This is a genomic window from Streptomyces sp. NPDC051582, assembly GCF_040681715.1.
Classification (GTDB): Bacteria; Actinomycetota; Actinomycetes; order Streptomycetales; family Streptomycetaceae; genus Streptomyces.
Genome location: NZ_JBFAZJ010000007.1, coordinates 56,142 through 112,101, shown reverse-complemented (window position 1 = coordinate 112,101; position 55,960 = coordinate 56,142). Strand labels below are relative to the sequence as shown.

Genomic DNA, 55,960 nt, shown 5'->3' with positions numbered 1-55,960 from the left:
GTCCCAGGCCCCGCAGGCCGTGACAGGAGGGGTGGTAGGTGACGGTGTGCGGGAAGTACGCGCCCACGTCGGTCACGCCGAGCACGTCCACCAGGAACTCGGTCAGTTCGAAGACGCGCGGTACGAGCTCCTCGGCCAGCGCCGACAGCCCGGGGCCGCGCCCCTCCCGCTCCGCCTGGCGGCCGATGCGCGGGTAGTGGGTACGGACCATCGCGGCGCAGGAACCCGAGGGGGTGACCACGTACGGGTACCCGGCGAAGGCCTCGGCGGTGCGCCGCAGCAGCGGCTCGCTCTCGCGCCGGTAGCCGGTGTTGTACTGCGGCTGGCCGCAGCAGGTCTGGGCCGCCGGGAAGTCCACGCCGACGCCGAGCCGCTCCAGCAGGCGTACGACGGCGATGCCGGTGCGCGGGTACAGCGCGTCGTTGACGCAGGTGACGAACAGGGCGGCACGCATGACGGGCAGAATAGCGGCGTGAAGAAGTTCTCAGTGATCGGCATAGGCGCGGGCGACCCGGACCACCTGACCCTCCAGGCGGTCAAGGCGATCGGCGCGGCGGACGCATTCCTCATCCTGGAGAAGGGGGAGGAGAAGGCGGATCTGACCGGGCTGCGGCGCGCGATGCTCGACGCGCACGCCCGCCCCGGCCACCGGCTGGTGGAGGGCCGCGACCCGGACCGCGACCGGACCCCGGACCAGTACGCCCCGACCGTGGACGGCTGGCGCAGCGCGCGGGCCGAGATCTTCGAGCGGTTCGTCGCCGAGGACCTGGCGGACGGCGAGACCGGCGCCTTCCTGGTGTGGGGCGACCCCTCGCTGTACGACTCCACCCTCGCCATCCTCGACGAGGTGCTGGAGCGGGGCCGGGTGGCCTTCGAGCACGAGGTCGTGCCCGGCATCAGCAGCGTCTCCGCGCTGCTGGCCCGGCACCGGACCAATCTGAACCGGGTCGGCCGGCCCGTCCAGATCACCACCGGACGGCGCCTCGCCGAGGGCTGGCCGCAGGACGTGGACGACGTGGTGGTGATGCTGGACGCGCGGCACGCCTTCACGGCCCACCTCGACCAGGACCTCTTCATCTACTGGGGGGCCTATGTGGGCACCCCGGACGAGATCCTGGTCTCGGGGAAGCTCGCGGAGGTCGCCGGCCGGATCGAGGAGCTCCGTACGGAGGCCCGCGCCCGCAAGGGCTGGATCATGGACACGTACCTGCTCCGGCGTGGCTGAGGGCTCCCCGGCGGCTGCCTAGAGGTGGGCCGGGAGCGCGGCGGCGAGGCGTTCGTACTCCTCGGGACGGTTGTAGATCTGCCCGCAGATCCGGATGCCACCGCCGCCCGGCCAGCCCCAGACGAGCACCCGGATGCCCAGCTCGGCCGCGATCCGCTCGCGCAGGGCGCTCGCCTCCTGCTGGGTCACGGCGGTGCCGGGCGGCAGCCGCAGGGCGCGCATGGCGAGCCCCTCGGTGTACGGGAGCGGGCTGAGCCCCGGGATCTCGGCGAGCAGGGCCGCGCCGTGGGCGGCGAGGGCGGCGTTGTGGGCCCGGACCTTCGCGGCGTCGAGCCGTTCGAGGAGGTCCAGGCCCTCGGGGGCGGCGAGCCAGCCGGTGTAGTCGGCGGTGGCCCGGTTCTCGACGGAGCGGGGGAAACCGTGCGCGTCCTCCCAGGAGGGGACCAGCGCCCGGACCCGGTCGCGGTGTGCCGGGGCGACGGCGAGGACGGCGCTGCCGGAGGGGGCGTACCCCCATTTGTGCAGGTTGCCGAACCAGAAGTCGGCGGCTCCGGCGAGCGGGTCCTCGATCATGCCGGGGGCGTGCGCCCCGTCGACGAGGGTGGTGATCCCGCGGGCGGCGAGCTCGGCCAGCAGCCGGGGCGAGGCGATGAGCCGGGCGGTGGGCGAGCTGATGTGGTCGAGCACCACGGCCCTGGTCCGGGGCGTCAGCCCGGCCAGCACGGTCTCGCGTACGGCGTCCTCGTCGGGCAGGTGCGGGTCGAGGGCGACGGTGGTGATCGGGGCGCGGCGGGCGGCGGCCGCCACGACCGTGCCGTAGCCGTGGTCGGTGACCAGGATCTCGTCGCCGTCGGCGAACGGGACGGCGTCGAGGGCGAGATTGGCGCCCTCGGTGGCGTTGGCGATGAAGGCGATGCCGTCGGGGTCGGCGCCGAGGTGGCGGGCCACCCGGGCGCGCGCCGCGGCGATCCGTTCGGGCGCGGCGATGAAGAAGGCGTCGGGATCGGCGTGCGCCTCCTCGCGCAGGGCGGCCTGGGCCTCCTGCACGGGGACCGGCACCGCGCCGAACGACCCGTGGTTGAGGTGGGAGACGGCGGGATCGAGCCGGAACAGGGCGCGCCCGCCGGGGAACTCGGCGGGCGGCCCTGCGGGGCGTATCGGCTTCGGCTGGTTCACGGGGCCTCCGGGGTGCGGCGCGGCTGTCCCCCGCATCATCGCGTGCCGTACCGCGCACGCCCAGTACGCCCCCGGGCGAACCGGCCGGACCGGCCGGACCGGCCGGACCGGGTTCGCCGCCCGCCGCGGTCAGGGCTGCCCGATCTCGAACTGCGGTGCCTTGAGGGTCTTCAGGCATGCGGTCCCGGGGGCGGCCGGATCGTCGAAGAACGAGACGGCGATCTCCTGGGCGCACTTCGAGGTGGCGAACACCACGTGCGGCTCGTAGGGGACCGTGACGACCTTGGCCTTGCCCAGCGTCCGCGCGACGTACGGTCCGTTGTCCGCGCCGGTCTGGGCGTCGAAGCCGCCGGACAGGGCGAGGGTGGGGATGTCGCCGCTCGTGACGTCCCGGATCGAGCGCGGCGCGGCGGGGACGTTCCAGACGTCGCAGTCGGGACGGAGGAAGGTCAGCTGCGGGGCCTGCGCCTGTACGGGGCGGGGGAAGGACGGGAAGGCCGCCCGCCCGCCCTCCAGCGCTTCGGCCTGGCCCTCGTACGGGATCCATTCGCTGCAGAAGACGCCGTAGACGAGACCGTGCGCGACCCGGCCCATCGCTGCCGGGCTGAGCTTGCCGCCGGCGTACTGCTGCGCGATGCGCTGGGGCTTGCCGTGCGCCAGTTCGTCGAGGGCGAGGGGCACTTGGGGCGCCACGTGGGTGGCGGAGGTCATCCAGTTCACGAGGGCCCCGCCGTCCAGTACGACCTTCACCGGCTTGTCGCTGCCGGGGAGCGTGACGGTGGTGGTGACCGGTTTGGCTTCGAGGTCGCGCACGAGCTTGTCGAAGGTGGCCGACAGGTTCGGGTAGCGCTTCTTGCACGCCGGCTGGTCCGCGCAGGCCTTGAAGAGGCCGTCGAAGCCCTGCCGGGCGCTGCTCCAGGTCGCGGCCGAACCGGACTTGGACGGGGGCAGGATGCCGTCGATGCCCACCGAGCGCAGTCCTTCGGGGTGCAGGCGCATGTAGACGAGCGCCAGGTGGGTGCCGTAGGAGATGCCGTACAGGTTCCACTGCTTGACGCCCAGGGCGGCGCGCAGGTCCTCGTAGTCGGCGGCGCTCTCGGTGTCGTTGTAGGCGGCGAGGTCGATTCCGCGGGCCGCGAGCTCGTCGCGGCAGGCCTTGGTGGCTTCGACGTGCAGGCGTTCGGTGGCGGGGGCGTCGGAGACGAGGCCGACGGCGCGTGCGTTGAACTCGTCGATGCCCGGGCACAGGACGTTCGGCCGGGCCGAGTACGTGCCGCGCTGGGACATGAGGACGACGTCGCGGTCGCGGTTCAGGCCGCCGTCGATCGCCATCTTCGCCTCCCCCACGGCGTCGTCGCCGGGTCCGCCGGCGAGCCACACGATGGGGTCGGGTTTCGGCTTGTCGCTGGCGGCGGGCACGATCGCGACACCGAGCTCGATCGTCTTGCCGGTCGGTTTCGCGCGGTTCTCGGGCACGGTGAGCGTTCCGCAGCGCGCCCCCTTGAGTTCGGGGATCGGCTCGGGCGTCCTGGGGCAGGAGCCCGGTTCGTAGCGGGCGTCGCCCACCGTCCGTGCGACCGTGCCGACCGGCGCGCCGGGGCCGGTAGTGGCGTCGGTGCGGGACTGCGCCTGAGCGGGCCCCGCGAGCAGTCCGGTGACGAGGAGACCGGTCACCATGCCGGCCGACGCGGCCCGGGCCCGCCGTACGGTGCGACGGCTGCGGGGCGCCCGGTGCAGGGGCGCGTGAGGCAGAGTCATGTACCCTCCCGGTCATTTCGGGATGATCGTGAACGGCTCGGGGGCGAGATCGTCCACGCAGGAGGTGTCGGGAGCGGTCGGGCGTGCGAAGAACGACGCCAGCACGCGCTGCGCGCACGGCGACTGCGGGACCACCCAATGGCCGATTCCCGGGACCAGCACGGAGGTCGAGCCGGACAGGTTGCGGGCCACGCCCTTGGCCCAGCTCGCCCCGGTCTTCACGTCGAACGTGCCGGAGACGACGAGGGCGGGTACCGGGCTGACCGTGGCCACGCGCTGGATCTTGGCGCGGTCCGCGACGTTCCAGATCCCGCACACCGGGTACTGGAACGGCAGCTGCGGGGCCTGGGCCAAGACCGTGTCCGGCCACTCGGGGTAGACCTTCCGGCCCGCCTCCAGCACGTCGGATTCCGAGTGGCCCGGAGCCCACTCGGCGCACGCGACCGAGTTCGTCAGGCCGTGCGCGAACTCGCCGGTCTTCTGGACCGAGCCGGCCGCGCGGGCCTGGGCGAAGCGCTCCGGGTTCCCGCGGCTGAGTTCGTCCAGCGCCGCCGGGAGGTCCTTGGGCCGGGGGGTGAAGGCGACGATCAGGTTCAGCAGGGCGCCCCCGTCGAGGACGGTCTTGACCGGCTTCCCGCCGTCCGGCGGCTTGACGTTCAGCGTCAGCGGGTGCGCCTCCAGCTTGCGCACCTGCTCCGTCAGCGTGCCGGGGAGGTCCGGGTAGCGGTCCTTGCAGGCGGGCTGCGCCGCGCACGCCGCGAAGATGTTGCGGATGCCCTCGGCGGTGCTGCCCCAGGTCCAGGGCAGGGTCACGAACTGGGAGGGGGCGACCGAGTCGATCGCCACCGCGCGGATCCCCTCCGGGTGCAGGCGCAGGTACGTCAGGGCCAGGTTGGTGCCGTAGGAGTAGCCGTAGACGTTCCACCGGGGGATGTGCAGCGCCGTGCGCAGATCGGCGAAGTCGGCGGCGTTCTCGGTGGTGTTGTAGGCGTTCAGGTCGACGCCGTCGGCCACGAGACGGGCCCGGCAGTCCGTCACCGCCTTCAGCATGAGCTGTTGGGCCTGCCGCGCGTCGTAACCGAGGCCCACGGACTGCGCGTTGAACCGGTCGACCTCCGGACAGGCGAGGTTCGGCCGGTCGTGGAGGTTGCCGCGCTGGGCCATGACTATCAGCTCGCGGTCCTTGTTCAGGCCGGAGTCGACGAGGAAGGGAATGTCGTCGAACGTGTCGGCCCCGGGACCGCCGGCCATGAAGACCACGGGTTCCGCGGCGGGTTTCTCCGCGGCGGCCGCGATCCTCGCCACGGCCAGCATGATGGTACGGCCGCCGGGGCGGGAGCGGTTCTCGGGGACCTCCAGGAACCCGCACCGCGCCGTGTCCAGCGCCTCGACCGGCTCCCGCGTCTTGGGGCAGGGTCCGGGTACGAACCGGGGCGCCGCGGTCGGGCCGGGCGCGGAGGACCGGGTGTCGGGTGACGCGGCGGCGCCCGGTGCCCCGCCGAATGCCGCGAGGCAGACCAGAGCGGCCGTGGCAGCCGCGTTGACTCCGTGTTTCACCATGTGCGCTCGTTCCTGTGCCGTGCAGGTGGATGGAACACACCTCTTCGACGGTAACGGCAGGCGCGAAGACGCGCACATGGTGACGGCAGGGGCCTACCGGGCCCGCCCCGATCCGAAGGACACCCCCTAGTCCCGCCCGCTCGTGACGGCGTAGTACTGCAGGTCCTGGACCTGCACCGTGCGGTCCGCCGCGTAGGGCAGCTTCACCTCCGCACCGGCCTTCCCGTCCCGCACCACCGCCGCCGAGCTGGTGCCCGGGCGCAGCGGGAGCAGTTCGGAGTGGATGCCGGCCGGGGCCTCGTGCGTGTCCCGGTCCGCGCCGACCACCGTACGGACCGCGGCCGGGGCCGTCAGGAAGCTGAGCACCTCGACCGTGTCGCGGGGCGCGGCGCTGCCCTTGCGCAGGGACATCACCAACGACTGGGCTCCGGCCGGGTCCGCGGAGGCGAATTGCGTCCGGGCCGATACGTACAGCGTGTCGCGGACGATCTTGGGCCAGCTGCCCGTCTTGAACTTGGTCAGGTAGTACGAGGAGAGGTCCAGGTAGGCGTACCCGTTGTGCAGCGAGGGCGCGAACTGGCTGCCCTCCGAGTAGTCGTTCCAGGTGGTGAGCTGAACCCAGTCGGCGTCGTCGTCGATGGCGTGCGTCCACGTGGAACGCAGGGTGGCGGTGTTGCCCGCCTCGTCGTAGACGCCCTGGTTGGGGCGGGCGTCCTGGACCGACACGGGCTGCATCCAGATCTTGCCCATGCCGTGGGCCCGCTGTGCGTCGCGGGTGGCGCTCTCCTGGCCGACGTAACTGCGGCTGCCCCATTCGGAGAAGCCGTGGCTGATCGGCGCGAACCCAGCGCTGTTGGCGCCGTAGTCGAGGAACGTCGGGACGAAGGCGGTGCGGATGCCGTGCCGGGTCCTGAGGAGGTCGAGGACCTGCGTCCACCAGGCGACGCTCTTCGCCTCGGCCTTGAACGGGGAGACGACGAGCCGGCCGTCGCCGAGGCGGTGCGCGGCGGGGGCCTTGCCCAGGGCCGCGACGGCGTCGGCGAGCACGCCGGGGTCGTCCGTGTTCAGGGAGGTCATGTCCGGCATCAGCATGATCTTGAAGGCGGGGTCGACGGCGTGGGCGGCTTCCATCAGGAGCTGGGCGCGGTCCCGGTTCGGCCCGGACAGGGAGAGCATGTCGAGCGTGAACCCGTCCAGGCCGGCGGCGCGGGCGGTGCGCACCTCCTGCTCCAGGTTGGCGCGTTGCCAGTTTCCGGACTTGGGCAGGACCGGCAGCGGCCGGTCGCGCAGCAGGCCGCCGTAGCGCTCGTGCTTGCCGTTCTCCCCCGCCGGGTTCAGGTAGTTGCGGGTGTAGTAGTCGGCGTCGGCGCTCGCGTTGTCCAGCGAGAGGGGGTACGGGGTGAAGTAGTGGGCGAACACCAGCTTCCTGCCGGCCTCGCCGGTGCGCAGGGCGGCCGGGCCGGGCAGGTCGAACGGCAGGGCGCCGGCGGGCCGCCCGCCTCCCGCGTCCCCGGCGCCCGGGTCGCCCGGGCCCCGGCCCGTGCCGTCGGGACTCGGGCCGGGCGCGGTCGGGGACTGGCCGGTGGCGCCGGGTGCCGTGGTCCCCTCGCCCGTGCCGGGCCCGGCGGCCCAGGGCGTGCCGATCACGGGGGCGGACAAGGCGCCTTGGCGGGCGTCGGCCGTGAACGGGTTCCAGGCGATGCCGGCGGCGACGCACACGCCGGCGAGCAGGAAGGCCGCGGCGAGCAGGGTCGGCAGCGGCCGGCCCCGCAAGCCCGGACGGCGGCGGCGGTGTGAACTCATCGTGGGTGCCCTCCCCTGCACGCGCCCCGGTTACGGGGCTGCAGAGCAGTACAGCCGATCGGCGGCTCCCGTACAACCGTCAGGCGTGCAGGGCCCGCTCGTCCTCGACGTGGCCCTCCGGTTCCAGCTGGAGGGTGGAGTGGGCCACGTCGAAGTGCCCGCCGACGCAGGCCTGGAGCCGGGCGAGCAGCTTCCCGGGCTCCTCGCCGCGCAGGGTCTCGGCGGCGACCACGACGTGCGCGGTGAGGACGGGCATGCCGGAGGTGACCGTCCAGGCGTGCAGATCGTGCACGGCCAGCACGCCGGGCTCCTCCAGGAGGTGCCTTCGTACGTCGGCCAGGTCCATGTCCTGCGGGGTGGCCTCCAGCAGGACGTGGGTGGCCTCGCGCAGCAGTCCGTACGCGCGCGGGACGATGAGCAGGCCGATGACGATGGAGGCGATGGGGTCGGCGGCCTCCCAGCCGGTGATCAGGATGACCAGGCCGCCGATGATGACGGCGACGGAGCCGAGGGCGTCACCGAGCACTTCGAGGTAGGCGCCGCGCAGGTTGAGGCTGTGCTCCTTGGCGTCGCGCAGCAGCCACAGGCCGACGCCGTTGGCGGCCAGGCCCAGTACGGCGACGCCGAACATCAGCCCGCCCTTGACCTCGACGGGTTCGCTGAAGCGGCGGATGGCGGTGTACAGGACCCAGACGAAGATCGCGAGGAGGAGCAGCGCGTTCAGGACGGCGGAGAAGATCTCGACCCGGTAGAAGCCGAAGGTGCGGCGCGGGGTCGGGGCGCGCTGGGCGAGGGTGACCGCGCCGAGCGCGAGGGAGACCCCGACGGCGTCGGTGAGGCTGTGCGCGGCGTCGGCGAGCAGGGCGAGGCTGCCGGAGAGCACGGAGCCGAAGACCTGGAGCAGGGTGATCGCGGCGCTGATGCCGATGGTCCAGAGGAGGCGGGCGCGGAACGTCCCGCTGACGGTCCCGGCGGCCGCCGAGGGAGCTCCGTGGTCGTGGCCCATGAGCGGAATCCGACCACAGGAGGACCGGGTGCGCCCGCCGGGCATCCCCCACCTGGCTGAATGGACAAAAGTGCGGTGGGTGTACAACTTATCCGGAATCCGACATTCCCCTGGCCATCCGGCAGAACTGGCGCATAATCATCGCTACGCGGCTCGAATGAACCCTTGGCCGCGCATGGGACACGCATGCAATGGGGGGCATCGTGCCGATGAGGGATTCAGGCCGGACCGGCACGCTGCCGGCGACGTCCGACGAGCTGTCCCGGCTGCTGACCGTCGTACGGCGGGGGCGGGTGCTGACGGTCACGGGGCGGTTCCGGCAGCCGCGGAGCCTGCTGGTGCGGGAGATCGCCGAGCGGCTCTCGTCCAATTTCTGCGATGGCGCGGCCGTCGTCGCGATCGGCGGGCCCTTCGGCGTGCGCGAGCTGACGACCGCCCTGGGCTGCGTGCCGGGCATGCCGTTCCTGCCGTACTGGACGGCGGACGCCGTCTCCTGGCTCGCGGAGCGGGACATGCTCCTGGTCCTCGACGGCACCGAGCACCTCGCGCCGGAGGCGCTGGCCTGGCTGCGTCGCCTGCTGACGGCGGCCCCGGGGCTGCGCATCCTGGCCTCGGGGCGGTCCCCGCTGGCCTTCGAGGGGGAGCGCGTCCACCGGCTCTGAGCGTGCCGGGGCCCCCGGCACTCACCGGCGCGGTTCGGGCCCCCGCTTCCACTCCTCCACCGGCAGCCCGAGGATCACCTCGTCGACGAAGGCCCCCGCGACCCAGGCCGAGCGCCGCAAGGTGCCCTCCAGGGTGAAGCCCGCGCGGGTCGCGGCGCCGATCATGGCGGCGTTGTCGGCGAGCGTCTCCAACTGGAGCCGGTGCAGCCCGCGCACCGTGAAGCCGTAGTGGCACAGCAGCTGCACGACCTCCGCGCCCAGGCCCCGGCCGCGGGAGCCGGGGAGCAGGGAGATCCCGAGGTGGCCGCCGCGGTTGTGGAGGTCGATGCCCCAGAGCGCGGCGTCGCCCGCGAGCGCTCCGGTGGCGGTTTCGACCACCGAGAAGAACGAGGTGGTCTCGGAGGGGGCGCAGGGCTCGTACGGCGAGTGGCCGGTACTCGGGGATATCGGACGCCACGGCCCGGCTTCGGCGCGCGAGCGTGTCGCCACGTCCTCGTACAACCCGGCGTGGAGCACGGCCACGTCATCGGCGTGCCGGGCGCGCAGCCCGGCCAGAGTTCCCTGGATCACCAGGACTTCCTAGCCGTCGGCCCCGCCGCCCCGCAAGCGGGTTTCCGGTGCGGGGCGGCGGCCGCGTACGGGTCCGCCCCGGTCGGCGGCTGCCGACCGGGGCGGAATCGCTCAAAACGAGCGGACCTTACGCGAGGGACGCGATCGCCTGGTTGAAGGTCGCGGACGGCCGCATGACCGCCGAGGCCTTCGCGGCGTCGGGCTGGTAGTACCCGCCGATCTCGGCCGGGGAGCCCTGGACGGCGATGAGCTCGCCGACGATCTTCTCCTCGGACTCGGCCAGCGTCTTGGCGAGCGGGTCGAACGCCGCGGCCAGCTTCGGGTCGTCGGTCTGGCGCGACAGCTCCTGCGCCCAGTACAGGGCGAGGTAGAAGTGGCTGCCGCGGTTGTCGATGCCGCCCAGCTTGCGGCTCGGCGACTTGTCCTCGTTGAGGAAGGTGCCGGTCGCGCGGTCCAGGGTGTCGGCCAGCACCTGGGCGCGGGCGTTGCCGGTGGTGGTCGCGAGGTGCTCGAAGGAGACGGCCAGCGCGAGGAACTCACCGAGCGAGTCCCAGCGCAGGTAGTTCTCCTTGACCAGCTGCTGGACGTGCTTGGGGGCGGAGCCGCCGGCGCCGGTCTCGAAGAGGCCGCCGCCGTTCATGAGCGGGACGACCGACAGCATCTTGGCGCTGGTGCCCAGCTCCAGGATCGGGAAGAGGTCGGTCAGGTAGTCGCGCAGCACGTTGCCGGTCACCGAGATGGTGTCCTCGCCGCGGCGGATGCGCTCCAGGGAGTACGCGGTGGCCTTGACCGGGGACAGGATCTCGATGGTGAGACCGTCGGTGTCGTGGTCGGCGAGGTACGTCTTGACCTTGGCGATCAGCTGCGCGTCGTGCGCGCGGCCCTCGTCCAGCCAGAAGACGGCCGGGACGCCGGTGGCGCGGGCGCGGGTGACGGCGAGCTTGACCCAGTCCTGGATCGGGGCGTCCTTGGTCTGGCAGGCGCGGAAGATGTCGCCCGCGGCGACCTGCTGCTCCAGGACGACGTTGCCCTCGGCGTCGACGAGGCGGACGGTGCCCGCGGCGGCGATCTCGAAGGTCTTGTCGTGGCTGCCGTACTCCTCGGCCTTCTGGGCCATGAGGCCGACGTTCGGCACCGAGCCCATGGTGGACGGGTCGAAGGCGCCGTGCGCGCGGCAGTCGTCGATGACGGCCTGGTAGACGCCCGCGTAGCTGCTGTCCGGGAGGACGGCCAGGGTGTCGGCCTCGTTGCCGTCCGGGCCCCACATGTGGCCGGAGGTGCGGATCATGGCCGGCATGGAGGCGTCGACGATGACGTCGGACGGGACGTGCAGGTTGGTGATGCCCTTGTCCGAGTCGACCATCGCGAGGGCCGGGCCCTCGGCGATCTCGGCGTCGAAGGAGGCCTTGATCGCGTCGGCGTCGGGCAGCGCGCCCAGGCCGTTCAGGATGGTGCCGAGACCGTCGTTGGGGGACAGGCCGGCCGCGGCCAGGGTCTCTCCGTAGCGGGCGAAGGTCTTCGGGAAGAAGGCGCGGACCACGTGACCGAAGACGATCGGGTCGGAGACCTTCATCATCGTGGCCTTGAGGTGCACGGAGAACAGGACGCCCTCGGCCTTGGCGCGCTCGATCTGGTCGTTCAGGAAGGTGCGCAGCGCGTCGACGTGCAGGACGGACGCGTCCACGACCTCGCCGGCCAGGACCGGTACGGACTCGCGCAGGACGGTGGCGGTGCCGTCGGCGGCGACGTGCTCGATGCGGAGCGTGCCGGCCTCGGTGACGACCGCGGACTTCTCGGTGGAGCGGAAGTCGTTCGCACCCATGGTGGCGACGTTCGTCTTCGACTCGGGGGTCCAGGCGCCCATGCGGTGCGGGTGGGCCTTGGCGTAGTTCTTGACCGAGGCGGGGGCGCGGCGGTCGGAGTTGCCCTCGCGCAGGACCGGGTTGACGGCGCTGCCCTTGACCTTGTCGTAGCGGGCGCGGATCTCGCGCTCCTCGTCGGTCTTCGGGTCGTCCGGGTAGTCCGGGAGCGCGTAGCCCTGGCCCTGGAGCTCGGCGACCGCGGCCTTCAGCTGCGGGATCGAGGCCGAGATGTTGGGCAGCTTGATGATGTTCGCTTCCGGCGTCTTCGCGAGCTCGCCGAGTTCGGCGAGGGCATCGGCGATCCGCTGGCCCTCCTCCAGGTGCTCGGGGAAGCTGGCGATGATCCGACCGGCCAGGGAGATGTCACGGGTCTCGACATTCACACCGGCCGTCGACGCGTAGGCCTGGATGACAGGCAGGAAGGAATACGTCGCGAGGGCCGGGGCCTCGTCAGTGTGCGTGTAGATGATGGTCGAGTCAGTCACCGGATGCTCCGCTCCACAGTCTGCGTCTCTCGTCTGCAACATTGCTCGACATCAAGATATCTCGTGATCGGACCGGTCCGGACAGCCCCCTGCCCGAGTCCCGGGGAGACGCGCGTCACCTTCTCTCCCGCGCGGCCCCCGGAACGGCGAAAGCGCCGCCCGGCGGCTGTTTCCAGCCGGGGCGGCGCTCAGGCACTCAGGCGTACTGGCCTGCTCAGGCGTGGACGGCCTTCGGGTTCGGGCCGTACTGGTTCGGCTGCGGCTGGCCCTCGGTCGCCATGAGGACGAGGAGCCAGATGCCACCGATCAGCGGGACGAGGGCGATGAACATCCACCAGCCGGACTTGCCGGTGTCGTGCAGGCGGCGGACACCGACGGCCAGGCCGGGGAGGAGGACGGCCAGCGCGTAGATCGCGTAGAGGAGCGGGTAGGTGCCGATCACGTTGTCGAGGACGGCGACGATGATCAGGGCGATCAGGTTGAAGAGGGCGAACATCCAGTACTCCTGGCGGCGGGCGCGGCCGGAGAACACGGTGTACTTCTTCAGGACGTCGGTGTAGTAGTTCATGGGTCCCCCCTGAGGACGTTCGTCGGCCCGTCCTGCTGGAGCAAGCCGAGGCAGAACTTATGCCCCGCTTATGTGGCGGTCAAGCCAGTTCACAACAAGCCGGAATCACCGTTTTTCCAGGGTTCACGGGCCAAAAACACCGGCCTCGACGGCCACTTGGAACCCACTGGTCGTACCGGGTCACGCGGGGTGACGAAACAGGGGTGATAGGGACCGATTCGTGATGCGCGAGCGCCTTCCGAGTCATTCGCCGCCGCCCCGCGAACCGCCTTGCGTCCGGCGGAGCATGCCCGTCCGCCTCCACATCGTTACGGCACCGCGACCCTGTCAGCCACTGTCACGCACCCGCACGCGCGGCGTCCCGCGCCGGACCCTGGGGCCGGCACGGGACGCCGTGGACCGCGTGAACTCACCAACGCGTTCAGCCGATGTGGAACGAGTCCCCGTAGACCTTCCAGTCGAGCGGGGTGTTGAGGTTCAGGTTGCCCTTCTTCAGGAAGACCCGCTGCGCGGTGTCGACACGGCTCGTGTCGCTGTGCGCCTCCTCCTGCTTCATCGCCCAGACGCGCGCGTCGAGGAAGGCGTTGAGCCAGGTGGTCTCGTTCCCGCCCTGGGCCGGGGGCTTGGCCTTGGACAGCGCCCGCTTGCGGATGTTGCGGAAGCTGGTGGAGTCGCCGCCGTCCCCGTGCATGACGATGGCGTCGTAGTACATGAACTGGCCGAGCGCGCCGACCCCGTCGGACTTGCCCTGGCCGACGGCCGGGTTGAAGTAGACCCGGTCGCGCTCGTGGTCCTGGGCCTTCTTGAACTCGCTGTCCTGCGCCGCCTTCGCCCAGTCCTTGGTGAAGTTCGGGTCGAGCCCCTTGTGCGAGTCCGTGCCGTCGACCTTCCGGAGGGCCGGCAGGTACTTGGCCAGCACGTTGCCCGGCTTGACGTCGGTGTAGTACTCGATGAGGTCGAGCATGTCGCCGGTGCCGGAACAGAATCCGATGATCCCGGCCGTGTAGCCGCGGCCGTCGTCTATGTCCTCTATGTACTTGTACTGCGCCTTCCAGTCCAGGGAGGAGTTCTCCGCGCTGGAGACGATCTGCATGGCGACGTCCTTCTTCGCCGGGTCGTCGAGCCCGACGGCCTTCACCGACACCGCGGCGGCGGGCGCGGCCGCGGGGGCGGCCGCCGACGTCGCGTGAGCGGTCACCGGTACGACGAGGAGGGCGCTGCCGAGCAGGGCGCTGATGGCGATTCTCTTGCGGTGGGGGGCGAACACAAGACCTCCATAAGGGAGTTGAGGCTTGGGCGGCTTCGTTAGGAAACTTTACTACCAGAGGTCGCGACAGCTCAATACCCCCGCACGCCACGTGTGCGGCAGGGTGGACAGGGTGCGACAGCGCTGGTTCATCGACCAACGCGCTGGGCGCGCGGTGGCCGGATTTCCGTACCCGGGACCAGTGCCCCCGCTCCCCGCGCGCTTGCTTGACTGAGGGCACACCACGGAGAACGGCCCGGTGCTTGCGGCTCTCGCAGCGGGCGGACCCGTGGGACGGAGGGGAGACCCCCGCGCCCCGATCGCGGTGTTCGGCGCGCGGGCCCCTGGCTCGAAAAGGGCCTCAGAGCCAGCCGTTGCGGCGGAAGCCGCGGTGGATGGCGAAGCAGGCGAGGGCCATGACGCCGACCACGACCGGGTAGCCGTACGTCCAGTGCAGCTCGGGCATGTCGTCGAAGTTCATGCCGTAGATCCCGCAGACCATCGTCGGCACGGCCACGATGGCCGCCCACGCGGTGATCTTGCGCATGTCCTCGTTCTGCGCGACGGTCACCTGCGCGAGGTGCGCCTGGAGGATGGAGTCGAGCAGCGCGTCGTACGCGTTGATCTGGTCGGTGGCCCGGGTCAAGTGGTCGGCCACGTCGCGGAAGTACGCGCGGACCTCCGCCGGGATCACCGGTATCGGCTGCGTGGCCAGGTGCTGGAGCGGGCGGCTCAGCGGGGCCACCGCCCGGCGCAGCTCCAGCAGTTCGCGCTTGAGCTGGTAGATGCGGCCCGCGTCGCCCCGGCCGCCGTACTCGCTGAACACCGCGGTCTCGACGGCGTCGATGTCGTTCTGCACCGCGTCCGTGACGGCCACGTAGTCGTCGACGACGTGGTCGGCGATCGCGTGCAGCACCGAGGCAGGCCCCTTGGCCAGTTGGCCGGGGGCCTCTTCCAGGCTCTCGCGGACCGGGCCCAGCGTGCCGTGGCCGCCGTGCCGGATGGTGATGACGAAGTCGTCGCCGGTGAACGCCATCAGCTCACCGGTCTCCACGACCTCGCTGGTCGCGGTGAGCTCCTCGTGCTCCACGTAGCGCACCGTCTTGAAGACGGAGAACAGGATGTCGTCGAACCGCTCCACCTTGGGGCGCTGGTGCGCGGTCACCGCGTCCTCGACGGCGAGGGGGTGCAGGCCGAAGAGCTCGGCGAGCCCCGCGAGTTCCTCCCTGGTCGGTTCGTGCAGGCCGATCCAGACGAACCCGTCGCCCGCCTTGCGCACCCGTCGCAGCGCCTCCTCCACCTCGGCGCAGCCGTCCTGCCGTGCGCCGTCCACGTAGACCACGCAGTTGACCACCGCGCTGCCGAGCGGGGAGCGGGCGGGGTGGCTGAGGTCGACGGCGCGCCGGTAGCCGCGGCGCACGGCCCGGCGCAGGTTGCTGAACATGGACAACGGGGTACTTCCCTTCGGCGGATCAGCGGCCAGTCTGCCACCGCCGCCGATCGGCCCCGTCAGACCCTGTCGATGAACACGCTCGTCGACTTCACCCGGGCCACGGCCTGCGCGCCGACCTCCAGGCCGAGCTCCTCCACCGCCTCCCGGGTCAGGAGCGAGACGACGCGGTGCGGGCCGGCCTGGATCTCCACCTGGGCGTCGACCGTGCCGAGCTTCACGGCGGTGACGATGCCGGGGAAGGCGTTGCGCGCCGAGGTGTACGGGGCGTCCTCGCCCTCGCCGGCCTCCTGGGCGGCCTGCACGCAGAAGGCGGCCAGGTCCGGCCCGTCCACCATCCGCCGCGTGCCTTCACGGCGGGTGGGGAAGCGCTCGGCGTCGGCCCAGCGGCGGGCCGTGTCGACGCTCACGCCGAGCAGCCGGGCGGCCTGGCCGATCGTGTAGGACTCCATACCCGCAGCTTAGGGGGTCCCCCGCCGGACCCGCCCACCGCCGGATGCCCGCCTTCGTCGGGGTCCGCGCCTACCGCGAAGCCCCCGCCTACCGCGAAGCCCCCGCCCACCGCCGGGGCCCGTCCTGGCGCAGGGCCTCGGCCGCCGCGGCCGCCACCACCTCCGCCACCGTCGACAGCGCCGGGGAGTCGAGTTTCCACTGCTGCCAGTACAGCGGCACGTCCAGGGGCCGGCGCGGCATCAGCAGGTCCAGCTCCCCCGCGCGTACCAGCGGCTCCGACTGGGTTTCCGGTACGAGTCCCCAGCCCAGCCCGGCCACCACGGCGTCGCGGAACCCCTCCGAGGTCGGCACGTGGTGGCGCAGCGGCCCCGCCCCGGCGTCCTGATCGCCGGTCAGCGACCGTACGAACCCGTCCTGGAGCTCGTCCCGCCGGTCGAACACGATCACGGGCGCCTCCCGCAGGCCCTGTTCGAGGCCCCCGGCCAGGTACCGGGCCACGAACCCGGGGCTGGCCACCGGCAGGTACCGCGCCAGCCCCAGTCTCCGTACGGTGCACCCCGCCACCGGGTCCGGCGAGGAGGTGACCGCCGCCATCACCTGGCCCTCCCGCAGCAGGGCCGTCGTGTGCCCCTCGTCCTCCCGGTGCAGCTCGAAGAAGACCGGCGGGTCCTGCGGCACCCGCGTGAGCGCCGGCAGGAACCAGGTGGCCAGCGAGTCCGCGTTGACGGCGATCGGCAGCCGCACCGGGCCGCCCGACTCCTGCGCCATCCCGAGCTCGGCGCGCGCGTCCCGCTCCAGGCGGGCCAGCTGCCGGGCGAAGCGGACCACCACCTGCCCGGACTCGGTCGCCCGCACGGGCTTCGTCCGCATCAGCAGCACCCGGCCGGTCCGCTGCTCCAGCGCCTTGACCCGCTGGCTCACGGCGGAGGGGGTCACGTGCAGGGCCGCGGCCGCCGCGTCGAAGGTGCCCTCGTCGACCACCGCGAGCAGGGTCCGTACCTGGTCCAAGGGGAGTTCGTCCATCACGAGCGCTAAGGGTACGTAAAAATCTTTAGCTGTACTGAAGCGCGCCCGCTCCTTACGGTCGAAGGCATGACACACGGCATCATCGCGGCGGCACTCGCCGGCTTCGGCACCGGACTCTCCCTCATCGTCGCCATCGGCGCGCAGAACGCCTTCGTCCTGCGCCAGGGGGTGCGCCGGCACGCCGTCCTCGCCGTGGTCGCGATCTGCGCCGTCTCCGACGCGGCCCTCATCGCCCTCGGCGTCGCCGGGGTCGGCGCCTTCGTCACCGCCTGGCCGGCCGCCCTGACCGCGGTCGCCATCGCCGGCGGCACTTTCCTGATCGCTTACGGATTCCTCGCCGCCCGCCGGGTGCTGCGGCCCGCGCCCGGGTCCGCCCTGGGCACCGAGGGCGCGGCCGCCGGCTCGCGCCGCGGGGCCGTGCTGGCCTGTCTGGCCATGACCTGGCTCAATCCGCACGTCTACCTGGACACCGTCCTGCTGCTCGGCTCCCTCGCCGCCGACCGAGGGGACCTGCGCTGGGCCTTCGGCATCGGCGCCGGGCTGGCCAGCCTGATCTGGTTCGCCACCCTCGGCTACGGCGCCCGGCTGCTGAGCGGCGTACTGGCGCGCCCCTCGGCCTGGCGGGTGCTGGACGGGCTCGTCGCGGCGACCATGGTCACGATGGGCGGGACGCTCCTGGCCCGGGCCTGAGCCGCGAGCGCGGCGGGCCCGCGCGGGGTACGGGTCCGCCCCGTACGGTGGCACGACCAGACACCAGGAGCCCGCTGTGCCCGACCGCCCGGCCGACCGCCCCTCGGAGCGTCTCCCGGACCATCTCCCGGGGCACCCCTCCCCCGACGAGGTGCGCCTGTACTACGCCGCCCGGCCCTCCCCGCTCGTCGCCGCCACCGCGATCGTCCTGGACTCCGCCGGGCGCGTCCTCGTACTGGCGCCCTCGCACCGGGCGGACGCGGAACTCCCGGGCGCCGCCGTCGAGGACACGCAGACCCCGGAGGAGGCCCTGGCCCGCGGGCTGGAGGAGGAGCTGGGCCTGTCCGCGCCGATCGGCCGGCTGCTCGCCGTGGAATCCCGGCGGCCCGGCTCCCTCGGCCGCTCCCTCATCGCCCACGTCCACCTCGTGGGTCCCCTCCCGCCGAAGCGGGCCGGCGCCCTCTTTGCCGCGGGCGGGGAGGGCGCCGGAGCCCGGTGGCTCGCGCCGGAAGAGGCGTACGCGGTGCTGCCCGCCCGGCTCGTGCCCCGGCTGCGCGCCGGTCTGGCCGCCCTGTACGCCGGCTCCCTCGCGCACCTCGTCGACGGCGTGCCACAGCCCGGCTCCCCCGCCGGCCTGGACCCGGAGCGGCGTACGGCCCTGGAGCACGCCGGGTCCTTCGACGCCGCGAGCCACCGGGCCGCCCGCCCCAAGGCCATCACCGCGGCGAGCGTGGTGTTCACCGACTCCGCGGGCCGGATCCTGCTGGTGGAGCCCTCGTACGGCAACTCCGGGCGCTGGAACCTGCCGGGCGGCGGGATCGACAGCGACCTCGGCGAGACCCCGCGCGCCGCCGCCCGCCGGGAGGTGCGGGAGGAGCTCGGCCTCGACCTCGCCCCCGGCCGGCTGCTCGGCGTCAACTGGGCCCACAAGCCCGGCTACCCGGCCCGCATCCGCTTCCTCTACGACGGCGGGGTCCTGGACGCCGCCGCCCTGGCCCGGATCCGGCTCGCCCCCTTCGAGCTGCTGCGCTGGCGCGCGGTGACCGCCCCAGAGCTGCGCGCGCTGGTCAAGCCCTCCCTGCGCCGCCAGATCGAGGCCTGCCTGCGCGCCCGAGCCGAGGGCACGGGCCCGCTGGAGCTCCACGCCGGCCGCCCGGCCGGCGTCCCGCGCAAGAAGAAGGAGAAGGAGAAGGGCGGGAAGGCGAAGGGGAAACGGTAGGAGAAACGGACGCTGCACTGGTCCATCCGGACGGCGTCATGGCGTGGCGCGCGGGTGGAGGGGCGGTCTCACGCATCGTCGATGAAGACAGTCCACGCACACGCGTACGCCCTCTCGCCGGCGAGAACGCGCGGAACCCATGGAGCCCCCATGTCCGCTGAGCCGACCCGTCCCGGAACCAGCACCGCTTCCGCCGTCCCCGAGGCCGCGGCGCCCCCCGATCCGCGCCGCTGGTGGATCCTCGCCGTCATCGGCCTCGCCCAGCTCATGGTCGTCCTCGACGCGACCATCGTGAACATCGCCCTGCCTTCCGCCCAGGCCGGCCTCGGGTTCTCCGACGACCAGCGGCAGTGGGTGGTGACCGCGTACGCGATCACCTTCGGCAGCCTGCTGCTGCTCGGCGGGCGACTGGCCGACAAGTTCGGGCGCCGCCGGGCCTTCCTCATCGGACAGATCGGCTTCGCGGCGGCCTCCGCGCTCGGCGGCGCCGCGGCCACCTTCGGGGTGCTCGTCACGGCCCGCGCCCTGCAAGGGGTGTTCGCCGCGCTGCTGGCCCCGGCCGCGCTCTCCCTGCTGACCACGACGTTCGCGGCGCCCGCCGAACGGGCCAAGGCCTTCGGCATCTTCGGATCGCTCGCCGCGTCCGGGGGCGCCGTGGGACTGCTGCTGGGCGGTGTCCTCACCGAGCACCTGAGCTGGCGCTCGACGATGTACGTGAACCTGCTGTTCGCCGCCGCCGCCGTCACCGGCGGTGTGCTGTGGCTGAAGCGGCCCGCGCCCGCCGCTGCTCCCCGGCTGGACCTGCCGGGCACGGTCCTCGCCTCGGCCGGGCTCTTCTGCCTGGTCTACGGACTGGCCACGGCCGGCCCCCGCGGCTGGCAGTCCGTGCACACCCTGGGCTTCCTGGTCATGGCGGCGCTGCTGCTCGCCGGGTTCGTGTGGTGGCAGCGCCGCAGCGCGCACCCGCTGCTGCCGCTGCGGATCGTGCTCGACCGGGTCCGGGGCACCGCGCTGATCGCCGTGTTCATCACCGGGGTGGGGATGTTCGGGGTGTTCCTGTTCCTGACGTACTACCTGCAGCACGCCCGCGGCTACAGCCCGGCCAGGACCGGTCTGGCCTTCATGCCGATGTCCGGCTGCACGATGATCGGCGCGATCGGCAGCAACATGGGGCTGCTGGGCAAGATCGGCGGGCGCCCGCGCATCGTCACCGGCATGCTGCTGTCGGCCTGCGGCATGGCCTGGATGACGAACGTGACCGCGACCGGCCCGTACGTCGTGGACGTGCTGCCGGGCCAGGTGGCGACGGGGCTGGGCATGGGCCTGATCACGGCGGCCGCCATGAACCTCGGCACCGCCGGCATCGACCCGCGGGACGCGGGGGTGGGTTCGGCGACGGTCAACGCGATGCGACAGACGGGCGGCTCCGTCGGCACGGCGCTCATGAGCACCCTTGCCGCCGGAGCCGTCGCCCGCTCGCTGGCGGGCCGGCAGCCCACGCCCGAACTGATGGCGCGGGCTGCCCTGGAGGGTTACCACACGGTCTTCACGGCATCGGCGGCCATCTTCGCCGTCGGCGCGGTGCTGACCCTGTTCATGCTGCCCGGCGGCCTGTCCGTGGAGCGCCGGCACGGCGCTCCCGGAGGCCGCCGTCCGTCAGCGCGGTGAGTGGCCCGCGGACGCGGGCGCCGCCGGCTTGGCGGGTGTGGTGGACGTGGCCGGCTTGGCGGGGGCCGCCGGCCCCGCCTCGGAGTTCGCGCAGTTCGACAGCGAGCTGCGGACCCGGTCGCCGGTCGAGAAGTGCTTCACCCGGCAGGCATTGGTCCCGATGCCGCCGTCGACCTGGCCGTAGCCCGGTCCGATCGTCAGGACCGTGTCGTTCAGACCGCGGACCGTGTCGTTGCCCGGGCCGCCCTGGACGATGCCCGCGGACTCGGCGCCGACCGACTTGGGCTCGATCACGTCGTTCTCGCTGCCGCCGAGGACCCGGCCGCCGAGGTCGACGTTGCCGGTGCGGATCAGGTCGCTGCCGTCGTTGCCGAAGACCTGGCCGCCGCCGCGCTCGTAGTCTCCGGGCGCACCCATGACGCTGCCCGTGGTGATCTTGTCGTCGCCGTGGTCGCCGTAGACGCTGGCGCCGTGCTCCGCCGTGCCCACGACGAGCGCGGTGATGATGGTGTCGCTGCCCGCGCCGCCTCGCACCGAGGAGTTGCCGTACTTCGGGGCGAGGTTGTTGACCTGGAGGGTGTCGTCTCCCTCGCCGCCGAGCACCTGACCGTCGATCAGCATGCCCTTGACGCGGATGTTGTCGTTGCCGCCGGCGCCGTCGATGATGACGTTCTCGACGTCGTTCTCGCACAGGATCGTGTCGGCGCCCGCGGTGCCCCGCACGACCGACAGACCGGACTTCACCTCGACGCCGTTGAGGGTGCACCAGTAGGACGGCAGGGAGTGGGCTGCCTGTGCCGGGGCCGCGGCGAGCGAGGTACCGGCGGCGATCATGGTCGCGATGACGTACGTGGCGGTGCGAAGTTTGCGGCGCGTGCGCAGCATGGATTCTCCCGAGAATGGTGTGCGTTTGTGTGGGGGTCTTGCCGGGGTGGTCAGGACAGCTCGTGGCGCAACGGCGTGAGCTGTTCGATGTCGTAGCGCTTCCGGAGTGCGTGGACCGCGGCGGGATCCGGGGTGGCGCTCGTGTCGAGCAGTTCGAGGAGCTCCTCGAAGTACCGCTCGTGATCGGGGGGCGGGGAGGCCTGGAAGAACATCCGGGCCGGTTCGCCGGTGGGGTTCGCGAAGGCGTGCGGACAACCGGGCGGAACCACGATGACGGTTCCTGGCGTGGCACGGACGACTTGGCGTCCGTCGAGCGCCTCCCAGTGTCGCCAGTCGTCCCCGGAACGGACGCGAGGCTCGAAGGCCATGACGTCGAGTTCACCCTCCAGGACGTAGAAGAGCTCCTCGCTGCGGGTGTGCAGGTGCGCCCCCACGTCGAAGCCGGGCGGGACGACGACCTCGAAGCTGGAGGCCACCGTGGAGTGCTCCCCGGTGACCTTGAACGTGACCTGCTGGGCCTCGGTGTGCAGCTTGCGGCCGTGACCCGGTGGCACGAACAGCCCGTCGCGGGCGACGTGCGCGGTCATGACCAGGTCACGGGCAGACCTTCGGGCCCGCGGATGAGCGCCCCGGGCCGCCAGCGCAGTTCGTTCACGGGGACGCCGAAGCGCAGGTCCGCGAAGCGGTCCAGGAGGGCGTCCACCATCAGCTCGGATTCGAGGCGGGCGAGCATGTTCCCGGGGCAGAAGTGGGGTCCGTACCCGAAGGAGACGTGCGGGTTGGGGCTGCGCTCCAGGTCCAGCTCGTGGGGGTCGGGGAAGACCTCCGGGTCGCGGTTGGCCGCCAGGTAGGAGACGTAGATCGCCTCGCCCGCCCGGATGAGCTGGCCCGCCACGGTGACGTCCTCAAGGGCGATCCGGGAGAGGCCGACGGCGTTGCGGTGCGGGATGTAGCGCAGCAGTTCGTTGATGGCCGAGGGCCGCAGGGCGGGGTCGCTGCGCATCCGGTCCATCAGGTCCGGCCGGGTGAGCAGGATGTAGACCATGTTGCCCACGTTGTTGGTGACGGCCTCGCCCCCGATCTGGAGGAGCAGGGCGAGGCCGGTCGCCTCCTCGGCGGTGACCTCGCCCGCCTCGATGGCCTTCACCAGGAGCCCGATGACGCTGTCGCCGCCGGCGACCTCCCCGGTGCGCATGCGCCCGCCCAGGTAGGCGCACATGTCGTTCTTCGCCTGTTCGCTGCGTTCGGCGCCCTGGGCCGAGGAGAGGATCAGCGTGGTCCATTCGTGGACCCTGGGCCGGTCCTCCTCCGGTACGCCCATCAGCTCGCACACGACGGCGAGCGGGAAGGGTGCCAGCAGGCGTTCGGTCAGGTCGACGGGCGGGCCGTCGCGCAGGATCCCGTCGACGTAGCCGTCGAGCATCTCCTTCGCGCGGGTGCGCAGGCGCTCCACTCCGGGGGTGGTGAAGGCCGCGCCGACCGTGCGCCGCAGCCGGGTGTGGTCGGGCGGGTCCTCGAACCCGACCGCACCCGGTGCGGGGATGAAGTGCGGGGCCAGCCGGGTGACATCGTGTTCCACGACCAGCTTGCGGCTGAACCGGGGATCGTTGGCCACCATGCGCACGTCTTCGTACCCGCAGACGAGCCAGGCCCACCCGCTTCCGTTGGGCATGCGGATCCGGGTGATCGGACCCGCCTGCATCAGCTCGGCGAGGACGGGGTCGAAGTCGACCCCGTCCAGAGCCGGGGTGGGCCAGTGCGTGATGGGTGGCCTTGAGGTTGCGGGGCCGTCCTTCAGCATTCTTCGGATTCCTCCCTCACCCGGTCCTCATTCCGAGGTCCAGCTGCCCAGTGAGATCTCCGCGGTGATGCCCGGGCCGAATCCGGCCAACAGGCCCCGCGCGGCGTCGGCGGTGCCGTTCTCGTCGAACATGCGGCGCAGTGCGTCCAGGACGACGGCGCTTGCGATGTTGCCGTACTCGGTCAGTGTGGCCCGACTGAAGCGGAATGCCTCGGGTGCCACACCGAGGTACTTGCTGAGGTCGTCCAGGATGCGCGGTCCGCCGGCGTGGATGATGTAGAAATCCAGCGCGGCGGCGTCCCAGCCATGGAGCTTTGCCAGGTCCTTGAGGGACGGCGCGAGCGGTTCCATCGTCCCCGGGACCCGCCGGTCGAGCTTGAAGTGGAACCCGGTGGACTTGACGTCGTACATGATCCAGTCCTCCGTCTGGGGGATGATGTACGAGCTGTTGCGGTGCAGTTCCATGCCGGTTCCGCCCCGGCCGCGGACGACGGCCGCTCCCACTCCGTCGCCGAACAGGCCGTTGGAGAGCAGGTTGCCGACCTCCAGGTCGGCGGGCTGGTAGCACAGCGAGCAGAGCTCGCAGGACACGATCAGCGCGTTCGCCTCGGGGTAGGCGATGCAGAAGTCGTGGGCGCGGTTGACGGCGGCGCCGCCCGCCGCACAGCCCAGCTGGGCGATGGGCAGCTGCCGGGTGTCCGTCCGGAAGCCCAGCGCGTTGATCATCCAGGCGGTCAGCGAGGGCATCATGAAGCCCGTGCACGACACGTAGATGATCATGTCGATGTCCTTGGCCCGCAGCTGGGCGTCCTCCAGCGCCTGCCGCACCACCGCCGGGACCCGCCGCTTGGCCTCGGCCTCGTACACGGCGTTGCGCGATTCGAAACCGGGGTGCTTGAGCGTTTCCTCGATGGGCTGCACGATGTGCCGCTTCGCGACGCCGGTGTTGCGGATCAGACGCAGCGCCAGGTCGAGCTGCGGATGGTCCGCGTGTACGGACCGGCACAGATCAAGGGTCTGCTCCATCGTGATCACGTGCTCGGGCACGCACACCGTTGGCCTGCACAGAGTCGCCATGGGTGGCTCTCCTTTCGTGTCTGACACAGCCTCATCGACCTCCGCCGGATGCGCGCGCGGGACTACGGCGTTGGTGACATGAGCCAATCCGGTGACGCTGCGCCGATGAGGCAGCGGAGCGTGTGACGAGAGGGAAGGGATGGCCGTGCCGATTTCCCGCGGAATCGCGCCTCGGGGGGTGACATCCACGCAGGGAGATGAACCATGACGTCAGACCCGCAAACCGCCCTCAGGCCGGAGCCGGAGATGGACCCGGAGAGGGACGCCGGGGTGGACCCGGCCTCGGGCGAACCGGTGCACTGCTGGAACCTGGACGACTTCGAGGCGCTGGAATTCGACCCGTTCCTCCACGACCGCCTGCGGGACCAACGGGCCACCCGGATCCGGCTGCCGTTCGGCCAGGGCACCGCCTGGCTGATGGCGCGCTACGCCGACGTGAAGGCGGCGACCACGGACCCGCGCTTCAGCCGGTCGGAGCTGGTCGGCCGGACCATCACCGCCTCCTCCCCACATGCGATCGCCTCGCAGCAGGCGTCGATGAACTACGCCGACCCGCCGCGCCTGAACGACATGCGCCGCGTGGTCGCCCGGGCGTTCACCGGCAAGAGCATGCAGAAGCTGCGGCCGACCGTGCAGCACACGGCCGACGGGCTGCTGGACGAGATGGAGCGGCACGGCTCGCCGGCGGATCTCGTCGAGCACCTGCACGGCCCGTTCCCGCTGGCGGCAGTCGCCGACCTGCTGGGCATGCCGCAGGACATGCGCCAGGACATGACCTCCTGGGCGAACGTGATCATGACCCCCGGCCCGGCCCCCGACAAGAGCACCGACGCCCTCAAGACGGTGCGCGAATGCGTGGTCGCGCTGCTCGCCATGCGGCGGGTGAAGCAGAGCGACGACCTCGCCGGGGTCCTCGCCGGAGCCGCCGACGCCGGTGAGATCACCGAGCCGGAGGCCGTCTCCATCGCCACCGCGATCCTCGTGAGCGGTGCGCACGCCGTCCGCAACAACAGCGCGAACATGGTGTACGCCCTGCTCACCCATCCGGAGCACCACGAACGGCTGCGCCGGGAGCCGGAGATGATCCCCCAGGCGGTCGACGAGCTGCTGCGGTTCATCCCGCACCGCAGCGGGGTCGGTCTGCCGCGGATCGCCACCCGGGACGTGGACATCGCCGGGGTCACGATCAAGGCCGGGGACACGGTGTATTCCTCGTACCTCGCGGCCAACCGCGATCCCGAGGTCTTCCCGAACCCGGACGCGCTGGACTTCGATCGCGGGCCCATCGCCCACATGGCCTTCGGCAACGGGCCGCACCACTGCGTCGGCTCGATGCTGGCTCGTATGGAGTCCGAGATCATCATCACCACACTGATCGAACGTTATCCGCGCCTGGCCCTGGCCGTGCCGCCCGAGCAGCTCGAATGGCAGGCCGGGGCGCTGATCCGGGGGCCCAAGACCCTGCCGGTGACCTGGTGATACGCCGGCACCGGATCAAGGTGGTCCGGGGCGCCCCGGACCACATAGAACTGGCGGCCCTCACGGCCGCCCTGCTCATACTGGCGCGCACGGTCCCCGTGCCGTGCGCGCCCCACGCCCGCTCCTCCCGCCGCCACCGGGCCCACTGGGACCGGAACGTGACGTCGGTGGTGCACTGCCCCTCCCACTCCTGGCGGGCCCGCCCGCCCGCGGGTTTCGTCTAGCCGTCAGGCGCGGCCCGGCTGCGATGCGGCCGGGCCCGTCGGGGTCGCCGAGGGGCTCGGGGTCGCCGGGTTCTCGCAGGTGACCTCGTCGCGCGGGGTGTAGTGCGTACGGTAGGTCTCCCGCTTGACCTCCTGCCCGCCCTGGACGAAGACCCGGTCGACGGCCACGTCGAAGCCCTCCAGAGGGGTCTGGACCTCGCAGGTCGGCCCGGAGCCGGTGCGCTTGCCCGGCGGGGTGGTGTTCTCCCGCGGGCCCTGGGTCGCGCGTATCTCGTCGTACTTCTTCGTGCCGAGCAGGCTGATGGTCAACGAGGTGTCGGTGGACTCGGCCTTGACGTAGATCGCGTGGCCGGAGTCGTTCTTCCAGCGCAGGTCGAGGGTGCCCCAGGCCACGGTGGCCTCGCGGCCCTCCGGGTAGCGCTCGATGTAGAACGAGTGGGCCCCGTGCTCCACCGGATGGACGCCCGCGAAGAACATGGCGTTGTACATGGTCGTCGCGACCGCCGAGACTCCGCCGCCGGGGGACTTCACGTACTGGCCGTCGTTGATCATGATGCCGTCGACGAAGCCGTTCTCCTTGGTGCGCTCGCCGACCGTCTTGTTGAAGCTCCACGTCTCGCCGGGCATCACGACGGAGCCGTTGATCAGCTCCACCGCCCGCCCGATGTTGGTGGTGCGGTACGGCGCGGCCGGGAAATTGACCGTGAAGGAGGACATCTTCTCCTTGATGCCGAGGCGCGCGGCGTTCTCGGCGGTCAGCCGCGGGTGGACCGTCGTCACGGCGACCTCGCCGCTGCGGGCGGCGCCGGTACGCGTCAGCAGCGGGACCACGGCGTCGGCGAACGCCTTCTCGGTGACCTGCACCCCGGAGCGCCCGTCCCGGGCGACGACCGCACGCCCCGAGGCGTCGACGCTGAAGGTGGCCCCGCGGGAGGGGCTGGTGGCCGCGGCGATCTGCCGGGCGACCGCGGGCTCGGCCAGCAGCCCCTTGGCGTCCAGCTTCGGGACCAGACGGCCCTGCGCGTCGGGCTCGACCGACAGGTGCTCGCCCAGCACGGCGGGGGTGAGGGTGACGGTCTTCCCGGCCACCGAGAGGGTGACCGGACCGGACATCGCGGGCTCGGCGAACTCCTTCAGGGCCCGCGCGGTCTCCTGCTGCCCCACGGCGGGGACCTTCCGGTCCACGGGAAGGGCGACCGGGCCGGCCTGGGGGCGCAGGTAGGCGGCGCGTACGGTGTCGGCCGCCTGGCCTGCGCGTACGGCGACACCGGTGACGGGGGCGGTGACCTTGGCCGTGCCGTCCTCGAAGGTGATGTCCCCGTCGCGGGCCTGCCGGCCGGCGGTGGTGATCCGGCCGACCTCGGCGGTGCTGGTCGGGCCGTCCGTACGGATCACGGGCTCGACCTCCCGGTTCTCGGCCGGGGTGAGCAGGCGCCCGATGACGGTGAAGGGGTCGGATCCGGCCTGCGCGGCGCGGTCGACCGTGGCGGCGGTGTCCAGGGAGAGCCCGAAGGCGGCCGGGGCGGCCTTCTCGGTGCGATCGCCGATCCGCAGCTCGATCGGGGCGGCCGCGGCGGGGCCGAGCGCGTGGTCGAGCGCGGTCCTGGCCTCCGTGCGGCTCATGCCGCCGATGTCGACACCGCGGACGTGGGTGCCGTCGACGATGGCGTCGCCCGCCGCGGCCAGACCGGTGAGGTAGAGGCCTCCGAAGCCGAGGGCGACGGCTCCGCCGACCAGGGGCAGGGCCGTTCGCCGGTTGACCTTCAGGCGGTGTGCGCGTCGCATGTGTCTCGTCTCTCCCGGTGCCGGTGGCGCTGGTGGGTCGGTGTGGACCGGAAACCAGCATTCATCAATTCGGACCAAAAGGGTCGAAAATGTGCCTGTTCTCACGACGGGCGCCCAGGTGGAGTGGCGCCCGGGTCGGCTGACCGGAATCAAGGCCACTTGGTTCGGATTGGCCCTGTTGGGCCGTTCGGGGGATGCCACACGGTAAGACCTGTCGGTCTTTGGCTCCTCGAAAGGCTCACCGATGTCGCTCGCCCCCGCCCGCCCCGCGCGGCGCCTGCCCCGTCGGCTCCTGCAGCTCTACGTCGGGCTCGCGCTGTACGGCGCCAGCTCGGCCTTCCTGGTCCGCGCCGGGCTGGGGCTGGACCCGTGGGACGTCTTCCACCAGGGGCTCGCCGAGCGCACGGGGTGGAGCATCGGCACGGTCTCGGTGGCCGTCGGCGCGCTGGTCCTGCTGCTGTGGGTGCCGCTGCGGCAGCGGCCCGGGCTCGGGACCGTCTCCAACGTGTTCGCCGTCGGCCTGACCATGGACGCCACGCTCGCGGTGCTGGCGGACGTGCACGGCGCGCTCGCGCAGGCCGCCCTGCTGACGGCGGGCATCGTCCTCAACGGGGTCGCGACCGGGCTCTACATCGCCGCCCGCTTCGGACCCGGCCCGCGTGACGGCCTCATGACCGGACTGCACCGGCGGACCGGGCGCTCGCTGCGGCTGGTCCGCACCGGCATCGAGCTGACGGTCCTGGCGGCCGGAGTCCTGCTGGGCGGCACGGCGGGCGTGGGCACGGTGGCGTACGCCCTGGCCATCGGTCCGCTCTCCCAGCTCTTCCTCCGCGTCTTCGCCCTCCCGCCGCAGGCCGCGCCCCCGCCCGCGGCCGGGTCCGCGCCGGAGCGCGGGACGCGGGCGCAGGCCGCGGCGGCCTCGGCTTCGGCTTCGGCTTCGGCTTCGGCTTCGGCTTCGGCTTCGGCTTCGGCTTCGGCTTCGGCCCAAGGCTGACGGCAGCTCCACCCGGCGCCGCCCCGTCCGGCGCCGCGCCACCCCGGCCCGGCCCGGCCGCCTCATCCGACCTGGCGGCGGACCAGTTCGCGGAAGGGCCCCGTCGGGTCGGCGAGCAGGTCGGCGGGCCGGCCCTGCTGGACCATCCGGCCGTCCGCCATCACGATCACCCGGTCGGCGTCCATGACGGTGGACAGCCGGTGGGCGATCACGATGCGGGTGGCGCGCAGGGCGCGGGTCGACTCGATGACCACGCGCTGCGCCTCGTTGTCGAGCGCGCTGGTGGCTTCGTCCAGGAAGAGGACGCGCGGCTTGCCGATGAGGGCCTGGGCGATCATCAGCCGCTGGCGCTGGCCGCCCGAGACGGTCCCCCCGCCGTCGGACAGGACGGTGTGCAGGCCCATCGGCATGGCCTCGATGTCCTCGGCGAGCCCCGCCAGCGCGGCGGCCTCCGCCGCCTCTTCGAGGGAGTGGCTGCCGGAGCCGCGGATGCAGTCGAGGAGCGACCCGGAGAACGGCTGGGCGTTCTGGAGGACGACACCGCACTGGCGGCGTACGGCCGCCTGGTCGAGCCCGGCCAGGTCCTGTCCGTCGTACAGGACGCTGCCGGAGGCCGGCCGGTCGAAGCCGATGAGCATGCGCAGCAGCGTCGACTTGCCGCAGCCGCTGGCCCCGACGACCGCCACGAACTCCCCCGGCCGCACCGCGAACGACACGTCGTCCAGGACGAGCGGCCCGTCGTCGGCGTACCGGTACGAGAGGTTGCGCACCTCGACGGCCCCGCCGAGCTCGCCCGGCCGGATGCCGGCGGTCCGTACCTCCGGGCTCGCCTGGAGGATCGGCTTGACCTGTTCGTACATCGGCTGCACGGCGGCGGCCGACAGGAGCGCGCCGGTCAGCTGCGTGGCGGAGGCCAGCATCATCGTCACGGCGGTGCTGAACGTGAGGAACTCGGCCGCGGACATGGAGCCGCGGGCCGGCCCGGCGAGCAGCATGAACATCGCGAGCGTGCAGAGCGGCAGGTAGACCGCGTTGAGGACGGTGAGGACGTTCTTGATCCGGCCGATGCGCTGCTGCAGTTCGCGGGTACGGGCGAACTCCCGCGCCCAGGCGGCGTACGCGAAGCTCTCGGCGGCGGCCACGCGCAGTTTGGGCAGTCCGCGCAGGGTCTGGAACGCCTGGTTGTCCAGCTTGTTGCCGAGCCGGAGCAGCTGCCGCTGGTAGCGGAGCTGCCAGAGCCCGAGACCCAGGAAGACGGCGGCGACGCCCGTCAGCATGGCGAGCGCCGCCAGTGCCAGCGGCACGCTGTAGACGAGCAGCAGTACGAGGTTCATCGCGCCGACGGTGCCGGCCTGGAGGGACACCGAGACGATGCCGGACAGCACGCTGCGGATGGAGCTGATGCCCATGGCCGCGGCGGCGAGTTCCCCGGTGGAGCGGCCTGCGAAGAAGGTCACGGGCAGCCGCAGCAGCCGGTCCCACACGGCCGGTTGCAAGGTGGCCTCGATGCGGCCCTCCATCCGCAGCACGGAGACGTTCTGGAGCAGCATGAAGGCGGCCGAGACCACCGCGGCCGCGATGAGCGCCAGCGCGGTCTGGGCGATGAGGCCGTCCTCACCCCGCGGTACGTACGTGCCGAGCACCCGGCCGGTGGCCACCGGGACGAGCGCGCCGAGCCCGACGGCCCCGAGTCCGCCGAGGACCAGGCTGCGCAGGTCCTGGCCGCTGCCGCGCACGCTGAAGCGCAGCAGGTGCGCCAGGCCCGGCTTCCGGTCGGGCAGGGGGCGGTAGAACATGACGGCGTGCGGGGCGAAGGCGGCCGCGTCGCGCCGGCGGACGGGCGCGCGGGCGCCGGTGAGGGGGTCGACGGCCTCGTACCGGCCGCGGCGCCACAGCAGGGCGACGGGGGCCCCGTCGTCCGCGCGCCGGCCGACCAGCGGGCCGCCGTACTCCCGCCACCAGCGGCCGGCCAGCTTGACCGGCCGGGTGCGGATGCGGGAGGCGAGGGCGATGCGTTCGACCGGGTCCGTGCGCCCGGAGTCGCCCGCGGCGCCGGTGGGTTCGGTCAGGGCGATGCCGGCTTCGGCGGCCACGAGGCGGCACGCGGCGAAGGTCGCGTCGTCGCCCGCTGCGCGGCTCGCTCCCCCGCGGGATCGGCCGATGGAGGCGAGCAGGGCGCGGTCCGCCTGGCTGCGGGCGGCCTCGCCGGCCTCGATCCCGGCGGCGGTGCGGTCCGCGTGGGCGCGCTCGTCCTGTTCGATGCGGCGGTCCAGTGCGGACAGCAGCCGGTACTGCCGGTCGACCATGCCCTGCCACACGGCCTCGTCGACGAGGAGCGTGCCGGCGGTGGCCGCGCCGTCGTGGGACTCGTACACGGCGCCGTACTGCACGCTCCCCGGCGGGATCTGCATCCACGGGATGTCCTCGTCGGCCCCGCCCCGGCCGGCGGTGTCCGGGGCGCCGTCCAGCGGTGCTTGGTACAGCACGCGAAGGCCCCGGCCGATGCCGCGGGCGAAGGCGTCCTCCAGGGGGCTGGCCGCGGGCTGCCACGGCTCGGTGTGCATGCCGTGGCCGCCGTGCTCCCCGTGCCCGGCGTACCCGTACTCCGCGGGCCCGGCGTACCCGTACTCCGCGGGCCCGCCCCAGGATCCGGCGGGCGCGGGCCGGTGCAGCTCGTGCAGTTCGATGCGGCGCAGTGCGCAGCCTTGCAGCGGGCGCCCGGTCAGCGTGTGCGCGGGCCCGTCGACCGGGCCCAGGAGCAGCGCGCCGGACTCCAGCCGGCCGAGGAAGTGCCAGTGGCCCTCCTGGGCGGCGTCGACGGCGAACACGTCCAGCTCGCCCCGGACGACGAGCCACAGGACGAGCGGACCCTCCAGGAAGATGCTGCGCAGGCCCGCGCAGTCGACGTCCGAGCCCAGAGCGCCGAGGGCCGCGACGACCGGATCCGCCACGGCGCCGGTCTGATGGACCTGCCGGGAGTGGCTGGTCTGGTGGGTCTGGTGGGTCTGGTGCGGGGTCGCCACGTCAGTGCTCCTTGACCAGTGCGGCGTACGCGCCCCGCGCGGCGAGCAGTTGCTCGTGCCGTCCGCGCTCCACGACCGTGCCCCGGTCGAGTACGACGATCTCGTCGCTCTCCCGTACGGTGCTCAGCCGGTGGGCGATCACCACGCAGGCGCAGCCGCGGCGCCGCAGGTTGTCGATGACGATCTGCTCGGTCGCCGCGTCCAGGGCGCTGGTCACCTCGTCCAGGATCATGACGCTGGGGCGGCGCACCAGGGCGCGGGCGATCTCCAGGCGCTGGCGCTGGCCGCCGGAGAAGTTGCGCCCGTCCTGCTCGACGCGGCTGTGGATGCCGCCGGCCCGCCGTGCGACCACCTCGTACACTGCGGCGTCCCGGAGGGCGGCGACGACGGCCTCGTCCGGGATGGAGGGGTCCCAGAGGGCGACGTTGTCGCGGACGGTGCCCTCGAAGAGGAAGACGTCCTGGTCCACGAACGACACGGAGGCGGCCAGCGCGCCGCGCGGGATGTCCTCCAGCCGCATCCCGTCGATGCGGATGGCGCCCTCCCACGGGGTGTGGAGGCCGGAGATCAGCCGGGAGACGGTGGACTTGCCGCTGCCCGAGCCGCCGACGAGGGCCACCTGCTGCCCGGGGCCGACGGCGAGCGAGACGTTCTTCAGCAGTGGCGCGTCCAGCGGGCTGTAGCCGAAGGTGATGCCGTCCAGCTCCACGTGCCCCTTCAGGCGGCGGGTGCCGGAGAGCTGCTCGCGGCGCAGGTAGAGGGGGTCGACGGGAAAGTTCTCCACGTCCTTCAACCGGGCCACGTCCGCCGCGAAGTCCTGGATCCGGCCCGCCACTCCGCCCAGGCGGGTGATCGGCGCGGTGAAGCTGGTCACGAGGGCCTGGAAGGCGACGAGCAGGCCGACCGACAGGTGCCCCTCCACCGCGCGCGAGCCCCCGATCATGAGGATCAGCGCGCTGTTGAGCGCGGCGAGCGTGGGCGCGACGACGGCCAGCCAGGCGCTGGGGACCCCGAGCCGCTGCTGCACGTCGAGCGTGACGGCGTGCTGGCCGGCCCAGCGGCGGAAGAAGGTGTCCTCCCCGCCGGTGGCCTTCATCGTCTCGATCAGCTGCAGACCGCTGTACGAGGTGTTGGTGAGCCGGGCGCTCTCGGCGCGCAGCTTCTGGGTGCCGGTGGCCCTCAGCCGCATCACGATCCGCAGGGCCACCAGGTTGAGCAGGGCGATGAGCACCCCGACGACGGTGAGTTGCGGATCGTAGGTCCACAGCAGGACGGCGTAGAGCACGACCACCACGGCGTCCACGCCCGCGGCGGCCAGGTCGCGGGCGAGGGTCTCGGCGACCGCGTCGTTGGACCGCAGGCGCTGGACGAGGTCGGCCGGGTTGCGCTGGGTGAAGAAGGCGACGGGGAGCCGCAGGAGGTGGCGCAGGAAGCGGGCGCTGCCGAGCGTCGAGGAGATGATGCGGCCGCGCAGCAGATTGGCCTGCTGGAGCCAGGTGAGCACGGCCGTGAGGACGAGGGCCGCCCCCATCGCCGCGAACAGCACGCCGAGCAGCGAGGTCTGCTCGCCGATGAGGAACGTGTCGATGTACGTACGGCTCAGTGCGGGCACCGTCGCGCCGACGGCCACCAGCAGGAGGCTGGAGAGCACGGCGGCGAGCATGGTGCCCGAAGTGCCGCGCAGGCGGGCCGGCATGGCGCTCATGACCCCTTGCCGGCGGCCGGTGCGGCGAAAGCGCGGGCCGGGTTCGAAGACGAGCGCGATGCCGGTGAAGGCGGTGTCGAACTCCTCCATGGGAACGAACCGGCGGCCCTTGGCCGGGTCGTTGACGTGGGCGCCGCGGCGGCCGAGGCGCCGGCCCGTGCCCTCGTAGACGACGTAGTGGTTGAACTCCCAGAAGAGGATGGCCGGCGGGCTCACCCGGGCGAGCGCGCCGAGGTCCATCTGCATGCCCTTGGCGGTCAGCCCGTAACCGCGGGCGGCCTTGAGCAGGTTCCCGGCCCGGGAGCCGTCGCGGGACACCCCGCAGGCGATGCGCAGCTCTTCGAGGGGGACGAAGCGGCCGTGGTGGCCGAGCACCATGGCCAGCGCGGCGGCCCCGCACTCCACCGCCTCCATCTGGAGCACGGTGGGGGTGCGTACGGGACGGGGCGTGCGGCGCGGCGCGCGCTGGCGCCCGCGGGAGGAGAGGGTCACGGGAGCAGCCAATCGACGGGACGCTGTGCCGGGAGGTGGACGGCTCCGTCGACCGGCGTCGTGGAGTCGAGCGGGTACGGGGGTCCGCCCGCGGTGGACCAGCGGTAGCCGGAGACGGTCGCGGAGGAGCCTTCGAGCTGCACGAGCACCGCGATCGGATTGCCCTGGCGGGCGAACTGCGCCGCGAGGCGGGCGTCGCCGAGGAAGCCGGCGATCTGCGCCTGCGTCTGGGGCGCGCGCCCCACGTCCTTGACCCGCCCGCGCAGTACGCCGAACCGCTGCCGGGGGACGGACTGCACGTCCAGGTCGACCAGGGCCCCGACGCGGATGTCCGCGCCACCGGCACCTGACACGTACAGCACGGCCACCAGCGGCTCGTCGGCGCTCTTGACCCGCTCCAGGACGGCGAGGTCCGCACCCGTCGCCACGACGGCGCCCGTCTTGGCGACCAGGCTCGTCACCCGCCCGCCGGCGACGGCGCGCACGGTCCGTTCGCCCTGCTCGGTGGCGACTTGGAACAGCGGCGCACCGGGCGCGAGCAGCCGTCCCTCTTGGGAGAGCACGGCGGTGACCTGTCCGGAGTACGGGCTCTGGAGCAGATAGCTGCCTTGGGCGCGCGTGAGAATTCCGGACGCGCTCGCCTTGGCGGAAACGGACCCGCTGAACACCCAGACACCGAGGACGGCCATGACGAGGACGCTCACGCCGAGCGCGAATTTCCCCTGGGGCCGGGCGAAGCGCACGGGAAGATCGAGCTCGTCGCCCGAATTCAGTTTGGAGAGCGCCTTTCGACGGAACTGCACGAACTCCCCTTCACACACGGCGAACCCCGGAACGAATGACGCCCCGGGGTCCACTCACACGGACATCCGACTCAGAGGCCGGCGACACCGGCGCGCACGCCGACGATGCCCTCGACCGTGCCGGGCAGGGCCTGCACGCCCTGGACCGTGTGGAGCGAGGTGACCGTGTTCACCACGTGGAAGACGTCGCCGGTCACGGCGCCGAGAAGCCCACCGGAAATGCTGACACCGCCGGAAACCGCGTCCAGTTCGTCGTCGGCGATCTCACGGGTCTCGATGTCGTTACGCATGATGTGCGCACCCTTTCAGTCGTCTGAATCAATTCGCGAATGACGCCGCCTCACCGCCGGCGCCGGACAGATGAAAGCACGCGAACGAGCAGTGGAGCCAACCGCGTTGACATCCCGATTGAGGCGGCATCACGTCGTACGACACGAACTCTCCGATCAATTCGGCGGATCGCCACACCTCCTCCACAAGATCGAGTAACACATGGGGACGGCCCGAGACCCCGACTCCGCACAACCACCCAAAACGGACCGAACTTCCGCCGGGGATGTAACAGGACGCACCCCCTCCACTTTCACCGGGTGAAGATTCCGGGGAGCGACACCACGTGACGTCCCGGGCACGTTCCGTGCAGGCGAACGCCCTTGCTGAGGTGCGCCGATGTCATCGATCAGGCAGGTCCAAATCACCTTCGACTGCGCGGAACCCGAGCGCGTCGCCCGCTTCTGGTGCGAGGTGTTGGGGTACGTCGTACCGCCGCCGCCCGCGGGGTTCGCCACCTGGGACGACTTCAACCGTTCCCAGTCCCCGCAGGACCGGGGCTCCTGGTTCGCCTGCGGTGATCCCTCGGGGGTGGGTCCTCGGCTGTACTTCCAGCGCGTTCCCGAGGGCAAGGTCGCCAAGAACCGGGTGCACCTCGACATACGGGCCGGCACCGGGCTGATGGGGGCCGAGCGCCTGGCCACGCTCCGGGCCGAGTGCGCCCGGCTGGTCGCGCTCGGCGCGGTGTGCGTGCAGGTGCTGACCGCCGACGAGGAGAACGAGTCGTGCATCGTGATGCAGGACGTCGAGGGCAACGAGTTCTGCCTCGACTGACGGCTCGCGCGCACCCCGCGGCGTCCGCCGGCCGGCGGACGCCGGGGCCACCGGCAGCCGCGCCCCTTCCGTTACGGGGCGCCGGCCGAAGGGGGCGTGACCGCGGCCGGTGTGCAGTGCCGGTGCCGGCGGCGGTGGGCGTTCGCGAGGTGGTGCTGCAACCGCACATGGCGGAACTGGTACACGGCTCCGGTCCGGCGCAGCGCGCCTCGGCGGTAGGCGTCGTCCAGGAATCCCGCGGGGTCCCAGGGGAGCCGCCCGGCCAGGGGCAGCCACACGCGTGCGAACACGACCCATTGGCCCCAGGCGGTGAAGGCGAGCACGTAGGAGGCGGCTCCGCCCAGGCCGGCGACCGCGCCGATGAACAGCCCGTCCGCCACTCCCCAGTTCAGCGGCCCCATCCAGTGCCGGAGCAACTGGACGACCAGCCGGCCACCGAAGGCGATGGCCCCGGTGAGCGCCACGGCCAGGATGAGGAACCGCCGGACCGCCGTCGTACGGTTCGAGGCCAGCAGGCTCACCGGCGTGGCCGCCGCGGTGACGTCGACGGGCGCTTCGAGCGCGCCCATGAGCCCGAAGACGACTCCGGCGGCCGCGCCGAAGACCAGCCCGAGGACCGCCATGTTGATCAGGGTGCCTTCCACGACGTGCGGGTCGATCAGCCGCGATCCGGCGGCCAGCGCGCGCTGGAGCGTCAGGGCGCAGGCGCATCCCATGCCCATGACGGCTCCGCCGGCCACGCCTTGTCCGAAGCGGGCGGCGAAGGTGCGCAGGGGCCTGCGGCCGAGACCGTCGTGCGCGGCGCGCAGGGTCAGCCGCACGCGGGAGGGCTCGAAGGCGCCCGCTGCGGCGGACCTGCCCGCCATCGCGTAGACGGCGCCGAAGCCGAGGCCCGCGGCGGGCCCCATGAGACTCCCCTGCAACAGGATCTCGCCGAGGGAGAGCGGGGTGAGCAGCAGACCGACGAGCCAGTCTCCGAGGGTGACGCTCACGGCGGTGGCGAGGAAGACGGCCAGGATCCGCGCCGCGGGTGAGAGCGAGTCGCCGAGCTGCCACCACGCGAGGTCCTGGCGCTCGCGGCCTGGGCGGGCCAGGTGGTGGGCGAGGTGGCCGAGCCAGTGTTCGGCCCGCGCGGGGTGCGCGTACGGGGTCCTGGGCCGCCGGCCGGCCCCGTCCCGCTCCGGGGCGCGGCGCCGGTAGACCGAGGGCACGAAACCCGCCAGCAGGTGTTCGTCCAGGCTCTTCAGCGAGGGAAAGCGGTCGGCGTCCAGGAGTTCGGCGGGATCCCGGCCGGGCGTCTCGCTGTACAGGGTGCGCGCGAGGATGACCATGAGCGGGGTGGTCAGCACCGTGGCGAGACGGGTCTGGGCCGGACCCCGGCCCGTCCGCAGTTCCGTGAGGACCGCGTCCCACGGCGAGCCGGGCACGTCGCCGTCGTGGCCGGTGCCCGCGGTGCGCGCGATGTGCGTGGTGCGCGTGGTGCGGGGCAGGTAATCGGCGAGGTCCTGCGGCGTGAGGTCGGTGAGCTCGATGCCCCCCGCCCAGAAGAGCGGCGCGTTGGCCTCCCGGACCGCTTCGGCGTACTCGTCGCGCCGACTGGTCAGGACGAACGGCGCGGAGGTCGCGTTGAGCGCCTCCAAGGCGGTGCGGCGCAGGCCTTCGGCGATCTCGTCGAAGCCGTCCAGTACCGGCAGGATGAGGTCGGTGTCCACCAGCGCGGCGGCCAGGGTCGCGCCGCCGGAGCCGCGGCGGGCCAGGTGCGGGTGGTCGCGCAGCAGCAGGCCGACCAGCCAGTCCCGCAGGGCGGTGGTCGAGGGGTCCCATGAGCCGAGGCCGAAGACGACCGGCACGCGCCGGTGCGGTTCCGGGGCTTCCAGGAGGTCCAGGGCGAGCCTGATCGTGAGGACGGACTTGCCCGAGCCGGCCCGGCCGAGGATCACCAGCCGTCCGGAGGGGATCCGCAGGTAGACCTCGGCCATGCTCCGCAGGTCGCCGTCCAGATCCAGCTCGCGCGGGGTCTGACCGGGCCCGAGGCGCTGGATGTTCGCCGCCCGGTCGATCAGGACGGCGGGCGCCGGCTTCCACCGGACGGGCAGCGGGAACGGGTCGTGTACGAGGCGTTGCGCTTCCTCGCGGCGCCGGCGGCGCCGGACCTCCGTCGCCAGCTCCCCCGCGGCGTCGGCGAGCACGGCGGGCAGGGGCGGCCGCGCGGGCGGGGCGGGCGGGGGTCCGGGTACGGACTCGGGCGGCCGCGATCCCCGCCCGGCTCCCGCCCGGGCAGCCGGGGAGGCGGGCGGACCGGCGAGGGCGGCCGCCAGCCGCAGACGGTCCCCGTCGTCCAGCCCGAGCGCGTCCGCGAGCAGGTTCACCGTCCCCATCCGGTGGTTCGTGGACGTACCGCTCTCCAGCCGGCGAATGGTGCGGACGCTGACCCCGGACCGTTCGGCCACCTGATCCTGCGTCAGGTTCGCCGCATCGCGCAGCTCGCGTAACAACGTGCCGAGGTCCTCTGTCATGCGGCAACTCTCCTGACCCACCGGTACGAACGGCGGTGAGCCTACCCGTGGCCGCGGGTCGCGAACGGCCGGGTGCCCGACGGGTACCGAGCCGCCGCCCGGACCGGCTCGGTCCCCGACCGGTCTCGAAAAACGATCAGGGCCGTGTCGGATGCATCCGACACGGCCCCTGATTCACGACTCTCACGAGTCGGGACGACAGGATTTGAACCTGCGACCCCTTGACCCCCAGTCAAGTGCGCTACCAAGCTGCGCCACGTCCCGATGCGCGCTGACCTGGGGTTTCCCTGAAGTGAACGCGCAGGAGAACAATACCGCACTTCGCGAGGTGGTCGTGCGCGCCTTCCCCGGATCGGGGCGCGCTTGACCTCAAGCGGACTTGAGGTTGCACGATCGGTGCATGACACAGGCAACTGCGGACACGGGGTTCCGCCACGACGATCTGGGCCGGCTCATCGCGCTCATGACCGGGGCCGAAAAGCACGGCCCCGCCGCTCACTCCACGCTCGACGTGCTGTGGGTCCTCTACGACCGGGTGCTGCGGGTGCGGCCCGAGGACGCCGAGGCGCCCGGGCGGGACCGGTTCCTGCTCTCCAAGGGGCACGGGCCGATGGCGTACTACGCCGTACTCGCCGCCAAGGGGTTCTTCCCGGTGGACTGGCTGCGCGGCTTCGGCTCGTACGACTCTCCCCTCGGCCACCACCCGGACCGCACGCTGATCCCCGGAGTGGAGATCGGCAGCGGCTCGCTCGGGCACGGGCTGCCGCTCGCCGTCGGGAGCGCGCTCGGGCTGCGGGCGCAGGGGCTCGACGAGCCGGCGGTGTGGGTGCTGATCGGGGACGCCGAGCTCGACGAGGGCAGCAACCACGAGGCCCTCGCCTACGCCGGCGCCGCCGGGCTGGAGCGGCTGCACACCGTGGTGATCGACAACGACTCTGCGACCCACGGCTGGCGCGGCGGCATCGCCTCCCGCTTCGAGGCCGCCGGCTGGTCGGCGGTGACCGTCGACGGACGGGACCACGAGGCGCTGCACGCCGCCTTCACCACAGCGCATCCGGGCCGGCCCCACGCCGTCGTCGCCCGTGTCGAGAAGAAGCAGTAGAGGGGTTCGTCATGGACAACATGCGGGAGCGGTTCGTCTCCGTCACGTCGCGGGCGCTCGACGAGGACCCGCGGCTGGCGCTCGTGCTCGCCGAGATCACCATGGACGGTTTCCGGCCCGCCCGGCAGCGCCATCCGGAACGGGTGATCAACGTCGGGATCAGGGAGCAGCTGCTCATCGGGGTCGGCGGCGGACTGGCCCTCACCGGGATGCGGCCGATCGTGCACACCTTCGCCAGCTTCCTGGTGGAGCGGCCGTTCGAGCAGATCAAGCTGGACTTCGGACACCAGGGCACGGGCGGGGTCCTGGTCAGCGCGAACGCCAGCTACGACTGGCCGGCCGGCGGGTACACGCACATGGCCCCGGGCGACGTGGCGCTGCTGGACACCCTCGAAGGCTGGACGGTCCACGTACCCGGCCATCCGGACGAGGCCGAGGCCCTGCTGCGCCACGCCTACGCCGCCGGGGACGACAAGGTCTACGTCCGGCTCTCGCAGCAGTCGAACGCCGCACCCCGCCCGGTGGACGGCGTGGGCCTGCGGACCGTACGGGAGGGAGGCCCGGGCGCCGCCGTCGTCATCGCCGTCGGCCCGCTGCTGGACAACGTGCTCGCCGCGACGGAGGGGCTGGACGTCACCGTGCTGTACGCCACCACGGTGCGCCCCTTCGACGACGCGGCCCTGCGCGGGGCCGTCGGCCGGGGCACGGCCGATGTCGTCCTCGTCGAGCCGTACCTGGCCGGCACCTCCACGGCGGCTGCCGCCGAGGCCCTGTCGCAGGTCCCGCACCGGATCCTCGGGCTCGGCGTCGGCCGCTCCGAGCTCCGCCGCTTCGGCACGATCGACGAGCACACGGCCGCGCACGGACTGGACCCGCACTCCCTGCGCCTGCGGATCGGCGACTTCACCCGTCCTCGCGTCCGTGGATGATCTCCAGCAGCTCCGCCGCCAGGGACTTGGCCGTCGCCAGACCCTGCGTCCCCCACCGGCGGGGCTCCACGTCCACCGCGCACACCGTGCCCAGGACGGTCCCCGTCCGGTCAGTCAGCGGCGCGCCCAGGTACGACCGGATCCCGCTCTCGTCCACCACCGCGTTGCCCGCGAAGCGCGCGAAGTCCCGTACGTCCTCCAGCACCAGCGCCCGGCGCCGCACCACCACGTGCGGGCAGTACCCGTGGTCCCGGGGCAGCACCCGCGCCGGGTAGCCGCTCGCCGGGGCGTCCGGCGCGTGGTGCAGCCCGGCGAAGAACTGCCGTTCCTCACCGATGAAGTTGACCCCGGCGTACGGCGCCTCCAGTACGTCGGCGATCTGCCGGGCGAAGGCGTCGAGCTCCGTGTCCATCCGCTCCCCCAGGCCCAGTTCGCGCAGCCGGACGGTGCGCGCGGGCGCCTCCCGGTCCACCGGTGTGAGCAGCAGGTGTCCGGTCGACTCGTAGTACGTCATCGCGGTTTTCCCCCCTCCTGGTTCCAGGATCTCGGCGACCGCGCGGCCGCCGTGAAGAGCAGGTGCTGGACGAGGGCGGCCAGCGCCCCGGTCCCCGAGCTGGTCAGCCGCGCGTCGCAGCGTACGACCGGCACCTCGGGCCCGAGGCCCACCGCCTCGCGCACCTCGTCGGGGGTGTAGCGGTGGGCCTCGTCGAACTCGTTGACGGCGACGATGAACCCGATGCCCCGCCGCTCGAAGAAGTCCACGGCCGGGAAGCAGTCGTCGAGCCGGCGCGTGTCCGCGAGGACCACCGCCCCGAGCGCCCCCGTGCACAGCTCCTCCCACAGGAACCAGAACCGCCGCTGCCCCGGCGTCCCGAAGAGGTACAGCACGTGCCGCTCGTCCAGGGTGAGCCGGCCGAAGTCGAGCGCGACGGTCGTCGACGTCTTCGCCTCGACCCCTTCCAGCGGGTCGGGGCCCTCGCTCAGCCCGCTGAGCAGCTCCTCCGTGCACAGCGGCTCGATCTCGCTCACCGCGCCCACGAAGGTCGTCTTGCCCGCCCCGAACCCGCCCGCGACCAGGATCTTCAGCGTCGCGGGCAAGGCGGGGGCGAGGCGGGTGTCACAGTCGTCGGCGTAGGCCATCGAGCACCGCCCGGAGCAGGTTCTGGTCGTCGGCGGCGACGTATCCGCCGCCCGGGAAGCGCGGCGCCTGCGCCGTGACGGCCCCGTGTTCCATCAGGTCGGACAGCAGCACCTTCACCACCACCGCCGGCAGCCGCAGCTGTCCGGCCACCTCGGCGACGGTGACCGCCGCGGAGCCCGCGCACAGGCGCAGCGCCAGCGTGTGCTCCGCGCCGAGCGGGCCGCGCGGCCGCACCCCCGTCGCGGTCACCAGGGACAGCAGGTCGAGTGCGGCGGCCGGGCGGGTCCGCCCGCCGCTCGCCGTGTACGGGCGCATCACCCGGCCCGCCGAATCGTCGAGCCAGGGCGTGTCGCGCGGGGCCCCCGTGCCGTACGCGGCGCGGGCGCACATCACTGCGGGTCGCCGACGGGCCGTCGCGGCGGGGCCGCCAGGTACGGCCGGACGCTCTTGACCAGCATCGCCATCTCGTAGCCGAGGACGCCGGCGTCGGCCTCGCGGTCGGCCAGGACCGCGAGGCAGGTGCCCGCACCGGCGGCCGACACGAACACCAGCGCGGTGTCGAGCTCGACCACCACCTGCCGGACCCCCGCGCCGTCCCCGAACCGGGATCCGGCGCTCCGCCCGAGCGAGTAGAGCCCGGACGCCAGGGCCGCCAGGTGGTCGGCGCTGTCGTCGTCGAGGCCGTGGACGCACGTGACGAGGCCGTCGGCGGTGAGGAGGACCGCGCTGCGCGTGTAGGGGACCCGCTGGACGAGGCCGCTGAGCAGCCAGTCGAGGTCCGAGAGCCGGTTTGTCTTCGTCGCCGCTTCGCCGCCCATGGTGGTGCGCTCCTTGCCGGGGTGAGAGGTCGGGGTCATGGCCGGTTCTCCGACTGGGCGAGGCCGAAGCCCCGTTGGAAGGCGGCCATCAGGCCCGGGTCGTGGACGGGTTGTTCGGGTGCGTCGGCCGGCCGCGGGGCGGGGGCGTCGCGCAGCTCCGGGACGAGGTGGTGCTGGGCCCGGCGGCGGGGCAGGGTCGGCCGGTCGGGATCCGTCCGGGCGGCCGGTACGGAGACCGCCGCCATGGCCGGCGGGACCGGCGCGGGCGGCGCCGCCCAGGTCGGTGCGACCGGCTCGGGCTCGGGCCGTCTGGGCACTTCCGGCTGCGGATGCGGTTCTCTCCGTACCTGCGGCTGCGGCTGCGGCTGCGGCTGCGGCTGCGGCCGGGGTACCGGCACCCGTACGGGCTCCAGCGGGGGCGTCCCGGCGTCCCCGTCCCCGGTCCCCCACGACGTGGCCCGGGAGCCCCCGAGCGCGTCGGCGGCGCTCGGCGCCTCCGCCCCCAGCAGCTCCTGCGGCAGCACCAGCACCGCGAGCACGCCGCCGTAGATGTTGGACTTGAGCTCGACGGCGACCCCGTGCCGCCGGGCCAGCGCCGCGACCACGAAGAGGCCGATCCGCCCGTCCGCCAGCAGCTGCCGGACACTGACCTGGTCGGGGTCGGCGAGCAGGGCGTTCATCCGGTGCTGCTCGGCGGCCGGCATGCCCAGGCCGCGGTCCTCCACCTCGATGGCGATGCCCGCGGTGACCCGCTCGGCGCGCAGCACCACGTCGGTGTCGGGCGCGGAGAACACCGTGGCGTTCTCGACGAGTTCGGCCAGCAGGTGCACCACGTCGGCGACGGCGTGCCCGCGTACGGTGCCGCCCGCCGGGGGAACCACCTTGACCCGCGTGTACTGCTCGACCTCCGCGACCGAGGAGCGCAGCACCTCGCTCAGGTCGATGGGCCGGGTCCACTGGCGCCGGGAGGCGGCGCCGCCGAGGACGGCCAGGTTCTCGGCGTGGCGGCGGATCCGGGTGGCGAGGTGGTCGACGTGGAAGAGCTCCTTGAGGAGGTCGGGGTCCTCGACCGTGTCCTCCAGCTCGTCGAGCAGCGAGATCTCCCGGTGCACGAGGGACTGGAGCCGGCGCGCGAGGTTGACGAAGACCTCGACCTTGCGGTCGCTGTCGGACGGCGCGGCCTGGCCCGCCAGCCGTACGAGCGTGGTGTGCGCGTGTTCGCGGGCGCCGCGCAGCTCCTGGGAGAGCAGCCAGAACTCGTCGACGCGGGCCGGGTCGGTGCCGGGCGGCGGCGCCGTCGGCCCGCCGCGGACCGGGCGGACCGGCGGCTCGCCCCGTTCCAGCCGCTCGGCGGCGGTCCGCAGCTCCTGGCGTCCGCGGAGGCTGGAGCGGCGCAGGGCCTCGCAGCGGTCCCGTACGGCCTTGGCGGAGCGCTGGGCCCCGAGCAGGGCGGCGGCCAGCGCACCGACGACGAGCAGGGCGCAGCCCGCAAGGACCGGCCACAGCCGGGCGTCCCGCGCCCCCGCGCCCCCGCCGAGCTGGAGCGTGAAGATCACCGCGGCGGCTCCGCTGAGGGCTGCCGCGAGCGTGGGCAGCAGGGCGGCGCGCACCAGCTGGGGCCTTATCTGCCGGCCGGGACCGGTGGCGGCGTGTCTCGACGGGGCGTGGCGGGCGGCGCGGAGTCCGGACATCGGCGTCCTCTACGTGGGGCCCGGGCCCCCAGGGTTCCGGAGCCCGGTGTGGATCACGGTGTTGATCACCGGATACCCACGCTAGACCGCACGATCACGCTGCTGACAGCCAGTTGGGGAACTTCGACGGGGTGCTTCCCGCTCCCGGTGGAGCGCTCGTACGACAGCCCGAATCCGCCGGGGGCGCACGTTCGCGACCAGCGCCCCACGACGCACCACCCCCGGGGTGCGGTCGGCGGACCGGCCGCGCCCGGTCGCCGGGTGGACCGGGGCCGGGCCCCGGACCACCGGGCGCCGCGCCCCGGACCACCGGGCGCCGCGCCCCAGCCCGGGTTACGAGCCGACGGCCTCCGGCTTCTCCTGTCCGCCGTCGACGGTCGCGGACGCCACCCTGGCCGCGGCCGCCGTCGCTCCGCCCGCTTCCAGGCGGGGCACGGCCGCGGGACCGTCGACGGGGCCGCCGGAGGGTGCGCCGAGGACGAACGGACGCCACCACGGCTCGGCGGGCACATCGGCCGCGCCGGGCTCGAAGGGCTGACCCGGGATCGGCAGCGCGATGCCGGCACCGGTTTCCTTCGCGGCGTCGACGGTGCCCTCGCCCGGCTCGTCCCACGGGTGCAGCGCCAGGTTGAAGGTGCCCCAGTGGATCGGCAGCATCGTGCCGTGCGGGATCCCGCCCTGGAGGTCGAGGTGGGCCTGCATGCCCTCCGCGGGGGTCATGTGGATGTCGGGCCAGTACTCCGAGTACGCACCGATCTGGATCATCGTGGCGTCGAAGGGGCCGTGCGCGGCGCCGATCTCCGCGAACCCGGGGAAGTAGCCCGTGTCACCGCTGTGGAAGATGCGGTGCTCGTCACCGGCGACCACCCATGACGCCCACAGGGTGTTCTGCTGGTTGCGCAGGCCGCGTCCGCAGAAGTGCCGCGCCGGGGTCGCCGTCAGCGAGAGCCCCGCGATCTCGGTGGCCTCGTTCCAGTCCAGCTCGCGCAGCCGGTCCGGCGAGATCCCCCAGCGCTCCAGGTGGGCGCCGACGCCGAGCGGGACGGCGAAGATGGTGTCCGTCCCGGCCAGCTCCTTGATGGTCGGCAGGTCGAGGTGGTCGTAGTGGTCGTGCGAGATCACCACGGCGTCGACCGGCCCCAGCGAGGCGAGCGGCACGGGGACGGGGTGCAGCCGCTTGGGCCCGGCGAAGGGGAACGGCGAGCACCGCTCACCCCATACGGGGTCGAAGAGCACCCGCCGCCCGTCGATCTCCGCGAGCACGCCCGAGTGCCCCATCCAGGTCAGGCGCAACCCGCTCACCGGCGGTTTCGCCAGCTCGGCGAGGGTCGTCGGGTACACCGGGATCGGCGCGCCGGGGTTGCGCCGGGTCCGCTGCTCCTTGTGGAAGTAGATCTTGGCGAACTCCATCATGGAGCCGGAGGGCCTGGTCCGGGCCCCGACCGGGTTCTGGAAGACGCCGTCGGCGAAGTTCGGCGAGCGCCGGATCCGCTCCAGGCGGGCGCCGGACGGATCCGCGCCGAAGGCTTCGGGCCGCAGGGCGCGCAGCCGAGGACGCAGGGGACGGGAGCCGGTCAAAGCGCCTCCTGGGAGGGTGGGGCGGATGGTCGTGAGGCCGTACGAATACCGGTCTACCACCATGCCAACGCGTACCGGCCCCGAAGGATTCCGCCGCGCGCCCCCGTTCTCACGCGCTCCCCCGGCCTCCCGCGTCCCCCTCCCCCCTCCCGTTCGCCCCTCGCGTCCCCTCCGCCGCCCCTACAGCGGCAGCAGGTCCGGGCGCTTCGCCTCCACGTGGTCCCCGGAGGACTCCCCGCGCAGCCGTCGCCCGATCCACGGCACCAGGTACTCCCGCGCCCACTGGATGTTGTCCCGGGTCACGTCCACCGAGCCGCGCGGCTCCTGCGGCGGCCACGGCTGGTCGGGGTCGGTCGGCACCTCCAGTCCCAGGACCTGGGCCGCGCGCAGCGCGACCCGGGTGTGTCCCTCGGGCGACAGGTGCAGCCGGTCGTCGTCCCAAGCCCGCCGGTCCTGTACGGACTTCAGCGACCAGAGGTCGAGCACCGGGCAGTCGTAGCGGTCGGCGATGGCGCGCACGTGCGCGTTGTACGTCGCGATCTTGCCCCGCAGGTGCTTGAGGACCGGTACGCCGCGGGTGTCGAAGCCCGTGGTGATCATGATCTGGCCGACGGCCCCGGAGAGGTCGGCGACCGCCGCCTCGAACCGCTCCGCCGCGTCGTCCGGGTCGCTGCCGGGCCGGATGATGTCGTTGCCGCCCGCGCAGAAGCTCACCAGGTCCGGTGCGAGCTCCTTGGCCCGGGGGACCTGTTCGGCCACGACCTGGTCGAGGAGGCGCCCCCGCACGGCCAGGTTCGCGTACCGGAATTCGTTTTCCTCGCGCTGATCGGCCAGGAGTACGGCCAGCCGGTCCGCCCAGCCGAGAAAGGTCCCCCCGGGTCCCGGGTCCCCCACACCCTCGGTGAAGCTGTCCCCGATCGCCGCGTACGAGCCGATGGTCTTGAGTGTCGTCTTCGTCGCTGCCACGAGAACACATCTTTCACCCCGGCGCGTGACCTACGCCACCGTAGGCAGGGGTTGACGGACCGTGATCTATACCACCTGTTCGGTACGGAATAACAGCGCGTGAGGCCGGGACCCCCCTCGGGTCCCGGCCTCACGCGTCCGGCTGCCTCTCCGACGGCGGGAGCCGTCAGATGCTCACGCCCTTCGAGCGGAGGTAGGCCAGCGGGTCGATGTCCGAGCCGTAGGACGGCCCGGTGCGGATCTCGAAGTGCAGGTGCGGGCCGGTGGAGTTGCCCGTGGAGCCGGACAGGCCGATGGTCTGGCCGCCGGCGACGCTCTGGCCGACCGAGACGGAGAGCTGGGACAGGTGGCCGTACTGCGAGTACTTGCCGTCCGCGTGCCGGATGACGACCTCGTTGCCGTACGCACCGCCCCAGCCCGCGGAGACCACGGTGCCCGCGCCGACGGCTCGGACCGTGGTGCCGGAGCTCGCGACGAAGTCGACACCGGTGTGGTAGCCGCTGGACCACATGGCGCCGGGGGTCTTGTACTGGGTGGAGATGCCGCCACCGCCGACGGGTGCGACGAAGCCGGCGGCGCTGACCGCGGCGCCGGCCGACGTGGCGGGGGCGCTCTTCCCGGCGGCCTCGGCGGTCCCGGCGGCGGGGGCCTTTGCCACGGGGGCCTTCTCTTGCGCCGCGGAGTGCGAGGACTTCTTCGCCGGGGCCGGCGCCGGCTTCTCCGCCGGAGCCGGAGCCCGCTCGGCCGCGGCCGGAGCGCCGCCCTTGGCCGCGAGGGTCAGCTTCAGCCCGGGGTGGATCAGCGAGGGGTCGCTGCCGACGGCCTCGCGGTTGTCGGCGTACAGCTGCTGCCAGCCGCCCGAGAGGTGGCGGTCCTGGGCGATCTTGGAGAGGTAGTCCCCCGGCACGACGGTGTAGACGGCCGAAGCGGCGGGCGAACCCTGCTCGACGGCGGCGGGCGCGGCGACGAGGGCCGCCGGAAGCCGCGGGGCCTGCACGGGGGCCGCGGCGGGCGCCCCGGCCGGGGCGGCCTGGGCGCCGGCGGCGCCCAGCAGCGGCAGCGCGAGGGCCGCACCGCCGGTGCCCGCGACGGCGAAGCCGCGCGCCATGGAACGGGACTTGGGACGTCGGTGCTTACCCTTTGCAGGCATGGCGAATTCCTCTCCGTCGCCTGCGAGGTGAGCTGTCGGGTTCGGACTGGAGATGTCCGGCCGCCCATGAACCGAACATGAACGGCTTCACCCCGAGCTGTTCGGATGCGAAAGATCCGAAACAGCGGCCTACCTGGTTCCCCCGCTCCTGCCGCGCGCGTGAATAGTCGGGTGCGGTTTCCGGACGGCGGCAGGATTCGGCGGTCCATCCGGATCGATCGCGAAGGTAATCGAGCCCCGCCGCACGGAACAAGCCGCGATTTTCTGACGGATTCACAGAACGGGGAATCCGAAGGAATTCCGGTCACCCTCCGTCCATTCCCCCGCGCCAACAACCGCCCCGGCCGGGCCATTCGCCTTTGACGATCAGGCACTCACGGTCACCGTATGATCTGGCTCACGGAGCTGCACCCGATCTCGCCTCCGGTTATGGCAAGTTGGTCCCAAATAGCGTAATTCGGACAGACCACGACGACGCGGAGGAGTTCCCGTGACCCAGCAGATACCCCGGCCCGCGCTGACGGAGCCCGTACCGGAGCCCGAACTCGCGGGAGTGCGCAACTTCCGTGACGTGGGCGGCTTGCCGACGACCGACGGTCGGAGGGTCAAGCCGGGAAAACTGTTCCGTAGCGGACATCTGGCACATGCCACCGAAACCGATGCAGAATTCCTCGCATCGCTCGGTCTGCACACCATCTTCGACTTCCGCAACAATGCCGACCACGCCCTGGAAGGGCTCGACGTGGAGCTCCCCGGCGTACGGAACCTCAACATCCCGCTGTCGGATCCGGCCGACGGCAAGGAGTTCTGGAAGATGGTCCGCGACGGCGGCCTCGAACAGCTCCGCGGGCTCCTCGGCGAGGGCAGGGCCGCCGACCGGATGACCAACTCCTACCGCGCGATGATCGAGAACCGCACCCCCGAGCACAGCCGGGTCGTGCACGCCCTCGCCGAGGACAGCGTCCCCGCGCTCATGCACTGCGCCGCCGGCAAGGACCGGGCCGGCCTGTCGATCGCCGTCACCCTGCTCGCGCTCGGCGTCGAGCGCACGGCGATCCTGGCGGACTACCTGGAGTCCAACGCCCCGCACCGCCGCTACCGGGTGCGCCGCGGCAGCGAGGCGCCCGAGGCCCGCTCCCCCGAGGTGATGGAGCTGCTCGCGCCGCTGTTCGACGCCCGCGCGGAGTACCTGACGGCCGCCTTCGACGCCATCGACACGCACTGGGGCGGGGTCGACCGGTACCTCGCCGAAGGGCTCGGACTCGCCCCCGAGACCCTCGGCCGGCTGCGGGACCGGCTGCTCGACTGAGAGCCGGCCCCGCCGTGGAGCGGGCCGTCAGCCGCCGCCGACGGCCTGCTTCACCAGCGTCCTGCCGAAGTCCCACATCAGGCCGCCCCCGCCGTGCGCCTCGTCCATGACCTCCCGGAAGGCCCCGACGAACCGGTCGACGTCCCGCTCGTCCACGATCAGCGGCGGGATGAGCTTGATCACTTCCAGGTGGTCGCCCGACACCTGGGTCAGGATCCGGTGCTTCTGCAGCAGCGGCACCACGACCATCTGCGCGAACAACCCCTTGCGGGCCGCCTGGAGCATGGTCCACCGGCTCCGCAGCCCGAGCGAGGACGGCCGCCCGAACTCGATGCCGATCATCAGGCCGCGCCCCCGTACCTCGTGGAGCAGCTCGTACTCGTCCACGAGCGCGGCGAGCCGCCCGCGCAGCAGGTCGCCCATCGCCCGCGCGTTCGCCACCACCGACTCGTCCTCCATCACGGAGATCACCGCCAGCCCGGCCGCCATGGCCTGCGCGTTGGAGCCGAAGCTGGCGGAGTGCACGAGCACCCGGTCCATGGACGAGTAGACCTTCTTGAAGATCCAGTCCTTGCCCAGGGTCGCACCCACCGGCACGTAGCCGCCCGACAGGGCCTTGGCCACGCACACCAGGTCCGGCTCCACGCCCGGCTCGTGCTGGTACGCGTAGAAATCGCCGGTCCGGCCCAGCCCCGTCTGCACCTCGTCCGCGATCAGCAGCGCCTTGTGCCGGTGCAGCAGCTCCTGCGCGGCGCGCAGGAATCCGGGCGGGGCCGCGAGCACGCCCTTGCCCTGGATCGGCTCGACGACGAAGGCGGCGACGTCGCCCCGCCGCAGTTCCCGCTCCAGGGCGGCCAGGTCCCCCAGGGCGATCTTCGTATCGGGCAGCAGCGGCGCGAACCCGTCCCGGAACCCGCTCTCGCCGTTGACCGACAGCGAGCCCGTGGTCAGCCCGTGGAAGGCGTGGTCGCAGTAGAGGATCCTGGGCCGGCCGGTGGCGTACCGGGCGAACTTCAGGGCCGTCTCCACCGCCTCGGTGCCGCTGTTGCCGAAGAACACCCGGTCCAGGTGCGGGCTGTACGAGAGCAGCTTCTCCGCCAGCAGCCCGGGCAGCGGCTGGCAGTCGAACCGGGTCAGATCGGCGAGCTGAGCGTCCAGGACGTCGTGCAGGGCCCTGCGGACGACCGGATGGTGCCGGCCCAGGCCCATGACCCCGAACCCGGCGAGCATGTCCAGGTAGTCGTTGCCCTCGGCGTCCCAGAAGTGCGCGCCCTCGGCCCGTACGTAGACCTTGTCGAAGCCGATCGTGCGCAGCATCCGGGGCAGCTGGTGGTTGAGGTGCCTGGAGTGCAGCTCGTACCGTTCCCCGCCCCGCTCGTCCAGCAGGGCGCGGAGGTCGAAGCCGGTCACTGCTTCTCCCGGTTCCCCGAGATCGTCTCGCGGGCGGCGCGCAGGGATTCCTTGAGGGAGCCCATGGTGGCGAGGACGGCGGTGGGCTCGTACCCGCAGTGCGCCATGCAATTCGCGCAGCGCGGGTCCTTTCCGCGGCCGTACTTGCTCCAGTCGGTGTCCTCGATCAGCTCCCGGTACGTCGGCACGTAGCCGTCGCTCATCAGATAGCAGGGGCGCTGCCAGCCGAAGAGGGAGTAATTGGGAATGGCCCAGGCGGTGCAGGGGAAATCCGCCTTGCCCTCCAGGAAGTCGAGGAAGAGCGGGGAGTGGTTGAGCCGCCAGCGCCGCCGGTTCCCGCCCGCGAAGGCCTTCCTGAAGAGTTCCCGGGTCTGCTCGACGCCCAGGAAGTGTTCCTGGTCGGGGGCCTTTTCGTAGGCGTAGGCGGGCGAGATCATCATTTCGTCGACCTTGAGGTCGTCATTGAGGTAGTTGAGCACCTCGATGATCGTCTGCGGGGTGTCGGTGTTGAAGAAGGTCGAGTTGGTGGTGACGCGGAACCCGCGACTCTTCGCCTCCTTGATGGCGGCGACCGCCTCGTCGAAGACGCCTTCCTTGGCCACCGACTCGTCGTGGCGTTCGCGCAGTCCGTCGATGTGCACCGCGAAGGCGAAGTACGGGGACGGGGTGAACTTTTCGATCTTCTTGCGCAGCAGCATCGCGTTGGTGCACAGGAAGACGTACTTCCGCTTGGCCACCAACTGCCGGACGATCTCGTGGATCTGCGGGTGCATCAGGGGCTCGCCGCCCGCGATGGACACCATCGGCGCGCCGGATTCCAGGACGGCTCCGACCGCCTGGGCCACCGGCATGCGCTGCTTGAGCACGCCCGCCGGGTGCTGGATCTTCCCGCACCCCTCGCAGGCCAGATTGCAGGCGTAGAGCGGTTCCAGCTCGACGATCAGCGGGAACTTCTCACGCTTGCGGAGCTTCTGTTCGAGAAGATACGTCCCGACCCTGATGGACTGTCGCAGCGGCATGGCCATCTGGCTCACCTCCTGGGGAGCAGCAAAGAACGGTGCCAGTCATAAAACGCGGGCAGTACGGCACGCAATACGCGGAAGGCCGATATTCCACCGCGGAGCGTGCCGATGCGGACGAGCTCATGCTCCGGAGCGTCCACGATCACCCGGACGGCCGCAACCGGACGGATCCAGCCATCGGCGGCGGCCTCCATCGCGGTCCACAGGGTGGCCGCGGACTCCATGTCGACCGCGACGGCGCCGGTGGCGCGCAGCTCGGCGCGCTCCTGGCCGCGGACGACGTGGTCGGATCCGGTCAGAGCGCCGGTGTGCACGGTGCGGCCCGGAGCGGCCCGGGCCAGTGCCTCGGCGAGCAGTGCGGTGCCCTCGCAGGCGACGGTGCCCCGCGGATCGCGGGTCTCCTCGGCGACCACGAGGTCGCCGGGGCTCATGCCGGGGACCAGTCCGGCGCAGAACCCGGTGGCCAGCACGGGGGCCCGGCCCAGCCCCGGCTCGGCGAGCGCCCGCCCGACCGCCCGCTCGGCGGCGCGCGGGCCCATGCCCGTGCGCAGCACGGCGTAGCCCGGTTCGGGGCGGGCCGCGCCGCGGCCGCCGCCGCTGCGCAGGGCCGCCTGCTCGATGCGCAGCGCGCAGGCGACCAGCAGCGGCGGGGGGAGGACTGCTCGGGCGGCGGCCATCAGACCCCTCCGGGCGCGAAGGGTTCCCCGTACAGATAGCGGCCGAGCGCGGTGAGCGGGAAGACCTGCCGGTACAGGTGGTAGTTGATGGAGAAGTCCCACGGGAAGCCGGTTCCGGTGAAGTGCGGCTCGTCCCAGGAGCCGTCACCCAGCTGGGTCTCCACCAGGTACGCGATGCCCCGCCGGGCGGCCTTGCCCTCCCGCTCCCCCGCCGAGAGCAGGGCCATGAGCGCCCAGGCCGTCTGCGAGGGGGTCGAGGCCCCCTTCCCGGCCCACTGCGGGTCCTTGTAGGAGCGCTGGTCCTCCCCCCACCCGCCGTCCTCGTTCTGTACGGATTCCAGCCAGCGCACCGCCCGCCGGATCGCGGGATGCGCCGGGGCGAAGCCCGCGGTCGTCAGGGCCGGGACCACCGACCCTGTCCCGTACACGTAGTTGGTGCCCCAGCGGCCGAACCAGGCACCGGAGGGCTCCTGTTCGGCGAGCAGCCAGGCGATGCCCCGCCGGGTCCGCGGGTCGGCGGCCTTGCCCTCCACGGCGAGCATCTCCACCACGTGGGCGGTGACGTCGGCCGACGGCGGATCGATGACCTCGCCGAAGTCGCAGAACGGCAGCCGGTTCGGGAAGGGGCTGGTGTTGTCGGCGTCGAAGGCGCCCCAGGCCCCGTTCCTCGATTGCATCCCGAGGTTCCAGGAGACCCCGCGGGCGATGGCGCCCTCGATCCGGGCCGGCTCCGGGTGCTTGATCCGGCGCAGCGCGAGGACCACCTCGGCGGTGTCGTCGATGTCGGGGTAGGTGTCGTTGTGGAACTCGAACGCCCAGCCGCCTGGGGCGAGTCCGGGCCGCCGCACCGCCCAGTCGCCGGTGCGCACGATCTCCTCGCCGAGCATCCAGTCGGCGGCCTTCACCAGGGCCGGGTGGTCGGGCGCCAGGCCCGCGTCGGCCAGGGCGATGGCGGCGAGGCAGGTGTCCCAGACCGGCGACTGGCAGGCCTCGATCATCCTGGCGCCGTCCTCGCGCCACACCGCGAACCGGTCGAGGGACTCCAGCCCGGCCCGCATCACCGGGTGGGCGAGGTCGTACCCCAGCAGGTGCAGGGCGATGACGGAGTACACGGCGGGTGGCTGGATCCCGCCCCAGCAGCCGTCGTTCTCCTGGCGCTCGATGATCCAGCGGGCGGCGCTGTCCATCGCGGCCTTGCGCAGCCGGCGCGGGGCGAACCGGCGGTAGACGTGCAGCGCCTTGTCCATCCGCTGGAAGGCGCCCTCCCAACTGGTCAGCGGAGCGGGGCGCTTGGCCTCGGGGTACGGCCGCCGCGCATCGGTGTGCAGCTCGTCCAGGGCGAACGGGGCCGGGCGTACGGGCCGCTTCGCGGAGACCACGGTCAGCGGGACGATGGTCTGGCGGGCCCAGCAGCCGAAGTCGTAGATGTTCAGCGGCACCCACGGCGGAAGGAACACCAGCTCGGGCGGGAGTTCGGGCAGTCGGTCCCAGCTCCACCAGCCGAACAGGGCCAGCCAGATGCGGGTGAAGACGCGGGCGGCGGCGATCCCGCCGTGGGCCCGGATCCAGGCGGAGGCGCGGGCCATGTGCGGGGCGTCGGGCGCGTCGCCGGCGAGCCGCAGGGCGACGTACGCCTCGATGGTGGCGGAGAGTTCGGGCGGGCCGCCGTGGAAGGTGGCCCAGGTGCCGTCGGCGCCCTGCTCGCCCCGGATGAAGAGGGCGGCGGCCTGCGTGGTGGCCTCGTCCCTGATCCCGAGGAACTGGCGCAGCAGGAGGTCCTCGGCGTCCATGGTGACGTTGGTCTCCAGGTCGCCCTTCCACCATCCGGCCGCGTCCTGGCGGGCCAGCAGGTGCCGGGTCGCGCGCGCGGCGGCCTCCTGCGCACCCGGCACCGTCTCCGGTGAGGTGATGTCCGGATCGGCGCCGGGGGCACCGGCGCCGTCGGTCGTCGCTGTCATGGCTTCCCCTTACGTGGCAGTGAACCTCTGCTGTGCTGGGGGTACGCCGTCGGCCGGGCGCTCCCGTCAGGGGGCGCCGGCCGGCGACTCGCGCGTCATATCCCTGCCCGGGTGGCGGTCACCTCTTGCGCACCACGACGAAGTCGGCGAGCGCGACGAGCTGTTCGCGCACCCGCTGGGGCATGTCCACGTCGTCCAGCGCGCGGATGGCGATCGCGTGCTGGCGGCGCGCCTCCTCGGCGGTCCACTCGCGCCCGCCCGCGGCCTCGATGAGCGCGGCGCGCGCGGCGAACTCCTCCTCCGAGAAGTTTTCGAAGTCGTTGCTCTTGGCGTCGGCGGCGAGCAGCCGGCCGAGCTCCTCGCAGGCGGGCCCGCCCGCCGCGAGGGCGGCGACGACCGGCAGGGACTTCTTGCGCTGGCGCAGGTCGCTCCAGGTCTGCTTGCCGGTGGCCTCGGGGTCGCCCCAGATGCCGAGGAGGTCGTCGACGGCCTGGAAGGCGAGGCCGAGGTGGTAGCCGTACTCCTCCAGCTTGTCGGCCGTGCGGTCGTCCGCGCCGCCGAGGACGGCGCCGATGGAGACCGCGCAGGCCAGCAGGGCGCCGGTCTTGTTGCCCTCCATCTCCAGGCACTCCTCGACGCTGACGCGCTCGCGGTGCTCGTACGAGATGTCCTGGGCCTGGCCGTCGATGAGCTTGCGGCTGGCGGTGGTCAGCCGGCGCGTGGCGCGCCCGGCCTCGACGGTGCCGAGCTCCAGCAGGACCTCGTTGGCGAGGGCGAACAGCGCGTCGCCGACGAGGATCGCCAGCGCCGGCCCGTGCACCTTCCACACGGTGTCGCGGTGGCGGCGCTGCTCGTCGCCGTCCATGAGGTCGTCGTGGAGCAGCGAGAAGTTGTGGACGAGCTCGACGGCGACGGCGCCCGGGATGCCGACCTCGGCCGAGGCCCCGGCGGCTTCGGCGGAGAGCAGCGCGAGGGCGGGGCGCACGGCCTTGCCGCCGTCGCCGTCCGCCGCGTTGCCCTGGGCGTCGATCCAGCCGAAGTGGTACGCGGCGACGGTGTCCATGGGCGCCGCCAGCCGGTCGACCGCGGCGCGGAGCACGGGGGTCGACAGCGCGCGGCCGCGCTCCAGGAGTGCGAGCGTGTCCGCCTTCTCGACGTCCCCTCCGGCTGCGCCGTTGCCGGCGTCCGTGTTCTCGACAGCCGGATTCCCCGGGTTCACTGGCTCTCCTCTGTGTCCTGTACGTGCTGCTGCGGTCGTGCTGGTGGTCGTCATGCCGCCTCCTGCAGGGGGTGCTCCCGGTGGCGGCCGAGTGCGGCGAGCGCGGCGTGCGCCGCGCTCAGTCCGCTGCGGACAGCGCCCTCCATGGTCGCGGGCCAACCGGTGGCGGTCCACGCACCGGCGAGGTAGAGGCCCGGCGTGTCGGTCCGCGCCCCGGGGCGCAGCCGGCCGACGCCGGGGGTGGGGGCGAACGTGGCGGTCCGCTCCCGGGTCACGAAGAAGTCCCGTACCTTGGCGCCCCGCGCGGCCGGCAGCAGCCGTTCGAGCTCGGGCAGGTACTTGGCCCGCAGCACCGAGACGGGCTCGTCGATGTCGTCCTGGGCGGCCGACTGGGACAGCGCGAGGTACTGGCCGCCGTCGGGGAGCCCGGAGGCGTCGGTGCGGTCGAACACCCACTGGACCGGGGAGCCGAGCGCGGCGAAGAAGGGCTGCTTGAGCACCTTGCGGTCGTAGACCACGTGGACGTTGAGGATGGGCGCCGTGCCGATGTCCAGGAGCCTGTCCGGGTCGGCGAGGGCGCCGGGCGGCAGCAGGGCGTGCGCCTCGCGCTGCGGGACGGCGAGGACGACGACGGCGGCGTCGAGGGACTCGCCTTCGGTGTCGACCCGCCAGTTC

49 protein-coding genes, 1 tRNA gene and 1 riboswitch (2 of these 51 only partly in view) are annotated in these 55,960 nt (G+C 72.6%); of the genes, 12 read left to right on the top strand and 38 right to left on the bottom strand.

What is annotated here, in order from left to right:
- A protein-coding gene (locus AB0M92_RS12150; RefSeq protein WP_366102026.1) for a (Fe-S)-binding protein crosses the window boundary here: on the bottom strand, positions 1-454 show its 5' portion. 302 nt of this gene lie to the left of the window's left edge; 454 of the gene's 756 nt are visible here — the first part of the coding sequence; the start codon lies at positions 452-454; the stop codon falls past the left edge of the window.
- 18 nt (positions 455-472) lie between these two features.
- Here AB0M92_RS12150 and cobF point away from each other — a divergent pair, with 18 nt between their 5' ends.
- Positions 473-1,225, top strand: coding sequence for a precorrin-6A synthase (deacetylating) (gene cobF, locus AB0M92_RS12145; RefSeq protein WP_366102025.1), 753 nt, complete (start codon positions 473-475; stop codon positions 1,223-1,225).
- A gap of 18 nt (positions 1,226-1,243) precedes the next feature.
- Here cobF and AB0M92_RS12140 read toward each other — a convergent pair whose 3' ends face one another.
- From AB0M92_RS12140 to AB0M92_RS12120, 5 genes are all read right to left on the bottom strand, one after another.
- A complete protein-coding gene (locus AB0M92_RS12140; protein ID WP_366102024.1) occupies positions 1,244-2,401 on the bottom strand; it encodes an aminotransferase class V-fold PLP-dependent enzyme in 1,158 nt (385 codons plus the stop codon).
- 129 nt (positions 2,402-2,530) lie between these two features.
- Positions 2,531-4,159: an alpha/beta fold hydrolase gene (locus AB0M92_RS12135; RefSeq protein ID WP_366102023.1), complete on the bottom strand. Its 1,629-nt coding sequence runs from the start codon at positions 4,157-4,159 to the stop codon at positions 2,531-2,533.
- A 12-nt stretch (positions 4,160-4,171) separates the two neighbouring features.
- Positions 4,172-5,719, bottom strand: a complete 1,548-nt coding sequence (locus AB0M92_RS12130; protein ID WP_366102022.1) for an alpha/beta fold hydrolase — start codon at positions 5,717-5,719, stop codon at positions 4,172-4,174.
- Between the two features lie 126 nt (positions 5,720-5,845).
- Positions 5,846-7,522: a glycoside hydrolase family 71 protein gene (locus AB0M92_RS12125; RefSeq protein ID WP_366102021.1), complete on the bottom strand. Its 1,677-nt coding sequence runs from the start codon at positions 7,520-7,522 to the stop codon at positions 5,846-5,848.
- Positions 7,523-7,601: 79 nt separating this feature from the next.
- Positions 7,602-8,528 carry a cation diffusion facilitator family transporter gene (locus AB0M92_RS12120; RefSeq protein WP_366102020.1) on the bottom strand — a complete coding sequence of 309 codons (927 nt, stop codon included), beginning with the start codon at positions 8,526-8,528 and terminating at the stop codon, positions 7,602-7,604.
- A gap of 209 nt (positions 8,529-8,737) precedes the next feature.
- On the opposite strand from AB0M92_RS12120, the gene AB0M92_RS12115 reads away from it, so the two are divergent.
- Positions 8,738-9,190 (top strand): hypothetical protein, encoded by a 453-nt coding sequence (locus tag AB0M92_RS12115; RefSeq protein WP_366102019.1) that lies wholly within the window; start codon positions 8,738-8,740, stop codon positions 9,188-9,190.
- Positions 9,191-9,211: 21 nt separating this feature from the next.
- On the opposite strand, the gene AB0M92_RS12110 is transcribed toward AB0M92_RS12115, so the two are convergent.
- The 7 genes from AB0M92_RS12110 to AB0M92_RS12080 form a co-directional block, all read right to left on the bottom strand.
- Positions 9,212-9,760, bottom strand: coding sequence for a GNAT family protein (locus tag AB0M92_RS12110; protein WP_366102018.1), 549 nt, complete (start codon positions 9,758-9,760; stop codon positions 9,212-9,214).
- Positions 9,761-9,887: 127 nt separating this feature from the next.
- Complete coding sequence (locus tag AB0M92_RS12105; protein ID WP_366102017.1) at positions 9,888-12,107, bottom strand: NADP-dependent isocitrate dehydrogenase; 2,220 nt, start codon at positions 12,105-12,107, stop codon at positions 9,888-9,890.
- 214 nt (positions 12,108-12,321) lie between these two features.
- Positions 12,322-12,675, bottom strand: a complete 354-nt coding sequence (locus AB0M92_RS12100) for a DUF805 domain-containing protein (RefSeq protein WP_366102016.1) — start codon at positions 12,673-12,675, stop codon at positions 12,322-12,324.
- A 421-nt stretch (positions 12,676-13,096) separates the two neighbouring features.
- Entirely contained in the window at positions 13,097-13,942 is an 846-nt protein-coding gene (locus AB0M92_RS12095; RefSeq protein ID WP_366102015.1) for a chitosanase, read from the bottom strand.
- Between the two features lie 340 nt (positions 13,943-14,282).
- Entirely contained in the window at positions 14,283-15,365 is a 1,083-nt protein-coding gene (gene corA / locus AB0M92_RS12090; protein WP_366102014.1) for a magnesium/cobalt transporter CorA, read from the bottom strand.
- Between the two features lie 65 nt (positions 15,366-15,430).
- On the bottom strand, positions 15,431-15,823 hold the full coding sequence (locus AB0M92_RS12085; RefSeq protein ID WP_366102013.1) for a TOBE domain-containing protein: 393 nt from the start codon (positions 15,821-15,823) through the stop codon (positions 15,431-15,433).
- 88 nt (positions 15,824-15,911) lie between these two features.
- Positions 15,912-16,847, bottom strand: a complete 936-nt coding sequence (locus AB0M92_RS12080; RefSeq protein WP_366102160.1) for a LysR family transcriptional regulator ArgP — start codon at positions 16,845-16,847, stop codon at positions 15,912-15,914.
- Between the two features lie 69 nt (positions 16,848-16,916).
- On the opposite strand from AB0M92_RS12080, the gene AB0M92_RS12075 reads away from it, so the two are divergent.
- The 3 genes from AB0M92_RS12075 (at position 16,917) to AB0M92_RS12065 (ending at position 20,427) form a co-directional block, all read left to right on the top strand.
- On the top strand, positions 16,917-17,540 hold the full coding sequence (locus AB0M92_RS12075; RefSeq protein ID WP_366102012.1) for a LysE/ArgO family amino acid transporter: 624 nt from the start codon (positions 16,917-16,919) through the stop codon (positions 17,538-17,540).
- 76 nt (positions 17,541-17,616) lie between these two features.
- Positions 17,617-18,759 carry an NUDIX hydrolase gene (locus AB0M92_RS12070; RefSeq protein ID WP_366102011.1) on the top strand — a complete coding sequence of 381 codons (1,143 nt, stop codon included), beginning with the start codon at positions 17,617-17,619 and terminating at the stop codon, positions 18,757-18,759.
- Between the two features lie 150 nt (positions 18,760-18,909).
- Positions 18,910-20,427: an MFS transporter gene (locus AB0M92_RS12065; RefSeq protein ID WP_366102010.1), complete on the top strand. Its 1,518-nt coding sequence runs from the start codon at positions 18,910-18,912 to the stop codon at positions 20,425-20,427.
- Here the strand turns inward: AB0M92_RS12065 and AB0M92_RS12060 are convergent.
- Genes AB0M92_RS12060 through AB0M92_RS12045 form a run of 4 tightly spaced genes read right to left on the bottom strand, consistent with a single transcriptional unit; the run spans position 20,416 to position 24,190 of the window.
- Positions 20,416-21,312: a hypothetical protein gene (locus AB0M92_RS12060; RefSeq protein WP_366102009.1), complete on the bottom strand. Its 897-nt coding sequence runs from the start codon at positions 21,310-21,312 to the stop codon at positions 20,416-20,418. The genes AB0M92_RS12065 and AB0M92_RS12060 overlap by 12 nt on opposite strands.
- Before the next feature lie 50 nt (positions 21,313-21,362).
- Entirely contained in the window at positions 21,363-21,899 is a 537-nt protein-coding gene (locus tag AB0M92_RS12055; RefSeq protein WP_366102008.1) for a cupin domain-containing protein, read from the bottom strand.
- Positions 21,896-23,113, bottom strand: coding sequence for a cytochrome P450 (locus AB0M92_RS12050; RefSeq protein WP_366102007.1), 1,218 nt, complete (start codon positions 23,111-23,113; stop codon positions 21,896-21,898). Before AB0M92_RS12050 ends, AB0M92_RS12055 begins: the two co-directional genes overlap by 4 nt.
- Positions 23,114-23,140: 27 nt before the next feature.
- The gene (locus AB0M92_RS12045; protein WP_366102006.1) at positions 23,141-24,190 is read right to left on the bottom strand and encodes a type III polyketide synthase; all 1,050 of its coding nucleotides are present in this window, start codon (positions 24,188-24,190) and stop codon (positions 23,141-23,143) included.
- A 204-nt stretch (positions 24,191-24,394) separates the two neighbouring features.
- Between AB0M92_RS12045 and AB0M92_RS12040 the strand changes: the two genes are divergently transcribed.
- Together AB0M92_RS12040 and AB0M92_RS12035 are read left to right on the top strand one after the other, a co-directional pair.
- The gene (locus AB0M92_RS12040; protein WP_366102005.1) at positions 24,395-25,669 is read left to right on the top strand and encodes a cytochrome P450; all 1,275 of its coding nucleotides are present in this window, start codon (positions 24,395-24,397) and stop codon (positions 25,667-25,669) included.
- Entirely contained in the window at positions 25,666-25,893 is a 228-nt protein-coding gene (locus AB0M92_RS12035; RefSeq protein WP_366102004.1) for an acyl-CoA carboxylase epsilon subunit, read from the top strand. The genes AB0M92_RS12040 and AB0M92_RS12035 overlap by 4 nt, the downstream gene beginning before the upstream one ends.
- Positions 25,894-25,896: 3 nt before the next feature.
- On the opposite strand, the gene AB0M92_RS12030 is transcribed toward AB0M92_RS12035, so the two are convergent.
- Positions 25,897-27,678, bottom strand: a complete 1,782-nt coding sequence (locus AB0M92_RS12030; RefSeq protein WP_366102003.1) for a VanW family protein — start codon at positions 27,676-27,678, stop codon at positions 25,897-25,899.
- A 244-nt stretch (positions 27,679-27,922) separates the two neighbouring features.
- Here AB0M92_RS12030 and AB0M92_RS12025 point away from each other — a divergent pair, with 244 nt between their 5' ends.
- Entirely contained in the window at positions 27,923-28,672 is a 750-nt protein-coding gene (locus AB0M92_RS12025; RefSeq protein ID WP_366102002.1) for a hypothetical protein, read from the top strand.
- Between the two features lie 62 nt (positions 28,673-28,734).
- Here AB0M92_RS12025 and AB0M92_RS12020 read toward each other — a convergent pair whose 3' ends face one another.
- The 4 genes from AB0M92_RS12020 to AB0M92_RS12005 form a co-directional block, all read right to left on the bottom strand.
- Positions 28,735-31,623 (bottom strand): NHLP bacteriocin export ABC transporter permease/ATPase subunit, encoded by a 2,889-nt coding sequence (locus AB0M92_RS12020; RefSeq protein ID WP_366102159.1) that lies wholly within the window; start codon positions 31,621-31,623, stop codon positions 28,735-28,737.
- A gap of 73 nt (positions 31,624-31,696) precedes the next feature.
- Positions 31,697-33,892: an NHLP family bacteriocin export ABC transporter peptidase/permease/ATPase subunit gene (locus AB0M92_RS12015; protein WP_366102000.1), complete on the bottom strand. Its 2,196-nt coding sequence runs from the start codon at positions 33,890-33,892 to the stop codon at positions 31,697-31,699.
- Positions 33,889-34,695, bottom strand: coding sequence for an HlyD family efflux transporter periplasmic adaptor subunit (locus tag AB0M92_RS12010; RefSeq protein WP_366101999.1), 807 nt, complete (start codon positions 34,693-34,695; stop codon positions 33,889-33,891). The genes AB0M92_RS12015 and AB0M92_RS12010 overlap by 4 nt, the downstream gene beginning before the upstream one ends.
- 71 nt (positions 34,696-34,766) lie before the next feature.
- Positions 34,767-34,985, bottom strand: coding sequence for a hypothetical protein (locus tag AB0M92_RS12005; protein WP_366101998.1), 219 nt, complete (start codon positions 34,983-34,985; stop codon positions 34,767-34,769).
- 379 nt (positions 34,986-35,364) lie between these two features.
- Here AB0M92_RS12005 and AB0M92_RS12000 point away from each other — a divergent pair, with 379 nt between their 5' ends.
- Entirely contained in the window at positions 35,365-35,799 is a 435-nt protein-coding gene (locus AB0M92_RS12000; protein WP_366101997.1) for a VOC family protein, read from the top strand.
- Between the two features lie 71 nt (positions 35,800-35,870).
- Here the strand turns inward: AB0M92_RS12000 and AB0M92_RS11995 are convergent, their stop codons facing one another.
- Together AB0M92_RS11995 and AB0M92_RS11990 are read right to left on the bottom strand one after the other, a co-directional pair.
- Positions 35,871-38,315, bottom strand: a complete 2,445-nt coding sequence (locus AB0M92_RS11995) for a helix-turn-helix domain-containing protein (protein WP_366101996.1) — start codon at positions 38,313-38,315, stop codon at positions 35,871-35,873.
- Positions 38,316-38,505: 190 nt separating this feature from the next.
- Positions 38,506-38,579 (bottom strand) — tRNA-Pro (locus tag AB0M92_RS11990).
- A 136-nt stretch (positions 38,580-38,715) separates the two neighbouring features.
- On the opposite strand from AB0M92_RS11990, the gene AB0M92_RS11985 reads away from it, so the two are divergent.
- Positions 38,716-39,417, top strand: a complete 702-nt coding sequence (locus AB0M92_RS11985) for a transketolase (protein WP_366101995.1) — start codon at positions 38,716-38,718, stop codon at positions 39,415-39,417.
- Positions 39,418-39,428: 11 nt separating this feature from the next.
- Positions 39,429-40,346 (top strand): transketolase, encoded by a 918-nt coding sequence (locus tag AB0M92_RS11980; protein WP_366101994.1) that lies wholly within the window; start codon positions 39,429-39,431, stop codon positions 40,344-40,346.
- Here AB0M92_RS11980 and AB0M92_RS11975 read toward each other — a convergent pair.
- From AB0M92_RS11975 to AB0M92_RS11940, 8 genes are all read right to left on the bottom strand, one after another.
- Positions 40,321-40,860 carry a GAF domain-containing protein gene (locus AB0M92_RS11975; protein WP_366101993.1) on the bottom strand — a complete coding sequence of 180 codons (540 nt, stop codon included), beginning with the start codon at positions 40,858-40,860 and terminating at the stop codon, positions 40,321-40,323. The two genes, AB0M92_RS11980 and AB0M92_RS11975, sit on opposite strands and share 26 nt — an antisense overlap.
- Complete coding sequence (locus tag AB0M92_RS11970) at positions 40,857-41,486, bottom strand: ATP/GTP-binding protein (RefSeq protein WP_366101992.1); 630 nt, start codon at positions 41,484-41,486, stop codon at positions 40,857-40,859. Before AB0M92_RS11970 ends, AB0M92_RS11975 begins: the two co-directional genes overlap by 4 nt.
- Positions 41,464-41,877: a DUF742 domain-containing protein gene (locus tag AB0M92_RS11965; RefSeq protein ID WP_366101990.1), complete on the bottom strand. Its 414-nt coding sequence runs from the start codon at positions 41,875-41,877 to the stop codon at positions 41,464-41,466. The genes AB0M92_RS11970 and AB0M92_RS11965 overlap by 23 nt, the downstream gene beginning before the upstream one ends.
- Positions 41,877-42,305: a roadblock/LC7 domain-containing protein gene (locus tag AB0M92_RS11960; RefSeq protein WP_366102158.1), complete on the bottom strand. Its 429-nt coding sequence runs from the start codon at positions 42,303-42,305 to the stop codon at positions 41,877-41,879. The genes AB0M92_RS11965 and AB0M92_RS11960 overlap by 1 nt, the downstream gene beginning before the upstream one ends.
- A 35-nt stretch (positions 42,306-42,340) precedes the next feature.
- Positions 42,341-43,996: an ATP-binding protein gene (locus AB0M92_RS11955; protein ID WP_366101989.1), complete on the bottom strand. Its 1,656-nt coding sequence runs from the start codon at positions 43,994-43,996 to the stop codon at positions 42,341-42,343.
- Between the two features lie 333 nt (positions 43,997-44,329).
- Positions 44,330-45,574: an MBL fold metallo-hydrolase gene (locus tag AB0M92_RS11950; protein WP_366101988.1), complete on the bottom strand. Its 1,245-nt coding sequence runs from the start codon at positions 45,572-45,574 to the stop codon at positions 44,330-44,332.
- Between the two features lie 180 nt (positions 45,575-45,754).
- The gene (locus AB0M92_RS11945; protein WP_366101987.1) at positions 45,755-46,540 is read right to left on the bottom strand and encodes an SGNH/GDSL hydrolase family protein; all 786 of its coding nucleotides are present in this window, start codon (positions 46,538-46,540) and stop codon (positions 45,755-45,757) included.
- A 166-nt stretch (positions 46,541-46,706) separates the two neighbouring features.
- Positions 46,707-47,690 carry a LysM peptidoglycan-binding domain-containing M23 family metallopeptidase gene (locus tag AB0M92_RS11940; RefSeq protein WP_366101986.1) on the bottom strand — a complete coding sequence of 328 codons (984 nt, stop codon included), beginning with the start codon at positions 47,688-47,690 and terminating at the stop codon, positions 46,707-46,709.
- 4 nt (positions 47,691-47,694) lie between these two features.
- Positions 47,695-47,903, bottom strand: a riboswitch (cyclic di-AMP (ydaO/yuaA leader).
- 277 nt (positions 47,904-48,180) lie between these two features.
- Here AB0M92_RS11940 and AB0M92_RS11935 point away from each other — a divergent pair.
- A complete protein-coding gene (locus AB0M92_RS11935) occupies positions 48,181-48,999 on the top strand; it encodes a tyrosine-protein phosphatase (protein WP_366101985.1) in 819 nt (272 codons plus the stop codon).
- Between the two features lie 27 nt (positions 49,000-49,026).
- On the opposite strand, the gene AB0M92_RS11930 is transcribed toward AB0M92_RS11935, so the two are convergent.
- From AB0M92_RS11930 to hpnE, 6 genes are all read right to left on the bottom strand, one after another.
- Positions 49,027-50,409 (bottom strand): aspartate aminotransferase family protein, encoded by a 1,383-nt coding sequence (locus tag AB0M92_RS11930; protein WP_366101984.1) that lies wholly within the window; start codon positions 50,407-50,409, stop codon positions 49,027-49,029.
- Entirely contained in the window at positions 50,406-51,434 is a 1,029-nt protein-coding gene (hpnH, locus tag AB0M92_RS11925) for an adenosyl-hopene transferase HpnH (protein WP_366101983.1), read from the bottom strand. The genes AB0M92_RS11930 and hpnH overlap by 4 nt, the downstream gene beginning before the upstream one ends.
- 5 nt (positions 51,435-51,439) lie before the next feature.
- On the bottom strand, positions 51,440-52,108 hold the full coding sequence (locus AB0M92_RS11920; RefSeq protein WP_366101982.1) for a 1-hydroxy-2-methyl-2-butenyl 4-diphosphate reductase: 669 nt from the start codon (positions 52,106-52,108) through the stop codon (positions 51,440-51,442).
- Entirely contained in the window at positions 52,108-54,066 is a 1,959-nt protein-coding gene (shc, locus tag AB0M92_RS11915) for a squalene--hopene cyclase (RefSeq protein WP_366101981.1), read from the bottom strand. Before shc ends, AB0M92_RS11920 begins: the two co-directional genes overlap by 1 nt.
- Before the next feature lie 118 nt (positions 54,067-54,184).
- Complete coding sequence (locus AB0M92_RS11910) at positions 54,185-55,339, bottom strand: polyprenyl synthetase family protein (protein WP_366101980.1); 1,155 nt, start codon at positions 55,337-55,339, stop codon at positions 54,185-54,187.
- Positions 55,336-55,960: the 3' portion of a hydroxysqualene dehydroxylase HpnE gene (gene hpnE / locus AB0M92_RS11905; protein WP_366101979.1), read on the bottom strand. Its footprint extends 755 nt past the window's final position; 625 of the gene's 1,380 nt are visible here — the last part of the coding sequence; its start codon lies off the right edge, out of view; the stop codon is at positions 55,336-55,338. Before hpnE ends, AB0M92_RS11910 begins: the two co-directional genes overlap by 4 nt.

Bases quoted from the DNA above. Each gene is read 5' to 3' on its own strand.
- AB0M92_RS12135 (WP_366102023.1), bottom strand. From the start codon at position 4,159: ATGACTCTGCCTCACGCGCCCCTGCACCGGGCGCCCCGCAGCCGTCGC.
- AB0M92_RS12130 (WP_366102022.1), bottom strand. From the start codon at position 5,719: ATGGTGAAACACGGAGTCAACGCGGCTGCCACGGCCGCTCTGGTCTGC.
- AB0M92_RS12125 (WP_366102021.1), bottom strand. From the start codon at position 7,522: ATGAGTTCACACCGCCGCCGCCGTCCGGGCTTGCGGGGCCGGCCGCTG.
- AB0M92_RS12120 (WP_366102020.1), bottom strand. From the start codon at position 8,528: ATGGGCCACGACCACGGAGCTCCCTCGGCGGCCGCCGGGACCGTCAGC.
- AB0M92_RS12115 (WP_366102019.1), top strand. From the start codon at position 8,738: ATGAGGGATTCAGGCCGGACCGGCACGCTGCCGGCGACGTCCGACGAG.
- AB0M92_RS12100 (WP_366102016.1), bottom strand. From the start codon at position 12,675: ATGAACTACTACACCGACGTCCTGAAGAAGTACACCGTGTTCTCCGGC.
- corA (WP_366102014.1), bottom strand. From the start codon at position 15,365: ATGTTCAGCAACCTGCGCCGGGCCGTGCGCCGCGGCTACCGGCGCGCC.
- AB0M92_RS12085 (WP_366102013.1), bottom strand. From the start codon at position 15,823: ATGGAGTCCTACACGATCGGCCAGGCCGCCCGGCTGCTCGGCGTGAGC.
- AB0M92_RS12080 (WP_366102160.1), bottom strand. From the start codon at position 16,847: ATGGACGAACTCCCCTTGGACCAGGTACGGACCCTGCTCGCGGTGGTC.
- AB0M92_RS12075 (WP_366102012.1), top strand. From the start codon at position 16,917: ATGACACACGGCATCATCGCGGCGGCACTCGCCGGCTTCGGCACCGGA.
- AB0M92_RS12065 (WP_366102010.1), top strand. From the start codon at position 18,910: ATGTCCGCTGAGCCGACCCGTCCCGGAACCAGCACCGCTTCCGCCGTC.
- AB0M92_RS12060 (WP_366102009.1), bottom strand. From the start codon at position 21,312: ATGCTGCGCACGCGCCGCAAACTTCGCACCGCCACGTACGTCATCGCG.
- AB0M92_RS12055 (WP_366102008.1), bottom strand. From the start codon at position 21,899: ATGACCGCGCACGTCGCCCGCGACGGGCTGTTCGTGCCACCGGGTCAC.
- AB0M92_RS12050 (WP_366102007.1), bottom strand. From the start codon at position 23,113: ATGCTGAAGGACGGCCCCGCAACCTCAAGGCCACCCATCACGCACTGG.
- AB0M92_RS12045 (WP_366102006.1), bottom strand. From the start codon at position 24,190: ATGGCGACTCTGTGCAGGCCAACGGTGTGCGTGCCCGAGCACGTGATC.
- AB0M92_RS12040 (WP_366102005.1), top strand. From the start codon at position 24,395: ATGACGTCAGACCCGCAAACCGCCCTCAGGCCGGAGCCGGAGATGGAC.
- AB0M92_RS12030 (WP_366102003.1), bottom strand. From the start codon at position 27,678: ATGCGACGCGCACACCGCCTGAAGGTCAACCGGCGAACGGCCCTGCCC.
- AB0M92_RS12025 (WP_366102002.1), top strand. From the start codon at position 27,923: ATGTCGCTCGCCCCCGCCCGCCCCGCGCGGCGCCTGCCCCGTCGGCTC.
- AB0M92_RS12005 (WP_366101998.1), bottom strand. From the start codon at position 34,985: ATGCGTAACGACATCGAGACCCGTGAGATCGCCGACGACGAACTGGAC.
- AB0M92_RS12000 (WP_366101997.1), top strand. From the start codon at position 35,365: ATGTCATCGATCAGGCAGGTCCAAATCACCTTCGACTGCGCGGAACCC.
- AB0M92_RS11995 (WP_366101996.1), bottom strand. From the start codon at position 38,315: ATGACAGAGGACCTCGGCACGTTGTTACGCGAGCTGCGCGATGCGGCG.
- AB0M92_RS11985 (WP_366101995.1), top strand. From the start codon at position 38,716: ATGACACAGGCAACTGCGGACACGGGGTTCCGCCACGACGATCTGGGC.
- AB0M92_RS11980 (WP_366101994.1), top strand. From the start codon at position 39,429: ATGGACAACATGCGGGAGCGGTTCGTCTCCGTCACGTCGCGGGCGCTC.
- AB0M92_RS11975 (WP_366101993.1), bottom strand. From the start codon at position 40,860: ATGACGTACTACGAGTCGACCGGACACCTGCTGCTCACACCGGTGGAC.
- AB0M92_RS11970 (WP_366101992.1), bottom strand. From the start codon at position 41,486: ATGGCCTACGCCGACGACTGTGACACCCGCCTCGCCCCCGCCTTGCCC.
- AB0M92_RS11965 (WP_366101990.1), bottom strand. From the start codon at position 41,877: ATGTGCGCCCGCGCCGCGTACGGCACGGGGGCCCCGCGCGACACGCCC.
- AB0M92_RS11960 (WP_366102158.1), bottom strand. From the start codon at position 42,305: ATGGGCGGCGAAGCGGCGACGAAGACAAACCGGCTCTCGGACCTCGAC.
- AB0M92_RS11955 (WP_366101989.1), bottom strand. From the start codon at position 43,996: ATGTCCGGACTCCGCGCCGCCCGCCACGCCCCGTCGAGACACGCCGCC.
- AB0M92_RS11940 (WP_366101986.1), bottom strand. From the start codon at position 47,690: ATGCCTGCAAAGGGTAAGCACCGACGTCCCAAGTCCCGTTCCATGGCG.
- hpnH (WP_366101983.1), bottom strand. From the start codon at position 51,434: ATGGCCATGCCGCTGCGACAGTCCATCAGGGTCGGGACGTATCTTCTC.
- AB0M92_RS11920 (WP_366101982.1), bottom strand. From the start codon at position 52,108: ATGGCCGCCGCCCGAGCAGTCCTCCCCCCGCCGCTGCTGGTCGCCTGC.
- shc (WP_366101981.1), bottom strand. From the start codon at position 54,066: ATGACAGCGACGACCGACGGCGCCGGTGCCCCCGGCGCCGATCCGGAC.
- AB0M92_RS11910 (WP_366101980.1), bottom strand. From the start codon at position 55,339: ATGACGACCACCAGCACGACCGCAGCAGCACGTACAGGACACAGAGGA.